At 58.2% G+C, this 57425-nt stretch carries 55 protein-coding genes and 2 pseudogenes; 27 read left to right on the plus strand and 30 right to left on the minus strand.

The features are described from left to right. Positions 1-1037, plus strand: a 1037-nt coding sequence (locus tag ACR0K4_RS20435) for a tetratricopeptide repeat protein (RefSeq protein WP_480855518.1), incomplete at its 5' end; no start/stop codon positions are given. A 117-nt stretch (positions 1038-1154) separates the two neighbouring features. Here ACR0K4_RS20435 and ACR0K4_RS20440 read toward each other — a convergent pair. Together ACR0K4_RS20440 and ACR0K4_RS20445 are read right to left on the minus strand one after the other, a co-directional pair. Further along, the gene (locus ACR0K4_RS20440) at positions 1155-1997 is read right to left on the minus strand and encodes an SDR family NAD(P)-dependent oxidoreductase (RefSeq protein WP_480855519.1); all 843 of its coding nucleotides are present in this window, start codon (positions 1995-1997) and stop codon (positions 1155-1157) included. A 23-nt stretch (positions 1998-2020) separates the two neighbouring features. After that, positions 2021-2833, minus strand: a complete 813-nt coding sequence (locus ACR0K4_RS20445) for an SDR family oxidoreductase (RefSeq protein ID WP_480855520.1) — start codon at positions 2831-2833, stop codon at positions 2021-2023. A 27-nt stretch (positions 2834-2860) separates the two neighbouring features. Between ACR0K4_RS20445 and ACR0K4_RS20450 the strand changes: the two genes are divergently transcribed. Continuing rightward, positions 2861-3883 carry an AraC family transcriptional regulator gene (locus tag ACR0K4_RS20450; protein ID WP_480855582.1) on the plus strand — a complete coding sequence of 341 codons (1023 nt, stop codon included), beginning with the start codon at positions 2861-2863 and terminating at the stop codon, positions 3881-3883. 13 nt (positions 3884-3896) lie between these two features. Here the strand turns inward: ACR0K4_RS20450 and ACR0K4_RS20455 are convergent, their stop codons facing one another. After that, positions 3897-5129, minus strand: a complete 1233-nt coding sequence (locus ACR0K4_RS20455; RefSeq protein WP_480855521.1) for a type II toxin-antitoxin system HipA family toxin — start codon at positions 5127-5129, stop codon at positions 3897-3899. Beyond that, positions 5129-5440 carry a helix-turn-helix domain-containing protein gene (locus ACR0K4_RS20460; protein WP_480855522.1) on the minus strand — a complete coding sequence of 104 codons (312 nt, stop codon included), beginning with the start codon at positions 5438-5440 and terminating at the stop codon, positions 5129-5131. Before ACR0K4_RS20460 ends, ACR0K4_RS20455 begins: the two co-directional genes overlap by 1 nt. A gap of 223 nt (positions 5441-5663) precedes the next feature. On the opposite strand from ACR0K4_RS20460, the pseudogene ACR0K4_RS20465 reads away from it, so the two are divergent. Continuing rightward, a pseudogene (locus ACR0K4_RS20465) lies at positions 5664-6303 on the plus strand (IS6 family transposase); the annotation flags it as partial. Between the two features lie 144 nt (positions 6304-6447). Here the strand turns inward: ACR0K4_RS20465 and ACR0K4_RS20470 are convergent. The 6 genes from ACR0K4_RS20470 to ACR0K4_RS20495 form a co-directional block, all read right to left on the minus strand. Next, on the minus strand, positions 6448-7581 hold the full coding sequence (locus ACR0K4_RS20470) for a substrate-binding domain-containing protein (protein ID WP_480521899.1): 1134 nt from the start codon (positions 7579-7581) through the stop codon (positions 6448-6450). A gap of 34 nt (positions 7582-7615) precedes the next feature. Continuing rightward, positions 7616-8740 carry an ABC transporter permease gene (locus ACR0K4_RS20475; RefSeq protein ID WP_480855523.1) on the minus strand — a complete coding sequence of 375 codons (1125 nt, stop codon included), beginning with the start codon at positions 8738-8740 and terminating at the stop codon, positions 7616-7618. 12 nt (positions 8741-8752) lie between these two features. Continuing rightward, positions 8753-9514, minus strand: coding sequence for an ATP-binding cassette domain-containing protein (locus ACR0K4_RS20480; protein ID WP_480521901.1), 762 nt, complete (start codon positions 9512-9514; stop codon positions 8753-8755). A 75-nt stretch (positions 9515-9589) separates the two neighbouring features. Further along, a complete protein-coding gene (locus ACR0K4_RS20485) occupies positions 9590-10687 on the minus strand; it encodes a substrate-binding domain-containing protein (RefSeq protein WP_480521902.1) in 1098 nt (365 codons plus the stop codon). An 18-nt stretch (positions 10688-10705) separates the two neighbouring features. Next, a complete protein-coding gene (locus ACR0K4_RS20490; protein ID WP_480855525.1) occupies positions 10706-11773 on the minus strand; it encodes an ABC transporter permease in 1068 nt (355 codons plus the stop codon). Further along, positions 11760-13289 carry a sugar ABC transporter ATP-binding protein gene (locus ACR0K4_RS20495; RefSeq protein WP_480855527.1) on the minus strand — a complete coding sequence of 510 codons (1530 nt, stop codon included), beginning with the start codon at positions 13287-13289 and terminating at the stop codon, positions 11760-11762. The genes ACR0K4_RS20490 and ACR0K4_RS20495 overlap by 14 nt, the downstream gene beginning before the upstream one ends. A gap of 119 nt (positions 13290-13408) precedes the next feature. On the opposite strand from ACR0K4_RS20495, the gene ACR0K4_RS20500 reads away from it, so the two are divergent. Continuing rightward, positions 13409-14422 carry a LacI family DNA-binding transcriptional regulator gene (locus ACR0K4_RS20500; protein ID WP_480855528.1) on the plus strand — a complete coding sequence of 338 codons (1014 nt, stop codon included), beginning with the start codon at positions 13409-13411 and terminating at the stop codon, positions 14420-14422. Between the two features lie 96 nt (positions 14423-14518). Here the strand turns inward: ACR0K4_RS20500 and ACR0K4_RS20505 are convergent, their stop codons facing one another. From ACR0K4_RS20505 to ACR0K4_RS20515, 3 genes are read right to left on the minus strand one after another with little or no spacing between them, the layout of a single operon-like run. Further along, positions 14519-15472, minus strand: a complete 954-nt coding sequence (locus ACR0K4_RS20505) for a 2-hydroxyacid dehydrogenase (RefSeq protein WP_480855529.1) — start codon at positions 15470-15472, stop codon at positions 14519-14521. A 6-nt stretch (positions 15473-15478) separates the two neighbouring features. Beyond that, positions 15479-16636, minus strand: a complete 1158-nt coding sequence (locus tag ACR0K4_RS20510) for an NAD(P)/FAD-dependent oxidoreductase (RefSeq protein WP_480521907.1) — start codon at positions 16634-16636, stop codon at positions 15479-15481. Further along, on the minus strand, positions 16633-17664 hold the full coding sequence (locus ACR0K4_RS20515) for a sterol desaturase family protein (RefSeq protein WP_480855531.1): 1032 nt from the start codon (positions 17662-17664) through the stop codon (positions 16633-16635). The genes ACR0K4_RS20510 and ACR0K4_RS20515 overlap by 4 nt, the downstream gene beginning before the upstream one ends. A gap of 177 nt (positions 17665-17841) precedes the next feature. Between ACR0K4_RS20515 and ACR0K4_RS20520 the strand changes: the two genes are divergently transcribed. The 7 genes from ACR0K4_RS20520 to ACR0K4_RS20550 are packed head-to-tail and all read left to right on the plus strand — an operon-like array spanning position 17842 to position 23132. After that, positions 17842-18540, plus strand: coding sequence for a GntR family transcriptional regulator (locus ACR0K4_RS20520; protein WP_480521909.1), 699 nt, complete (start codon positions 17842-17844; stop codon positions 18538-18540). Then, positions 18537-19274, plus strand: a complete 738-nt coding sequence (locus ACR0K4_RS20525) for an SDR family oxidoreductase (RefSeq protein WP_480855532.1) — start codon at positions 18537-18539, stop codon at positions 19272-19274. Before ACR0K4_RS20520 ends, ACR0K4_RS20525 begins: the two co-directional genes overlap by 4 nt. A gap of 4 nt (positions 19275-19278) precedes the next feature. Then, positions 19279-20103, plus strand: a complete 825-nt coding sequence (locus ACR0K4_RS20530; protein ID WP_480855533.1) for a 3-methyl-2-oxobutanoate hydroxymethyltransferase — start codon at positions 19279-19281, stop codon at positions 20101-20103. Positions 20104-20111: 8 nt separating this feature from the next. After that, positions 20112-20423 carry a Rieske 2Fe-2S domain-containing protein gene (locus ACR0K4_RS20535; RefSeq protein WP_480855534.1) on the plus strand — a complete coding sequence of 104 codons (312 nt, stop codon included), beginning with the start codon at positions 20112-20114 and terminating at the stop codon, positions 20421-20423. Positions 20424-20426: 3 nt separating this feature from the next. Then, positions 20427-21185 carry an SDR family oxidoreductase gene (locus ACR0K4_RS20540; RefSeq protein WP_480855535.1) on the plus strand — a complete coding sequence of 253 codons (759 nt, stop codon included), beginning with the start codon at positions 20427-20429 and terminating at the stop codon, positions 21183-21185. Between the two features lie 3 nt (positions 21186-21188). Continuing rightward, positions 21189-22220, plus strand: a complete 1032-nt coding sequence (locus ACR0K4_RS20545; protein WP_480855536.1) for an L-idonate 5-dehydrogenase — start codon at positions 21189-21191, stop codon at positions 22218-22220. Between the two features lie 12 nt (positions 22221-22232). Then, the gene (locus tag ACR0K4_RS20550) at positions 22233-23132 is read left to right on the plus strand and encodes an SMP-30/gluconolactonase/LRE family protein (RefSeq protein ID WP_480855538.1); all 900 of its coding nucleotides are present in this window, start codon (positions 22233-22235) and stop codon (positions 23130-23132) included. On the opposite strand, the gene ACR0K4_RS20555 is transcribed toward ACR0K4_RS20550, so the two are convergent. From ACR0K4_RS20555 to ACR0K4_RS20575, 5 genes are all read right to left on the minus strand, one after another. After that, a complete protein-coding gene (locus ACR0K4_RS20555) occupies positions 23129-23377 on the minus strand; it encodes a substrate-binding domain-containing protein (protein WP_480855539.1) in 249 nt (82 codons plus the stop codon). The genes ACR0K4_RS20550 and ACR0K4_RS20555 overlap by 4 nt on opposite strands. 341 nt (positions 23378-23718) lie before the next feature. Further along, positions 23719-24189: a hypothetical protein gene (locus tag ACR0K4_RS20560; RefSeq protein ID WP_480521917.1), complete on the minus strand. Its 471-nt coding sequence runs from the start codon at positions 24187-24189 to the stop codon at positions 23719-23721. Positions 24190-24291: 102 nt separating this feature from the next. Then, positions 24292-25269: a hypothetical protein gene (locus ACR0K4_RS20565; protein ID WP_480855540.1), complete on the minus strand. Its 978-nt coding sequence runs from the start codon at positions 25267-25269 to the stop codon at positions 24292-24294. 27 nt (positions 25270-25296) lie between these two features. Then, the gene (locus tag ACR0K4_RS20570; RefSeq protein ID WP_480855541.1) at positions 25297-25740 is read right to left on the minus strand and encodes a thermonuclease family protein; all 444 of its coding nucleotides are present in this window, start codon (positions 25738-25740) and stop codon (positions 25297-25299) included. A gap of 562 nt (positions 25741-26302) precedes the next feature. Continuing rightward, positions 26303-26614 (minus strand): hypothetical protein, encoded by a 312-nt coding sequence (locus ACR0K4_RS20575; RefSeq protein WP_480855543.1) that lies wholly within the window; start codon positions 26612-26614, stop codon positions 26303-26305. Positions 26615-27081: 467 nt separating this feature from the next. Between ACR0K4_RS20575 and ACR0K4_RS20580 the strand changes: the two genes are divergently transcribed. The 9 genes and pseudogenes from ACR0K4_RS20580 to ACR0K4_RS20620 form a co-directional block, all read left to right on the plus strand. Beyond that, positions 27082-27978, plus strand: a complete 897-nt coding sequence (locus tag ACR0K4_RS20580; protein WP_480855544.1) for a LysR family transcriptional regulator — start codon at positions 27082-27084, stop codon at positions 27976-27978. A 75-nt stretch (positions 27979-28053) separates the two neighbouring features. Next, positions 28054-28869 (plus strand): putative hydro-lyase, encoded by an 816-nt coding sequence (locus ACR0K4_RS20585; protein WP_480855545.1) that lies wholly within the window; start codon positions 28054-28056, stop codon positions 28867-28869. Between the two features lie 31 nt (positions 28870-28900). Then, complete coding sequence (locus tag ACR0K4_RS20590; protein ID WP_480855546.1) at positions 28901-29935, plus strand: TRAP transporter substrate-binding protein; 1035 nt, start codon at positions 28901-28903, stop codon at positions 29933-29935. Positions 29936-30051: 116 nt separating this feature from the next. Continuing rightward, a complete protein-coding gene (locus ACR0K4_RS20595) occupies positions 30052-30600 on the plus strand; it encodes a TRAP transporter small permease subunit (protein WP_480855547.1) in 549 nt (182 codons plus the stop codon). Beyond that, on the plus strand, positions 30597-31883 hold the full coding sequence (locus tag ACR0K4_RS20600) for a TRAP transporter large permease (RefSeq protein WP_480855549.1): 1287 nt from the start codon (positions 30597-30599) through the stop codon (positions 31881-31883). Before ACR0K4_RS20595 ends, ACR0K4_RS20600 begins: the two co-directional genes overlap by 4 nt. A gap of 6 nt (positions 31884-31889) precedes the next feature. Beyond that, the gene (locus ACR0K4_RS20605) at positions 31890-32543 is read left to right on the plus strand and encodes a DUF2848 domain-containing protein (RefSeq protein WP_480855550.1); all 654 of its coding nucleotides are present in this window, start codon (positions 31890-31892) and stop codon (positions 32541-32543) included. A 13-nt stretch (positions 32544-32556) separates the two neighbouring features. Continuing rightward, the gene (locus tag ACR0K4_RS20610; protein ID WP_480855551.1) at positions 32557-33300 is read left to right on the plus strand and encodes a 5-oxoprolinase subunit B family protein; all 744 of its coding nucleotides are present in this window, start codon (positions 32557-32559) and stop codon (positions 33298-33300) included. Then, on the plus strand, positions 33297-34313 hold the full coding sequence (locus ACR0K4_RS20615) for a 5-oxoprolinase subunit C family protein (protein WP_480855552.1): 1017 nt from the start codon (positions 33297-33299) through the stop codon (positions 34311-34313). The genes ACR0K4_RS20610 and ACR0K4_RS20615 overlap by 4 nt, the downstream gene beginning before the upstream one ends. Positions 34314-34350: 37 nt before the next feature. After that, positions 34351-34560: pseudogene (locus ACR0K4_RS20620) on the plus strand (hypothetical protein); the annotation flags it as partial. On the opposite strand, the gene ACR0K4_RS20625 reads toward ACR0K4_RS20620, so the two are convergent. Further along, entirely contained in the window at positions 34533-35162 is a 630-nt protein-coding gene (locus ACR0K4_RS20625) for a LuxR C-terminal-related transcriptional regulator (protein WP_480855553.1), read from the minus strand. The pseudogene ACR0K4_RS20620 and the gene ACR0K4_RS20625 sit on opposite strands and share 28 nt — an antisense overlap. A 214-nt stretch (positions 35163-35376) precedes the next feature. Here ACR0K4_RS20625 and ACR0K4_RS20630 point away from each other — a divergent pair, with 214 nt between their 5' ends. Genes ACR0K4_RS20630 through ACR0K4_RS20650 form a run of 5 tightly spaced genes read left to right on the plus strand, consistent with a single transcriptional unit; the run spans position 35377 to position 40696 of the window. Beyond that, a complete protein-coding gene (locus ACR0K4_RS20630; RefSeq protein ID WP_480855555.1) occupies positions 35377-36618 on the plus strand; it encodes a pyridoxal-phosphate-dependent aminotransferase family protein in 1242 nt (413 codons plus the stop codon). Positions 36619-36634: 16 nt separating this feature from the next. Then, positions 36635-37831, plus strand: a complete 1197-nt coding sequence (locus ACR0K4_RS20635; protein WP_480855556.1) for a malate--CoA ligase subunit beta — start codon at positions 36635-36637, stop codon at positions 37829-37831. After that, on the plus strand, positions 37831-38721 hold the full coding sequence (sucD, locus tag ACR0K4_RS20640; protein WP_480855557.1) for a succinate--CoA ligase subunit alpha: 891 nt from the start codon (positions 37831-37833) through the stop codon (positions 38719-38721). The genes ACR0K4_RS20635 and sucD overlap by 1 nt, the downstream gene beginning before the upstream one ends. Beyond that, a complete protein-coding gene (locus tag ACR0K4_RS20645; protein ID WP_480521996.1) occupies positions 38721-39692 on the plus strand; it encodes a 2-hydroxyacid dehydrogenase in 972 nt (323 codons plus the stop codon). The genes sucD and ACR0K4_RS20645 overlap by 1 nt, the downstream gene beginning before the upstream one ends. A gap of 26 nt (positions 39693-39718) precedes the next feature. Next, positions 39719-40696: an HpcH/HpaI aldolase/citrate lyase family protein gene (locus ACR0K4_RS20650; protein WP_480521934.1), complete on the plus strand. Its 978-nt coding sequence runs from the start codon at positions 39719-39721 to the stop codon at positions 40694-40696. Between the two features lie 261 nt (positions 40697-40957). Here ACR0K4_RS20650 and ACR0K4_RS20655 read toward each other — a convergent pair whose 3' ends face one another. Genes ACR0K4_RS20655 through ACR0K4_RS20700 form a run of 10 tightly spaced genes read right to left on the minus strand, consistent with a single transcriptional unit; the run spans position 40958 to position 50853 of the window. Beyond that, positions 40958-41788: a 3-oxoadipate:acetyl-CoA acetyltransferase gene (locus tag ACR0K4_RS20655; RefSeq protein WP_480855558.1), complete on the minus strand. Its 831-nt coding sequence runs from the start codon at positions 41786-41788 to the stop codon at positions 40958-40960. Position 41789: 1 nt separating this feature from the next. Next, on the minus strand, positions 41790-42674 hold the full coding sequence (locus ACR0K4_RS20660; protein ID WP_480855560.1) for an intradiol ring-cleavage dioxygenase: 885 nt from the start codon (positions 42672-42674) through the stop codon (positions 41790-41792). A 39-nt stretch (positions 42675-42713) separates the two neighbouring features. Further along, positions 42714-44471, minus strand: a complete 1758-nt coding sequence (locus tag ACR0K4_RS20665; RefSeq protein WP_480855561.1) for an FAD-dependent oxidoreductase — start codon at positions 44469-44471, stop codon at positions 42714-42716. A gap of 28 nt (positions 44472-44499) precedes the next feature. Continuing rightward, positions 44500-45081: a VOC family protein gene (locus ACR0K4_RS20670; RefSeq protein ID WP_480855562.1), complete on the minus strand. Its 582-nt coding sequence runs from the start codon at positions 45079-45081 to the stop codon at positions 44500-44502. A 3-nt stretch (positions 45082-45084) separates the two neighbouring features. Further along, positions 45085-46152, minus strand: a complete 1068-nt coding sequence (locus ACR0K4_RS20675) for a branched-chain amino acid ABC transporter permease (RefSeq protein WP_480855563.1) — start codon at positions 46150-46152, stop codon at positions 45085-45087. Beyond that, the gene (locus ACR0K4_RS20680; protein WP_480855565.1) at positions 46152-47015 is read right to left on the minus strand and encodes a branched-chain amino acid ABC transporter permease; all 864 of its coding nucleotides are present in this window, start codon (positions 47013-47015) and stop codon (positions 46152-46154) included. Before ACR0K4_RS20680 ends, ACR0K4_RS20675 begins: the two co-directional genes overlap by 1 nt. Continuing rightward, positions 47012-47722 carry an ABC transporter ATP-binding protein gene (locus tag ACR0K4_RS20685; RefSeq protein WP_480855566.1) on the minus strand — a complete coding sequence of 237 codons (711 nt, stop codon included), beginning with the start codon at positions 47720-47722 and terminating at the stop codon, positions 47012-47014. The genes ACR0K4_RS20680 and ACR0K4_RS20685 overlap by 4 nt, the downstream gene beginning before the upstream one ends. Beyond that, positions 47722-48441: an ABC transporter ATP-binding protein gene (locus ACR0K4_RS20690; protein WP_480855567.1), complete on the minus strand. Its 720-nt coding sequence runs from the start codon at positions 48439-48441 to the stop codon at positions 47722-47724. Before ACR0K4_RS20690 ends, ACR0K4_RS20685 begins: the two co-directional genes overlap by 1 nt. 50 nt (positions 48442-48491) lie before the next feature. Then, a complete protein-coding gene (locus tag ACR0K4_RS20695) occupies positions 48492-49766 on the minus strand; it encodes an ABC transporter substrate-binding protein (protein WP_480855568.1) in 1275 nt (424 codons plus the stop codon). Between the two features lie 25 nt (positions 49767-49791). Then, positions 49792-50853 carry a maleylacetate reductase gene (locus tag ACR0K4_RS20700; protein ID WP_480855569.1) on the minus strand — a complete coding sequence of 354 codons (1062 nt, stop codon included), beginning with the start codon at positions 50851-50853 and terminating at the stop codon, positions 49792-49794. A 103-nt stretch (positions 50854-50956) separates the two neighbouring features. Here ACR0K4_RS20700 and ACR0K4_RS20705 point away from each other — a divergent pair, with 103 nt between their 5' ends. Next, on the plus strand, positions 50957-51883 hold the full coding sequence (locus ACR0K4_RS20705) for a LysR family transcriptional regulator (RefSeq protein WP_480855570.1): 927 nt from the start codon (positions 50957-50959) through the stop codon (positions 51881-51883). A 378-nt stretch (positions 51884-52261) separates the two neighbouring features. Here ACR0K4_RS20705 and ACR0K4_RS20710 read toward each other — a convergent pair whose 3' ends face one another. Further along, positions 52262-53848, minus strand: a complete 1587-nt coding sequence (locus ACR0K4_RS20710) for a GMC family oxidoreductase (RefSeq protein ID WP_480855571.1) — start codon at positions 53846-53848, stop codon at positions 52262-52264. 598 nt (positions 53849-54446) lie between these two features. Between ACR0K4_RS20710 and ACR0K4_RS20715 the strand changes: the two genes are divergently transcribed. After that, on the plus strand, positions 54447-57101 hold the full coding sequence (locus ACR0K4_RS20715; protein WP_480855572.1) for an AMP-binding protein: 2655 nt from the start codon (positions 54447-54449) through the stop codon (positions 57099-57101). Positions 57102-57425 lie beyond the last annotated feature (324 nt).

The raw sequence follows: 57425 nt of genomic DNA on the forward strand, positions 1-57425 counted from the left end.
GGTTCGCGGGGCCTGAAACCGATCTGACCGACATGGGGTCGCAACTGGCCGCGCAGTTCGTCGCGTCAGGCACCGTGGAGTGGCAGGGCACCCGGCTTGCCATCTATACCGAACTGTCGGATGCACGCTCAGGTCAAGTGATCTGGAGCGACCGTGTCCCCGGAGCCATTGCGGATGTGTACGATATGCGCGCCCGTATTGCGCGTGACCTTGCCATGGCACTGGAACTGCGCCTGCCGGTGCACGAGGCTGACCGTCTGACGCACATCCCTTCGGAAAACCTTAATGCGTGGGGGCATTACCACCTCGGGATACGGCATATGTACCGGTATAACCGCACTGACAACGAGATTGCGGCCAGTCACTTTCGCACTGCCATCGCACAGGATCCAGGCTTTGCCCGCGCCCATTGCGGGCTGTCCTATACCGAATTCCAGAACGCGTTTCAGCATTTCGCGACAGATACAGGCCTGCACGCCAGATTGGCGTTGGGACATGCCGAAGATGCCCTGCAACTGGACCCGTTGGACCCGTTTTGCAACCTGATCTACGGGCGCGCAAAATGGTTGCTGGGAGACGCCGAGCAAGGGTTGGTCTGGGTGGACCGCTCCATTGATCTGAACCCCAACTATGCGTTCGGCTACTACAACAACGCCACGCTGAACACCGTGCTGTGCAACGGTCAAACTGCGGACCAAAACGTGGAAACGGCGCTAAGGCTAAGCCCCTTGGACCCGCATCTGCAATCCATGTACGGCACGCGCGCGTTGGCGGCATTTGTCTCGGGCGATCTGGCTGCGGCCAGCGCCTATGCCGAGCACGCCCTGAGCGCGCCCAACCCCCACCTTTATGTCTTCATGATTGGTGCGGTCGTGCACGCAGAAGCCGGGAATGCGGATAAAGCCCAGACCTGCGTCGAGGCCATCCGCGCCAGGAACGTCCCCTTTGGCAAGCCCGAGTTCCTGACCCATTTCAACCTGCGCCAAACCGATCGGTTGCAGGCCCTGACCTCATCGCTTAACAAATTGTCCTTGTAGCGGTGGTGCAAGCGTTCTGTTTTCAAAGTCGATATCATGTGCCGCCTTCACTTGATCATTTAGGAAAATGCGGCCCTACACAGGTCTTGCTGACCCCTCTGGCGATCAAACAGCCCCCTATTCAGGGTTCTCATGCGCAGCAAATTCGTCTGAAAAGTCCGGATGCCAACGCGAAAGAGCTGGGCGATTGTTGATGATATCGCCCAAGGCCCATTCAATGCGTTTGATATCACGCGACTGCGATACGTCATTGTCCGGGCAGAGAATATAGAAATCTCCCGCTGACATACGGCTTACCAGGAAGTCGACGGCCTGTTCGCTGGTCCAGGCAGCAGCGGGCTTCTCCGCCATGAATTTCTGTATCATGCCGGTGTAGGTAAACCCAGGCACGAACAGGTGGGCCGTAATCGGTGCCTCTGCCTGACGCAGGTCATTGGCCAACATCTCGGTCATGACCTTCACCGCCGCTTTGCTTGTGTTGTAGGCCGGGTTTCCCGGTGGGGTCGTGATGCCTTGTTTCGAGCCAGTGTTAATGACAACGGCCGGGTGATCCCTCTGGATCATCCTCGGCAAGAAGGCATGTACGCCATTCATGACGCCAAATAGATTTACCTCGATCAGCTTGCGCCAGTTCCCGGCACTTTCCCAACTGCCGGTCGGCAGGGCAATTCCGGCATTGTTCATCAAAACCGCAATATCGCCCAGTGAAAAGACCTCATCCGCCAGGGTGGTTACGGCTGCGGCGTCGGTCACATCGGTGGGAACCGCACGGACCAGAGCCGAGTGTCCAGCCATGCCGCGCAGCTCCGTTTCGGCTGCCTCCAAGGCTTCCCCCGGAAGATCGATCAGAATGACCCCCAATCCGTCTTGCAGAAATCGAACCGCAGCGGCCTTTCCAACACCGCTGGCCGCCCCTGTCACCACCGCCAAACCGCCTTCTTTGACAACATTTTTGTACATGTGCCATCCCTTCCAATTCTGCTTCAGGACGCCATTTGCTTTTTGAGGCTGCCGATAAAGGTTGCGTCGTCCTGTGCCTTGCGTGCATCAAGCAGCCTCTCTGCATCGGGTCCTGCGCGAAAGCGCAGGCGATCACTGGTCTCGTTTGCAGCGTCCCAAATGACCCCAGCAACAGTTTCCGGGGCAGATGGATCCGAGGCCAGCCTGCCGAACAAACGCCCCATGGCATCGACGGTGGGCGCATAGTCGTTCAGGCCTTCGTCCATAGCGAAATCAAAGGAGCTGCCGCCAAAATTGGTCTTGATCATGCCCGGCTGGACAATCCGAACATGGATGCCAAACGGCTCCAGTTCGTAATGCAGCGCCTCGGACAACCCTTCCACTGCGAACTTGGTGCCATGGTAGAGCGACCCGAGAGGAAATGTGATTTGACCGCCAATGGAAGAGATATTGATAATTGTGCCGGAACGGTTCTGCCGCATATGAGGCAGAACGGCCTTGGTCACCTCCAGAAGCCCGATCACATTGGTTTCGAACTGGCGCCGGATCCGATCCATCGAGAATGCCTCAAGCGCACCATAGGCACCGTAGCCCGCATTGTTGAGCAGAACATCAATCTGGCCGAAACGGTCGATCCCTTCAGCTACGGCGGTCGAGATCGAGCCGGGATCGGTCACATCCAGCCGGGCCAGATGCACGTTCTCAGAAGTAACGAGATCCGTTTCGGCTGCGGGATTGCGCATCGTGGCAATGACATTCCAGCCGTTTGTCTGAAAATGCCGCGCGGTCGCGGCCCCGATGCCCGAAGAAGCCCCGGTGATTAGGATGGTCTTCATATCCATTTTCCTCCAGTTCATGCTTTGATGATAGCTTTAACTTTCGCTGTTTTCATCGCGTTAAGTCCTGATTACTTGCACGATCCTCCAGAAATCGGACTATTCGATAAATTCTTGAGGAATATCGTGCTAAGGCTTGGCACGGCGAAGGAGGCACCTATGACGCAAGCGGGATTGTTGGGTTATGTACAGGCTGTTCTTGAACGGGAAGGGGTTGCGCACGGAGGGGTTTCACACGAGCAAACCGGGACGCATCTGCTGATCCACCCCTCAACCACCCGCTTGGATTCGAGCGTGTATCGCCCTTTGTTCTGCGCCGTTCTACAGGGGGCGAAAGAGGTCGGGACAAGCACCAAGAGCGTGACTGTCCGGGCCGGACAATCGCTGATCGTTAGCCACGCCCTGCCGGTTGTGTCGCGGATTACTGAGGCAACGACGGAACAACCTTACGTAGCACTTGTTTTTCCTCTGGATATGGATGTGCTGCGCAGCCTGGCCCCTTCGGTGCCGATTTCCGCCACCGCTCGGGCGCCTGACCCATTTTCAATATGCCTTGCAGAGACAGATACCGACATGGAGAACGCCATCACTCGCTATTTTCGCCAGTGCGAGACGGACGAGATGCGGCATCTTCTGGCCCCGATCACATCGCGCGAAATTCATGCCCGCCTGCTTTTAGGGCGTCATGGCGGCGTGCTCCAGAAGCTTTTGTGGAATGACACCACCGCCAGCCGGATTTTTGCTGCGACGCGCGAAATTCGATCCGATCTCGCCAAGCCACTTATAGTCGGAGATCTTGCCGGGCGCATCGGTATGAGCAGTTCGGCTTTCTTCGAACAGTTCAAAGCCGTCACCGGAACCTCGCCCCTGCAATATCAAAAGGATCTGCGACTGTTGCAGGCACGGGATACGCTTCGAACGACCCGTTCCAAAGTATCCGATATCGCCTTCGGGGTCGGATACGAAAGCCCCGGACAATTCTCCAGGGAATACACTCGTAAATTCGGACGACCTCCCCGGCAGGATCGTGTTTTCGACGCTGCCAGCTAAGAAACCGGATCGATCAGTTCACGTCAACCAGCGCCAGTCTCTCGGCGATTTCCCGGCTTCGTACTGCCGGAACACCACCGGCATCTGCGTAGGCCAGCCACTGATGGGTGACATTGCGAACTCGTTCAATGATTTCCGTGATGCGGCGCGGCTTCAGACCCGCCCCCTGCCCTACTGCGATCAGGTCTTGATGCGTTGGGTTTCGCCCATTGCCATTGACGCTGAGATGATGTTCGCCGCCGGGGCCATCCGAAAAGCTCAGATCATACGCCGGAGACAAACGCCAAGTGCCATGCTGGTCCATCAGAAAGGCATGGTTCTTGATATGGTCGTCTCGGTTGTGGCTCAGAACATTGAACACCATCCGCCGGAACATCTCTTCCACGTCTCCTTGGTGATTTGTCATAAAATACGTCAATTTCAGAAGGGTTTCATAATCAACAGCCGGAGCAGTGAAATCCGCATTCAGGATGCCCGCGACTGTGTGCATGTGCAGCCGCCGACCGCTGGGCCTGTCAAATCGAAGGGTGGCGAACAGATCATCCCCCTCACCGGTCGTCAGAACCTGCGTGTCGGACATATTGATCCCGGCTGCACGCGCCATTTCGGCATAGGCCTGTTCCTCGCGCGCGGCGCTGACCGGGTCTGACGAGGACCGGAATTTAATCAGGTAGTGACTGAACCCCTCCTCCACCGCACTGCGATAGTCCCGCAACATCCCGGTGTCAGAGTTCATCAGTGCTACGAACTTCGGTCGTGCCCCCGCCGAGCCGCCACTGCCTGCCCGCAAGCGGCGCAGGTCTTCGACAGCCATATCCTCTTCGATGTGCTGGACCGTTTTGGCGAACCAATCCAAATCAATAGTGTCCCGTTTCGTCAATTCTTCTTCGGGATGATAGCTCAGCGCCCCCATACCGTGCTGGCCCACGATGGCCAACCGGTCGACCGGTGTCAGGTCATGAACCGCCCTGCCCTGTCGCGCCAGTTCGCGATCAATCAGCAGATGACCCCAACCATCGGGCAATGAGTCCCCCAACAGACCCGGCAAGCCGTCAAATGGCGTGTGTTCCCCGAAATGCAGCCCCTGCCAGGACCGGATCGAATAAGGCGATATCGGCAGCGGGCGTGCAACGAACTCGCTCGCCCATTCTATGGCCGCACGACGTTGGTCTTTGACCCAAGCGACCTGTCCGACCTGACGCCGATGATCTCCAAAGTCCAGTTCAATGTTCAGACGATCCACCATCACTTGTGCCTTTTTCCAGCACGCTTTCGGTCAACCCCAACCGATTTCAACTGATCCAGAGACGCGGCCGTAGGCTGAGGGAACAGATAGCGAAACGCATCCAGCGCACCCAACGCCCCTGCGATCGCTAGAAGCGAAGCCAGCGAGATCTCACCGCTTTGTTCAAATCGCTTGAGCGTCGATAGCGGCACACCCGATTTTTCGGCCAGGGCCTTCTGTGTCATGTTATGAGCCAGACGCAACCTGCGGGCAGCAGAGCGAATCTCATCCTGTGCCGCGCCCGGAGTCTGTGACTCAAAATTAAAGACCAATATAGTGTCCTTTACTCAACTTTTTAATTCGTTAAGGTCAATATATAAATCTTTATTGCCAATGCAAAGCAATCAATTCACCTCGCCCACCCCAGGCTCCAGAGGATTCTGTCGCAAACTTTTTCCCACCTGTCAGGCTGAGTGTCGTTTTGGTAGCGCATGCTCTAAATGACAGGAACAGACCGTTACAATCTCATTTTAGGGTGCACATTTTCCGAAAAACGTGATCTTACACGCTGTTTTCTTCTATCTCCGATGCGGAGTGCCATATCGGGATCTGCAAGAAATCATCGCAGAATGTAGTGTTGAACTGGATCACGCGACCCTGAACCGCTGGGTGAGCCGATACGTCGGTCTTGCAGCTGATGCTTCACGGTGCAAAAAGCGCCCTGCCGACCGTTCGTGGCGCATGGATAAGACCTATGTGAAAGTGAAGGGCGAGTGGGTTTATCTTTGTCGCGCCATGGGCAAACACGGCAAGACCCCGGACTTCATGCTTTCCAAACGCCGGAATAAAGCTGCGGCGACGAAATTCTTCGCTCGTGCGCTTAAGGTGATCGGTTTGCCGCGAAAGATTGCCATCGACAAACGCGGAGCCAACACTGCCGACATCAAAGCCATAAACAAAAAGGATGACAGGCTTTGGTTGTCCGGCACCGATTGAGATGGTCAGACGGACATACCTTTACAACATCATCGATCAAGGCCATCGATTCATCAAACGTCGCATCAGGCTCATGCTGGGTTTCAAGTCTTTCGATTCAGCTGCATCTGCCCTGGCAGACATAGAATTGGTCAACATGATCCGCAAAGGCCAATTCACGCCCGAACTCTCTGCATTTCGGCAGTTTCCTCAACTGGCAGAGTCATCAACCCGACTGCGCCATCTCCTCAGCCTTCAAAGGAATTTGCCACGAAACCCAACAATCACTGACTGACGGATCATGCGAAACGAAGACGGCACCTGCCTGTGCAGGTGCCGTCGATCTTTCATTTACGCTGGTAATTTACCGCTCAAGCTTGCCGACGCCCGAGAAGCGGAAGGCTTCTTGTTCAAGGGCGTCGATCTCGTCGATGGACATCTCGTCATGTGCCACGGTGATGCGGCCCAGGAACACCAGCGGCAGTTCGTCCTGACGACCTTCCAGATGGTACTTGATCGCCTCGGCAGTGGCCGCGCCCACATCGTCGCCCATGCGCATCGGGGTCGCATCCAGCTCACCCCGGCGAATGGCTTCCAACTCAAGACCTGTGCCGCCCCAGCCGGTCGAGAAGATCTCTTTCTCTTTGCCGACCGCCAGCTGCGCCTCGACCGACCCCATGGACATGGCGGTGTTGGCGTTGTGGATCACGGTGGCCTCAGGGTAGGCCTGCAGGATCAGCTGCGTGCCTTCGAACCCGCCTTCGCGCTGGTATTCGCCGTAATGTTCATAGACGACATCCCAGTTGCCTTTCTCGGCCACACAATCCTTGAAATCGCCTGAACGCTGGTTATCGGTGATGCCTGGAATGCCACGGTTCATCGCATAGACAACGTCATTGCCCAGTCGTTCCACCATGTAGTCGCAGATCTTGATCGCACCATAAGCGGACGAGAAATCCAGCCACATATCCGGCTGGTTCTCAAGATACTGCAATGGCGTGTGGAACGCCCAGACAAAGGTGGTCAGATCGGGATTGGCCGACAGTTTGTCGATATTGTCGGCTTGCGTGGCCAGTTCCGAGGGTCCGAAGATCACGAAGTCATAGATATCGGCATCCTGATCCACCTGCTGCGCATAGGTCGATTGCAGCGAATGTTCGATCTGACGAGAAGCAAATTCGCGCGTCTCGTAGTTGATACCCAATTCATCCAGACGCTTGGTCGTTGCCAGATAGGAACGCGCCCAGAAGTCCGAGACATCAGCCGATGGGTAGATAAAGGCGATCTGAATCGGATTTTCCTGTGTGCCCTTGAACGCGACCGCCTCGGCCCCTGTCACATCCTGCAGGGCTTCCAGTTTGCCCGGCTCATTCACCTGTTCAATCAGCCAGAAATCCCGCTCTCCGTCATCGGGCAGCGCCTTGAGCGGCAACTCCTGCGCCATGGCTGCGGATGCGACAAGGCTGGTCGCAAGAACCGTTGTATTGAGTAGTTTCATATTATCCTCCCTAGGTTTGATTACTTTTTCGGTGTTAGCCGCTTGGGTTCGGATCCCCTCCGAACAACATGCCCAGCACGACGACGATCACGAATGCGGCGACCAGTACCGCGATCAGCTTGACGATGCGGCGGTTCTCGGCGCTGGCGAACAGCGCGCCGATGCTGCCGCTGCCATCGCGGTCCTTTTTACCGATCCAGGTATAGACGGCGACGGACAGGATGATGACCACGCCCGAGGCGACCGATTGCCAGAAGAATTCAATCCGCAACGTCACCAGCGCGTTCACCATCATCGACAGCAACAGCACGCCCGCAAAAGACCCGATGATCGACGCTCGCCCACCGAACAGCGAGGTGCCGCCGACGACCACGGCTGCGATAACATGCAGGTTGAAGTAAGGCGCTGATGTCGCCTGTACCGCGTTCAGTTTGCCAGTCAGCATCAGCCCAGCCAGCCCCGCCATCGCGCCCATCAGCACATAGGCGTAGATGCGATAGCGGTCGACCGCGATCCCCGTCATCTCCGAGGCTTCGGGGTTTGAGCCGATGGCGATCGTGTAGCGCCCGAAATAGGTGTCGCGCAGGACGAAATAGCCGATCACCAGCGTCAATATTCCGATGACAACCGGCGTGGGCAGGATGACAAACATCTGGCCGCGCCCGATTTCGGTGATCAGCTCGGGGAATCGGGCCAGCACCAGCCCTTTGGCCAGCACCAGCGCGAAGCCGCGGTAGACAAGGTCCATGGCCAGCGTACCGATCAGGTCGGGCACCCGGAACACGGTAATCACCAGTCCGTTGACCAGACCCAGAAGCGCGCCCAGCGTGATGCAGACAAGCACCCCGGCCCAGGGCGCGAGCCCCCATTGTTTGACCATAAAAGCCATGCAGATCGCCGACAAGGCCGCGACCGAGCCGATAGACAGGTCAATCCCGCGTTGCGTGATGACGAAGGTCATCGCCATTGCCATCGGCATATACAGCGCGGCATCCAGCAGAATCTGGTTCAGGTTCGACAGACGGAAATACCGGGCCGGTTCCACCGCAGCCATGAACAGCCCGATCAACAGGATCATGGCCAGCGGACCCAGAACGCCCATATAGGCATCCAGTCTTGCTGTCAGGGATTGAGGACGAGTGGCAGTTGTGTCGTTCATGTCTCTCTCCCCTCAGGCAGCTGTCTTGGTGCCGACAATCATGCCCAGCACATCTTCGTTGGTGACCTCGGCGGTTTTGACGACACCAACGCATTCGCCCCGCCGCTGCACATGGATGCGGTCGGATATTTCGAACACGTCATCCAGCGAGTGCGAAATCACGATCACCGCCAGCCCCTGATCGCGCAGCGTCTTGATCAGCTTCAGGGTTCGCGCGGTTTCCTGCGGTCCAAGGGCGGCGGTGGGTTCATCCATGACCAGCACGCGCAGATCGTCATGCCGGACCGCGCGCGCAATTGCGACCGCCTGACGCTGGCCACCCGACAGGCTGTCGGTTTCCACTTCCATCGAGCCCAGGTTGACCCCCAGACGGTCCTGCAGAACGCGGCGCGCCTCGTCCCGCATACGCCGGTTGTCGAGGATTTCTATGCCCAGTACCTTGCGCGTCAGCTCCGAGCCCAGAAACAGGTTTTGCGCGGGCGTCAGGTGATCGGCCAGTGCAAGATTCTGATAAACCGCATCAATGCCATTTGCGATGGCGTCGGAATGGTTGGTCATGGCGAAGGGCTGACCATCCAGCAGGATCTGACCTTCCGTCGGCTGGTACACGCCGGTCAGAACCTTGATCAGCGTCGATTTACCGGCCCCGTTATCGCCGACAATGGCCAGAACCTCTCCGGGGTAAGCGTCGAGATCGACGCCCTCCAAAGCGTGGACGCCGCCAAAACGTTTCGAGATTCCGCGCATGGAAACTATGGGTGACTTGTCCGTCATGAAGGTGCCCTTTTTCGTGTTGGTTGTCTCCGGCGCACCTGCGGCGCGCCGGACGATAAGGCGGTTCGGGGAGACTTAACCGCCTACACCCCAGATTTTCTTGTAGGCATCGCGATAGCCGTTATCGGGATCGAAGGTGTTGTTGGGTCCGCCATCGAATTCGATGTTGTCCGGCGTCACCACATGCAGCGGTGAGTTGAAGCCTGACCAGTCTTCGCCCGCAAAGGCGCGGTTCAACTCGTCGATCATCTGCCAGCCCTGCAGGTTCAGCGGCTCGGCCACGGTGACGGCCTGATACTCCTGCGTGCGGACGCGCTGATAGGCGGCCTGACTGCCATCACCCGCGGCCACGGCAATCGGCCCGCCATCCCCGGGAATGCCCGCAGCAGCCAGCGAGGGGCCCATGAAGTCGAAATACAGGTCATTGATGGCCAGACTATGAGTCCATTTGGCCCCATGGCGCTGCAACAGCGAGGTGGTCAGCTGCGGCATCCGGGTCGAGGTTTCGGCAATCGGCGTATCGACATATTCCAGCACCGTGCCGCCCAGCTTTTCGATGGCTTCCTTCATCCAGTCGGCCTTGTCGATGGCGATCTGATAGGTCGAATCCGTGAAGATCACGACGGCAGGCTGTTCATCCGCATCGACAAAGGCCCAATAGGCCGCCGCCAGCGATACATCGCGCGCATTGGTCGTGATGTTGGCAAAGATACCCACATCCGGCGCAGGGCCATTGTCGGACGTGGCGTGCCACGAGACCATCGGTATCCCCGCCTCTTGCGCGGCAGCAATCCCCACCTGCTGCTCCGTCGGATTGAACCCGTTGATGATGATGCCGTTGGGGTTCAGCGCCAGCGCCTGACTGAACGCGCCAGTGCGGCCCGAAACGGTGCCGCCGCCCTCGATCACGCGCAGGTCCCAGCCGATGGCCTCGGCGGCCTCTTGCGCGCCTTCAGCCGCGCCCAGAACACCCCCGTTTGTGAGGTCCGAAGCCAGCATGACAACCAGCTTGTCCGGCTGCGCTGCCGGACCCGTGGTCGGGCCGGTCCAGCTGTCCTGTCGTGATGCGAATTGAGCGATGAAATCCTTCGCTTCGTCCACCGATTGCGCCCCTGCGCCTCCGGTCAGTGCCAATGCCGCGACGGCGCTGGCCAGCAGAGTTCTTCTGAACATATTATATCCTCCCGTTTATCAAGTTTCCGATGATTTCTCCGCAGGCCCCTCCTCGGCCCCGGCGGCCCCGAAATGCGTTGCGGCCCGACGGCGCTGTGCCAGACCCGCGATGCCGATCGCGACCAGCAAGGTCACACCGTTGAACATCGGCTCAACCCAGAACGACCCGCCAAATTGCTGGATCCCCGAGATACCGACGGCAAGTATGATGACACCGATGATCGTGCCCCATACGTTCACCCGCCCGGGTTTGATCGTGGTCGATCCAAGAAAGGCCCCGACCAGCGCGGGCAGCAGAAACTCAAGGCCGACACTTGCCTGTCCGATCCTCAGTTTCGACGCCAGAAGCACACCGGCCAGCGCCGACAGGGCCCCCGACGCAATGAAGGCCAGCATGGTATAGCGCGCAACCGGGATACCATTCAGCGTCGCCGCCTTAGGGTTTGCGCCGATGGCGTACATGTAGCGCCCCAGCGGCAGGTATTCGAGCAGCAGCCACAGCAGAACAGCCAGCGCCAGCACGTAATAGGCGGTGATGGGCAGGCCAAACACAAAGGTGGTGCTGAGCTTGTAGAAACCCGGGTCCAACTGCGCTACGACCTGCCGCCCGCCCGTATGCCACAGGGCCAGTGCATAGATGATGGTGCCGGTTCCAAGCGTGGCAATGAAACTGTCGATCTTGGCCACTTCGACCAGCAATCCGTTCAGGAACCCCACAAAGGCCCCTGCGATCAGGATCAGAACGCAGGCCAGCGGCCATGGTACACCGGCGATCTGCAGGCTGATGACCAGAATATGCCACAACACGATGCCATATCCGACGGTCAGGTCGATCTTGCCCGTCACCATAGGGATCATTGCCGCCAGCGACAGGATCGCGATAATCGCCTTGTCCGCCAGGATCGACCGCAAGTTCAGCATGGTCGGGAAAGTGTCTGGTAGCAGGATGCTGAACAACAGGATCAGGGCGATGGTCAACACCACAAGGCCATAGACCGGCACCAGACGCCCGAGGCGCGCGGCCATCGACAGGTTCTGCATTTCGGCCTTCGTCGGCTCCAGCGCGTTGGATTCAATGGACTGCATGCGGTGTTTCCATTTGGGACGTTACATTACCTGCCGAGGCAGACTGAATCAGTTGTTCGGTGTTCAGGCGATGGTCAGACAATTCGTCGACAATCGTGCCCTGACTGAAAATCAGAGCGCGGGTACAGATCGCGGCAACCTCTTCGAAATCGGTGGACACCACGATAACCCCCACACCTTCGCGCACGGCGCGTTGGATCAGGGCATAGATTTCGGCCTTGGCGCCCACATCGACGCCCGCCGTGGGATCTTCGCAGATCAACAGCTTGCGATCTGTCGCCAGCCAGCGCCCGACAACAACCTTTTGCTGATTGCCACCCGACAGCGCCTCGACATTCAGGCCCGGATCATTGGGTGACAGCCCAAGGGCCGAGCCGATCTCGGCGGCCTTTCCGGCCTCGGTCCGGGCCGACTGGACGTTCCAGAATCCGCGCTGGAATGCGGCGGGGTTGAGAAAGGTGTTCTCGCGGATCGTCAGCGTACCGGCCACCGATTCCTCGGTCCGGTCGCGGGCGACAAGCCCGATCCCGGATTCCATTGCGGCTTTTGGTGATGACAGATCAGGACGGTCGCCATTGATCTCGATGTCGCCCTGATAGGGTTCCGACCCGAACATCGCACGCGCGATGGCCTCATGCCCCGCGCCGCGCAGGCCCACAAGCCCGAGAATTTCACCCTGATCCAGATGGAAGCTGACCGGCCCCACCCCTTCGCAGGCCAGATCGCGCACCTCAGCCACACGCGCACCCGGCACCACGTCGGCCTTCTGGACCGCGCGGGTTTTGCGACCGACAATCATATGCACCAACTCTTCGGGCGTGGTGTGGCCGGTATCGCGCATTCCAACCATCTCTCCATCGCGCAGCACCGCGACGCGATCCGAGATCGCAAACACTTCGTCCAGACGGTGCGAGACATAGATCATCCCCACACCCCGGTCTTTCAGCGGGCGGATCGCATCGAACAGCCCCTCGACCTCATCCGCCGGAAGCGAGGCGGTGGGTTCGTCCAGAACTAGAAAATCGCATTCCACTGCCAAAGCGCGCGCAATCGCGATCAGCGACTTTTCCGTGCGCGACAGGCTGGATACGCGCGTTGTCGGATCGAAATCGCACCCCACCTTGTCCAGCGCCTGACGGGCGAACTTTTCAACACCCCGCCAGCTTACAAAACCAGCCTTGCGGGCAAATCCAAGGGACAGGGCCATGTTCTCGGCCACGGTCATCCATTCGATCAAACCTAGGTCCTGGTGAATGAAGGCCACGTTCTGACGCTGACCGAAACTGCCCGGTGAATGGCGATAGGGTTGGCCGTCAATGCGCACCTCGCCGCTGTCAGCGGTATGAATGCCGCCCAACACCTTGATCAGTGTCGATTTACCGGCCCCGTTTTCGCCCAACAGCGCGACAATTTCGCCGCGCGCCACCCGAAGTGACACGTCCTTCAACGCATAGTTTCCACCGAAGTGCTTGGCAATACGGTCAAAAACCAGCCCGTTTAAAACGGCCTTCGACACTCAAGTTCCTCCCTGAAGCGTACCGACATTTTTGTTGAGTTACCGGTATCTCTCCCTTACGCTGCGTTCAGATCAGCGATGAGTCAACAAAAAAGTTACGGGTAACTCTCGGAGCAAGAATGAGCCCAAGAAAACGAACAAGAATAAAACTGGCCGAGGTTGCCGAGGCCGCAGGCGTGTCGAAAATGACCGCCTCGCGGGTGCTGAACAATGGCAAGGGGTTTTCCGAGGACACCCGGGATCGCGTCATGGCCGAGGTCCGGCGGCTGGGTTATGTCCATGACCGGATGGCGGTGGCCTTCTCGTCCGAAAGCACCTCAACCTTCGTCGGTGTGTCCATTCCCGATCTGGGAAACGAGGTCTTTGCGCAGGTTCTGGAAGGGATCGAGCGGCGGTTGAACGCCTCGGGATATCAGGCGGTTCTGTGTGTGTCGCAATACGATATGGAATCAGTCGAAAGCTGGATCGAAACGGTTCTGGAATGGCGCCCGGCGGGGTTGATCGTCACGGGTCGCAATCATTCTGAACGCACCCGAAAACTGCTGCGCGGGGCGGGTGTTCCGGTGGTCGAACTGTGGGACCTCAACACCTCACCCGTCGATCTGAGCGTGGGACTGAACCACTATGACAGCGGCTATGCAATGGGGCGGTATATGGTCGAACGCGGCCACCGCAGGATGGGCTATATCGGCACTCATCATGACGCCGCCCATTCCGCCGAGAGCCGATTTACAGGGTGGAAATCGGCTGTATTGGATGGCGACGGCTCAATCGCCGACAGCTATGTTCTGAAAGATACGCCCGGATTTTATGCCGGGTATTATGCGACGGAGCAGATGCTGAGCCGCACACCTGATCTGGATGCCATTTACTACCAGAATGACAACATGGCCGCCGGGGGGCTGATGTTTGCCCAATCCCGTGGCCTCAGCGTGCCGGACGATATCGGAATTGCAGGTTGGGGAGACCTGCCCATCGCCTCAATCCTGCCGCAGCGGCTGACGACGATGCATGTGGCGCATCTGAAACTGGGTCAGCAAGCCGCCGATTCCATTCTGGCCGCAATCAACAACCGACCGGTCAAGGATGTCACACCGGTCAGTTTCCGCTTCGTTCCGGGCAGCACGATCTAAAGCGTTTTGCGTTTCCTCTGAGGCAAAGTTATCGAAATGCGCGTTCGACCGCAGGGAGAGGCAGCGTATTTCGATTCAAATCAAACGCAATACGATCTAGGCGCACTCGGGCACGGGTGTCACCAGCGGACGACCGTCAAAGTACGCCGCAAGATTTTCGCGTTGCAGGGCCCCCATCGCGGTACGTGTCTCAATCGTGCCGGAGGATTGGTGCGGTTGCAGCAACACGTTGTCCATTTGCAGGAATCGTGGATCGATATTGGGTTCGTTCAGGAATACATCCAGCGCAGCTCCGGCGATCTGGCCGTTCTCCAGCGCTTCGAGCAGTGCGCCCTCGTCAACGGTCGTCCCGCGTGAGATGTTCACCAGCAGCCCCATTTGCCCCAGTGCCGCAAGGGCGTCAGCCCCCACAAGACCCGCCGTTTCCGGGCCGCCGGACACGCAGACGAATAACACATCGACCTGCGCGGCCATGGTTGGGATGTCGTCGAAATAGGTCCAACCCGGCGTGTCCTTTTCGGTCCGCGCAAAATAGCTGATGTCGATATTGAAGGGCACCAGCCGTTCAGCCAGCGCACGACCGATGCGGCCCAGCCCGACGATCCCCGCCCGTTTGCCCGACACTTTGCGCTGCAGCCGGTATTCGCCGTGCTGCGCCCACTCGCCGGATCGTATCCAAGCCTGCGCACCCGGAATGCCGCGCGACCACGCGATCATCATGCCAATGCCCAGATCGGCAACATCCTCGGTCAGGACATCCGGAGTGTTGGACACCAGAATGCCGCGTTTCACCGCGTGGGCTACGTCGATTGTGTCGTAGCCAACACCCAGATTGGCAATCATCCCCAGATTGGGAAACCGGTCCATGACCTCACCGCTCAGGAACGAGTGGCCGCGAAAGGCGATGGCGCGGATCGCGGTCAGCGCCTCGGCTGGCAGATGGTCTGGCGTGCCGCCTTCCTCCATCAGCCAGACAGTAAAGGCTTCGTCCATCGGGACCTGATCGTAGTCAGCATAAGACCCTACAACGAGGATATCTGGCTTGGTCATTTTTTCCTATCCCTTAAGCAGGCTTTTGAGTGAAATGGCAGGATCGGCAAGGGCCGCGCTGTCCACCAAACGCGCGCTTTCTATCAGCTTCATCGCAAGACGCATATCTTTTGCAATCTTGACGCCTTTCGCGATGCCTACGGCAAACGCCAGTTTGCAGTCTGACAGGCCGAAGGAAATATGGTGGTCAGGCCCATACGCGCGGTCGATGATCTGGTGATCCGCGCTTTGCAGTCCAGCGCTTTGCAGCACATAGTCATACTGATCCGACCAGACCCAGGGCGTCAATTCACAGGATCGCAGGTCATCGGGGCAGGCCATGTTATGACCTGCGATTTCGCCTTGCTGGCCAGCGGCAGTCCAGGCCTCCAGCCGGGTTGGCTGGTCTCCCGTGACCGGCGCCGCACAGCAATCGCCGGCGGCGAAGATATTTGGGTGCGAGGTGTGCAAATGGCGGTCCACCAATACCCCGTTCTCAACCGATAGCCCGGCCTGCTCGGCCAATTCGACCATCGGGGTCGAGCCGATACCGGCAATGACAAGATCGGCCTGCGCCAGTTCCTCGGGCGTTGTTCTATGGTTCAGACTGAACACGACGCCTTCCGCGACGTGGCGGTCTTGCACAATAGCGGCGACCGCCGGAGTCGCGCCACGTGCCAGAATACGGTCTGCCTGCTCGACCACACGCACAGCAACACCCATTGCACGCAGGCTGGATGCCAGTTCCAAGCCGATGAATCCTGCCCCGATGATGATGGCGGTTTCGGCACCCGTCGCCCTTTCGCGGATCGCATCCTCATCGGCTTTGGTACGCAGGGTCATGGCATCCGGAAAGGCGCGCGCCGCTGCGCCGGTGGCCAACAGCAGTTTGTCAAACCCAAGGGATGCGCCGCCGGACAGCGTCAGAATCCGGGCGTCGGGATCAATCGCCGTGACCAAATCATGCCGGAACGTCACCCCCGCCGCATCGACATGTTCAGCGGGTACAATAGGGCGCGCTTCCACCCCATCCTCTCGCCACTTTGAAAAGGGGGGGCGTTCATGCGGTGGCCAGACCGCATCCCGGTCGATCAGCGTTATCGGACCCTCGAACTCCGACTTGCGGGCCGAGGTCGCCGCGCGCAGACCCGCATGGCCTGCGCCGACGATTACGATACCGCTCATGCCTGGGTACTGCGCATGGCTTTAGTACGCTCGGTATGCAGTTTGCGGAAATGTTCATCGGCCTCGGGCGTGCCGTCGTGCAGGCTGCCGAACCACTTGTCGAGGGGCACGTTGCTCTCTCCGAAATTCACATTGTGATAGCGATGATGCAGATAGTGCATATAGCGGTCATTGCGCAGCGCCAGCTCATCGCCAAACACGATTTCATCAAATCCCGAATGGCTGACGGCGGGGCCAAGCGCGGTCTGGAACCCGTTGAACATCATATGCAGCGGATGGCTGGGCACGATCACGTGGATCAGCATACACGAGAAATAGACCAGATGTTCAACCGGGTGCATTGCCATCCCGGACCATGGGCCGACATTTACGTTCTTGTGATGAAGGTAATGCACCCAGTCATACAGCGGTTTCCAGTGGATCAGGCGGTGAATCCAGTAGAAGTGAAAGTTGCGCCAGAACGGAATCGCCATCATCAGCAGGCAGAACAGGATCGGATGCTCCGCCGGGTCAAGATAGGGCATCCAGCCATTTGCATAGCCCCACCACAGGAAACACTCATATCCCGTCCAGATCAGCGTGCCGACCTGCGCCCAGAAGATGTTATCCCAAACCTGATCGCCGAACAGGAAAGTGGGGTTGTTCTTGGCCTGCATATTGGCGTTGTACTTCTTGAGCCGCCCCTGCATCTTATAACCGCAGAACCACAGGTGGAATATCCCGGTCCAGACCCAGATCAGGACCAGATTGCGCAGAAGGATCTCGGCCATCCAACCAAGTTGGAACGTTTCCATGCGCGTCAACTCGGGCGTGAACCAGACATAGCTGACCCCGATCAGCACCATATAGATGGCAAACCACGGCAGGAAGAATCCCGGGAAACCCGTCAGCCATTTGAATATTTTCGGGAAGTTCAGCGGATCGTCAAAAAGTGGCTCAAGATAGATCGGGCGGCCCGACCACCACTCACCGCGGCGGTTTCGCTCCTGGCCATGTTCGTCAATCGTGATCTTGGGTTTCTTCGCCATGACATGCCCTTTCCTTGGCCGAATCCGTGCCAAAGTGCGTTTCCGACCACTTAATCGGATAGACAGGCTCCACCGTTCCGTCAACAAAAGTTTCGAAACTTTTTAGTTTTGACGAAATTGCGAGCGTCTACCAAAATTTCCTTGACCTGCCGCCGACCTGTCCTTACGCCTGTTGGAATGGATGCCTCCTCTGCCCCGAAACCGCCGCCAGATATCTACGACAGCCTGCGCGACGGGCTGATCTGGGGGCGCTGGAAATCCGGCGAACGGCTTAAACCCCAACACCTGAAGGTCGAGTTCGGCTGCACCACCGCCGCCCTGCGCGAGGCATTGTTGCGGCTGGCCGGAGAGGGCTTTGTTGAAAACGAAAAGAACCACGGGTTTCGCGCCGTACAACACTCGGAAGAGACATTCCGGCAAGCGGCGCATCTGCGACAGTTGCTGGAAGGCGAGGCGGCCGCACTGGCTCTGAAACAGGGTGATTTTGAATGGGAGATGGCATTGAACGCCGCCCATCACAACCTTGACTATATCGAAGCGCGTATGGAGCAGGCCGAAGATATCACACCTTTTCTCAGGCGCTGGTCACGGCAGGACTGGTTGTTTCACAGCACGTTGCTGGGGGCATGCGATTCGGACCTGCTGATGCGAACCTACAAATCCGTCTATGACACGTTCCGGATGTACGCAGTGTCCCAGATTGACGGGTTTGGATTCTCGCCGGTGACGCGGGCCGAGCATCGGGCGATTTATGACGCTGCTATTGCCCGCGACCTGCCCGCCTGTCTGGACGCCATACGCGGCCATCTTGCGCTGTATGAAGACAATAACCGCCTGCCCGCGCGGCTGGCACCCAAGGGAGGAAACGAAACATGAGCAAGATTGCTTTGGTGACAGGCGGCGGCTCGGGCATTGGTCGGGCCTGCGCGGTGAAACTGGCCCAGAACGGGTACACGGTTGCGGTCACCGGACGACGGCAGGAGCCCCTGGACGAGACCGTTGCCGCCATGGGTGGGGGTCAGGCCATCGCCTGCGATGTGACGGACCCAGCGCAGGTCGATGCCCTGTATGATGCGATCAAACAGACGCATGGGCGGCTGGATGTGCTGTTCAACAATGCGGGCAACAACGTGCCCGCAGCACCAATCGGGGATATCCCGCCCGAGGATTTCATGACCGTGATGAACGTGAACCTTTACGGTGCGTTTCTGTGCGCGCGCGGCGCGTTCAACGTGATGCGGGATCAGGACCCTCAAGGTGGTCGGATCATCAACAACGGCTCGATCTCGGCGGCGGTGCCGCGCCCGGGCTCGGTGCCCTATACCAGTTCCAAACACGCGATCACGGGCATGACCCGGTCGATCTCGCTGGACGGGCGTCCGTTCAACATCGCCTGCGGCCAGATCGACATTGGCAATACGGCGTCCGAGATGACCTCGAAGATGTCCGGCGGTGTGCCGCAGGCGGACGGGTCGCTAAAGCCCGAACCGGTGATGAGCGTCGAGAACGTGGCCCTGTCGGTGCTGCACATGGCCAACCTGCCGCTTGAGGCGAATGTCCAGTTCATGACCGTCATGGCCACCGCCATGCCCTTTATCGGGCGGGGTTAGGCGCGTGAAATCCATCTACACTTTTGCTGCCCAGCCCGCACAGCGCAGGGTGACGATCCCCTGCATGCGTCAGGCCAAGGCCGAGGGGCGCAAGCTGACTCAGGTCACGGCCAACACCCCGGACGATTTACGCGCCGCCGAAGAGGCGGGTATCGACATGATCGTGTCGGATGCGGCCAGTATGGTGCATGTTCGCGCCCATAACAAAACCAGCTTCTGCACAGCCGCGATCAAACTGACCGAGGTCAAGACCACTGATGACATCCTGAGCGCCGCACTGGATGCGCTGCATCTGGGGGCCGATGCGGTGATCACCCCGCGCAGCTTTGACGTGGTCGAGACGCTCAGCAAAGAAGGCATCCCGGTCATGGGCCATCTGGGTCTTGTGCCGCGCAAATCGGTTGCGACGGGCGGCATGCGGGCGATGGGCAAGACCGCAGACGAAGCGCTGGAGCTTCTGCGCGATTTCAAGCGGCTTGAAAACGCCGGGGCCTTTGCCGTCGAATCCGAGGTGATCTGCGGCGAGACCATGACCGAGATTGCCCGCCGCACTGCACTGATCTGCGTCTCGCTTGGGTCGGGCGGCGGAGGGGATGTGAATTTCCTGTTCCAGAACGACCTGACCGGCGAAACCGAGAACCCGCCGCGTCATGTGCAGGCCTTTGGCGATCTGGCCCGTCTGCACCGTGAACTATACGCCGCCCGCGTCGCCGCCGTCAGCGCCTTTCGCGATGCGGCCACCAATGGCAGCTTTCCGCCGGACAACATCACGCCGCATATGGCACCGGGTGAATACGAAAAGCTGATGACCGAAATTGACAGAATCTGAGGACTGATATGGCCGAGAAAATCCGCGTCTGTTCAACAGGCGACATCGAAGAAGAAGATGTCATGCGTTTTGACCATGGCGACAAAAGCCTGATCATCATCCACGGCCCGGACGGGAACTTCTACGCGGCCGACGGTTATTGCACCCACGAAAAGCAACACCTGTCCGACGGGTTGGTGGACGAGTTCGACATCGAATGCCCGCTGCATTTCGGGGCCTTCGATTACCGCACAGGCGATCCCACCGTGCCTCCGGTCTGTGTGGCGCTGAAAACCTATCCTGTCGCTGTTGAAGGCGACGATGTTTATGTCGAGATCTGAGCCATGACCTTATTTGACCTGACCGGAAAAACTGCCCTTGTCACCGGATCCTCGCAAGGGATCGGATTTGCGCTGGCGCGGGGATTGGCCGAGGCCGGAGCCTCAGTTGTTCTCAATGGCCGCGACACGACCAAACTGGATGCCGCCGTGGCCAAGCTGTCCGGCGAAGGCCACAGCGTCACGGCGCTGCCCTTCGACGCCACCGATCATGCTGCGGTTATGGCTGCGGTGGACGGGTACGAAGCCTCGGGCCAGATCGACATTCTGGTCAACAATGCCGGGATGCAGTTCCGGACTGAGCTGGAAAACTACCCGGCCGAGATGTTCGGCAAGCTGCTGGAAACCAATATCACGACGGTGTTCAACGTAGGGCAGGCCTGTGCGCGGCATATGATCGGGCGCGGCGCGGGCAAGATCATCAACATCGCCAGCGTGCAGACCGCGCTGGCCCGCCCCGGCATCGCGCCTTACACCGCGACCAAAGGCGCGGTGGGCAATCTGACCAAGGGCATGGCCACCGACTGGGCCAAGCACGGGCTTCAATGCAACGCCATCGCGCCGGGCTATTTCGACACGCCACTGAACGAAGCGCTGGTCAATGACCCCGAGTTTTCGGCCTGGCTGGAAAAACGCACCCCGGCAGGCCGCTGGGGCAAGGTCGAGGAACTGGTGGGCGCTTGCGTGTTCCTGTCCTCTCCGGCATCCAGCTTTGTCAACGGGCATACGCTGTTCGTGGACGGCGGCATCACGGCGAGCCTGTAAGCCATGCGAGCGATTGTCATTCACGCCCCCCGCGAACTGCGCATCGAAACCCGCGAAGTGCCAGAGCCCGGACCCGGTCAGGTCCGCGTGAAGATGGCCGCTGGCGGCATCTGCGGGTCGGATCTTCATTACTATAACCATGGTGGCTTTGGCACGGTGCGCCTGCGCGAGCCCATGATCCTGGGCCATGAGGTGTCAGGCCATATTGACGCCCTCGGCGACGGTGTTGACGGGCTGGCTGTGGGCGATCTGGTGGCGGTGTCCCCGTCCCGCCCATGTGGTGCGTGCCAATATTGCGCCGAAGGCCTGCGCAACCATTGCGAAAACATGCGCTTCTATGGTTCGGCCATGCCCTTCCCGCATATTCAGGGTGCCTTTCGCGAGGTTCTGGTGGCCGATGCCAGCCAATGCGTGCGCGCAACAGGCTTGACCGCGGGCGAGGCCGCAATGGCCGAGCCATTGTCGGTCGTGCTGCACGGCACCCGGCGCGCGGGCGAAATCCTCGGCAAGCGGGTCCTGATCACCGGCAGCGGCCCCATCGGCACTCTGGCGGTGCTGGCCGCGCGGGCGGCAGGGGCGACCGAGATTGTCGTGACCGATCTTGAGGACAACGCGCTTGGCTTTGCCTCCCGGGTGGGCGCGGACCGCGTGATCAACGTGACCCGGGATACCGACGCGCTGAACGCTTATCAGGCGGGCAAAGGCACGTTCGACATTCTCTATGAATGTTCGGGCAGCCCGCAGGCGCTGGCCGCTGGCATCGCGGCGCTGCGGCCGCGCGGGATCGTTCTGCAACTGGGACTGGGCGGAGACATGACAATCCCGATGCAGATGCTGACCGCCAAGGAACTGGACCTGCGCGGGTCGTTCCGCTTTCACGAGGAATTTGCCACCGCCATTGCCCTGATGCAAAACGGCAGCCTGGATGTGAAACCACTGATTTCGCACACGGTCCCTCTCGATCAGGCACAGGCAGGTTTTGACCTGGCGGGGGATCGGACGCAGGCTATGAAAGCGCAAATCACATTTGGATAGGAAACCCGAGTAATGTCCTTTTTTGAAGCCCACGACCCGGTATTTGAGACCTATGTTCTGGGCAACGCGCCGGTCAAACAGCTTGCCACCGGGTTTGACTGGGTCGAGGGGCCGGTCTGGTTCGGCGATGCGGGCTGTTTGCTGTTCTCGGACATTCCGAACAATCGCATCCTGCGCTGGACACCGGGCAGTGGCATCACCACCTATCGGCAGCCGTCAAACTATGCCAATGGGCATACCCGCGACGGGCAAGGCCGGTTGGTATCCTGCGAACACGGCACACGGCGGGTAACACGGACCGAGCTTGACGGCTCGGTCACGGTGATCGCCGACAGTTTTGAGGGGAAAAGGCTGAACTCACCCAACGATGTTGTCGTCCACTCGGACGGCTCGATCTGGTTCAGCGATCCGCATTACGGGATCATGACCAACTACGAGGGGTTTGCGTCCGAGCAGGAATTGCCCTGCAATGTCTACCGCGTCGATCCGGCTACGCGTGAGATCGCAGCCATGGTCACCGATATGGACTGCCCGAACGGTCTGGCCTTCGGCCCGAACGAAGACACGCTATACGTGGCCGACACCGGCAAGATGTTCGATGCCGACGCGCAGCGCTGTATCCGGCGCTATGATATGTCGGACGGCGCGCCCACGAACGGGGCACATTTCTTCACTGTGGACGCTGGCGCGGCAGATGGGTTCCGATTGGATTCAGACGGAAACGTCTGGAGTTCGGCTGGTGACGGGGTGCATTGTATCTCGCCCGACGGCAGGTTGCTGGGCAAGATTCTGATCCCTGAAACCGTGTCCAACATCTGTTTCGGAGGCCGCGCCAAGCATCAGATGTTCATCACCGCCTCGACCAGCCTTTATGCCATCACCCTGAACAGGTCCGGCGTGCAAATGCCTTAAGTGGTCGTTCCCACGACCAGCTTGTCGGGCACCAGACCAACAGGGTTTTGCAGCGCCTCCCGATCCACAATCAGCTTCACGGCACAGCGTCCGATTTCACGTCGATCCACATCCTGCGTGGTCAGGCTTGTCCTGACCGCGTGATCCCGCGAGGTTCCGTTGAACCCGGCAACGGCCACATCCTCGGGAATCCGAGACTGGACCAGAATAGCAAGTTCAAAAGCCCCAAGCTTGAGAATTGGCAAACAGCTGTCAATGACGTGCTCTATGGGTTTGGCTCTTCAATTCGATTTCGGATGGTAACACGGGGACTTCCGAACAAAACCATGAGGTATGCCCGTCGCTTCATCGCGGCACGCATCCGGCCAATATCGGAGTACGGGGCATTTGCTTCAGCGGCGCCGACGATCGATGGCATAAAGGGCACCCGCAGGGTCAAAGCATTGTCCCGAAAGCCGACGATTGTCGTCCTCAATGGCACAAAGGTGAGCCAACTGCCCAAATACTGCTCTGGCTCAGAGGTCGGTTGTGGGGCCGATCCGCCTTTTGGAACAGCTTTGAGCGGTTCGGATCCATTGCTCCTGCGTCAAGGCACGAAGGGACGTGAGATAAAACCGGCAAATTCCTGACGCGCTTCGCTACGTGGAATGTTATGGGTCACGGACAGACCCAAGACGCTGCATTCCACTGTATCGACCCAGCTTTCGTTGATGTTGTTCCAGAGCTCGAACAACTGAATTGCCATATCATCATTTGGATTGCTGAGGTTCCATTCTGTCGATTCTCCTGCCGTCGTGCTACCTGACACGGTCGCCGCGGTTCCGTTGCCCTCGCCGGTGACTGAGACACTGCCTGTCGCTGAGGCTGAGGTTGTCCATTTCCGGCTGCCTCCGGCAGGTATGACGGGTCCCGGGACTTCGAATGTTTCGGTCTCGGATTCGACGTTCGAACGACCCTGAAATGTACAGGGCCAAGGTGTCGGAATGTCACCCAGACATACGCAGAAGGCATGCGGGCTGGAGCGACGCACGAGCGATGGCACTGACCCTAATTGCATACATGCGCCACAGGGCGGTCCAAGTGGTCCAAAGGTCCACTGGTAGACCGTGACTGATGAGTTGTTTGGGGGAGGTGGCGGGGGCATGGCGGGTCTCCAGGATCAGATTTGCAGGGGCTCGCCCTGCATCAGGGTAACGCGAGCTTCAAGGCTGGTAAGGCCGGTGTCGACAAGCGCGCCGCCTGACCAGAGCAGAAGTGCGCCGGGGTTGGTTTCGTCGGGCAGGTCGTCTTGCGACACCGTGGTGATTTCGATCCGCCACGTAAGTTTGAACCGTTTCCGCAAGAATACCGTAAGAACGCCGTCGCTGTCGTGGATCCCCGAAAATTCCAACAGCGTGCCATCGGCCAGATCAGCAAGATCGACGTGCGGGCGGCTGGCGGGTACAGCCATCGCGACGGGGCCGTCGATCGCCTCATCATGCGTGATACCATCCGGTGCATCGCGGTCGAGTACCAGCATCAATGACCGTGCTTGCGCCGTCAGCGCCATCGGCAGGTAGGCGGCACGATCATCGGCAAAAGCGAGGATCGCGCTTTGTCCAGCCGCGACCATTTCAATCAGGGCATAGCCGTGTTCATTGGTATGATAGGTCCAGGCGACTGCTGTACCGCTCGCGGGCGGGTCGATGACGAAAACCTCGGCATCGGCGACGGGAAGTAAGTCCGGGTCAACAACACGCACCAGAATTGTGCCTTTCTGATAGCGCTGCGCTGCACCCAGTTGAGCTTGCAGCAAGTCTTGCAACACAATCGGATGCCCTGCTCCGTCAAGCGTGGACATGAGGTCTTCGCTGTCTGACAGCATCAGTGTGCCATAATCGTGTCCCCGTTCGGCAAGTTCCAGCGCTTGTGCAATGCTCAACCCGTCCAACCGCAAAAGCCGCGCTTGCGGGATGAATTCTGCCATCAGGTTTTCGATCGTGAGCCCGCTCAGATCGGCCAGGCTTTGCGCAAGGACGATATCGGGATGGCCCAAGAGCTGCTCCGTGTGGTGAATGCCAACGCCAGCGAGTTCTTCGGCCATTACAGGGCCGATACCGTTAAGCGCTTGGGTGTCATGCCACGTCGTGTCGGCCATTATGTCCTCCTGTCATGGCTGAGTTGGTTAATTGATTGCGTCCCCCAATCCGCTTTCGATCAGAAGCGTAGTAAGCGATGTCCAAGCAGTACCGGAAACGGTTTCGACGCCTTTGACGGGGTCTGCACCGGGCTCGGATGGAACAAGCACAGTGCCGACAAAGCGGTCGAACGATCGCGCCCCCTTGCTTGTCCGCAAAAGGATTCTACGCCCCAATGCCCGATCACGCGTCAGCGCGAAAGCTGCTACAGCCCGTTCATGGGTGGCTCCACTGGTGCCCCGCAATTCCGGCGTATCTACGCCTTTGAGGCGAATTGGAACATAGCTGTAGGTGAGAAAACCCAAATCAACGACGACATCAATCGTGTCTCCATCCACGACATGTTCACACACACATCGAAAATAGTTCGCCTTCGACGCCTCGGCGAAAGAAACGGGGAAATCTTCAAACTGAAATGGCTCGCGGCTCATGTTCTGGCCCGTCCACAGTATGGATCAAAATAATGTCCGATTATGCACTTCTCGGCCGAGTCGAAGCAATGAAGTTCTGTTTAAGCGGGTTGTTCGGCAGAAAATAGCCGTCAAAAACGAGGCGTTGTTCAGGGCTATCCTGAATATTGTTTCTTGGGGTCAGTCGCTCTGACGGCTTAATTTGGCGGGTCATCTGCGGTGTTCGGCTTTGAAACCAAACGATTTATTGAACAAGAACAATCTCAACACCAGTTCGCAGACAATTTTTGCACAGCGCGCGTAAAAGTGCTTGTTTATGAGTTGTTTTATGGTCGTCAGCGCCGGCGGAAGTCTGATCCGGGCACGTCCCACTCACTAAGAATTTCTCCATGACTTGAGATTTGCCGACATGCCTCGAAGGACCGCAGTGCGGCTTGAAATTGAACTTGTTTTTGTGACCAGGGGTTGGGTCACAGGGCGTTCGAGTTAGGACGTTTACGACCGGCTCTATCGTGGCATCTATCTGCTGCACGGGCAGGCCAATTTCTTCCTCTGCAGGAATGTAGCTCCTAGATCGATAAAATCAGAGATAATTCAGCCTTTTGGTGATCCAGAACAGAATTTCCGCCAACACTGAAATTGCCCCTGCTTCCTCGGCGAAAACCAAACCAGTACCCGACGCGCCCAATTTGGTCATCTTTGCACTTTGGTCGTCCGGAATATCTGCAACCATGATATAGTCCGTCGCCCCGGCCAGTTCGCGCAGCGACGGAAGACCCGTTCTGGCATCCAACGCTCCTTCGCTGGTGGCAGACGGAATACCCGAGATCGTCGCTTCAATCTCCGACCCCGGCATACGTCGCAAGGCAACCCGAATAGCGCCGCCAATGGACATGTTCTGCAAGCTGCTCTTTCGTTGCAACGGCCCCCTGAGGCTGGAACTCGGTCGATGCTCCGCGTTTGGCAAGGCGGACAATGTCATCGTGTCGCGTCACCCCAATCGTTTCATCTAAAGTCTCACTTGGTCAAAGCTGGACTGCGAGACTTTCGTTTGAGCGGTGGTGAGACTTGCGAGTTTCTAAGTGGCGCAAATGATCCTCAACTCAAAAAATTGCCGGGCAGTCTGACTGTTTCCGACAAGATCGCCCAAGATGTTTAACCTGCCAAAACCACGCACAACCTGACCCTCGGACGAATTTCGCAGGAAGCTCGGGGGTTAAGTTTGGTTTGTTATCTGACTTAAATCTTGCCACGCCGGGTCAAAACAGGAATTACTGATTTGCCGGTGATAGGTCCGGTTATTTTCACGAAGAAAACCGTGTTGTGCCTTCCAAGGCGGGATAATCGAGCAGCAAGTCAGCAATGACCAGGATCAACCTAGAGCAGTTGAAAACGTTTCTGACCGTCGTCAGGCACGGCGGCGTTCGAAAGGCGGCGGCGGCGCTCAACATCACTCAACCTGCGGCCACTACCAGGATCAAGAATCTGGAAGACTCGCTGGGGTGCCACCTGTTCGAGCGCGAAGCGGGTGGTATGCGTTTGACCAAGCGCGGTGAGCTTTTGTTGGTGCATGCCGAGAAGTTTGAACACCTGACCGAACTTGTCGAACGCGACGTGATCGATCCTGCCGGTGTCGAGGGGCGATTGCGGCTTGGCGTTTCCGAGACCATTGCCCAATGTTGGCTGCCGGATCTCGTGTCACGGTTGCACAGTTGTTACCCCCGGCTTGAGATTGAGTTCAACGTCGATATCTCGGCGCATCTGCGCGAAGGTCTTTTGAGCCGGGACATTGATCTTGCGATCCTTTTGGGGCCGATTTCCGAACACAAGGTCAACAATATCGAACTGCCAGGGTTTGATCTGGCCTGGTATGCCTCTGCATCGCGTGGCGACCTGCCGGACGTGAACGATCTGAACCGGCCGGTTTTGACCTATGCCCGCAACACCCGACCCTATCGCGAGTTGAAAGAAATGCTGTTTGGCCGCGTCGGGCCGGATGTCTCGCTGTTCCCATCCACTTCGTTATCAGCCTGTTTCCGCCTCGTTGAGGCCGATCTGGGCGTCGCCGTCTTGCCGCGCGCGCTGGGGGCGGAACATGTTGCAGCTGGACGGATTGTCGAATTCGACCCGGGATGGGTGCCCTCGCCATTACAGTTTACCGCCTCGTATCTGGGAGAGCCCAAAAGCCACATGATAGAAACCGCAGCGAAGATGGCGCTGGAGGTGGCGAACAGATACCACGGCGATAAAATTTATTGATCGCATGTGACAAAAAATATCAATTTGATTTTATAATTCGAAATTGTGACGCTCCGGGCAACTCAGGAGGTACCTGTGACCGGGTCTTACGAATTGCTCAAATCGCGCCCGCTGATCGATCAACGCACGGCGATACGAGCCGGGGATTACCGCGCGCATACTGCCGGGCTTGGGCAAGGCTATCTGCAAGCGAACCTCGCCATCATGCCCGAAGCCTATGCGCTGGATTTCATGCGTTATTGTCAGCGCAATCCCAAACCATGTCCTTTGACCGGAGTGTCCGATACAGGTAACCCGATGATGTTCACGATGGGCCGGGATATCGACATCCGCACGGATGTTCCGGCCTACAATATCTATTGCGATGGCAAGCTGGCAAACTCGGCCCATGATATCCGTGACATATGGCGCGACGATCTTGTGGCCTTTGCGCTTGGCTGTTCCTTCACCTTCGAACATGCGTTGATACGGGCCGGGATTTCGGTCTGGCATATCGCAAACAACACCACTGTGCCCATGTTTCGGTCCGATATCGATACAGTGCCCGCAGGGCCGTTTTCCGGCAAGATGGTGGTGTCGATGCGGGCAATTCCGGAAGACCGGATCGATGAGATCATCAGGATTTCCCGACGCTTCCCGCTGGCCCATGGAGCCCCGATCCATTGGGGCGATCCGGCCGGGATCGGCATCGAAGACGTCTCAAGACCCGAATGGGGTGACCCGGCCCCGGTCGCACCCGGCCAGATCCCGGTGTTCTGGGCCTGCGGCGTGACCCCGCAGGTCGCGATCGAAGCGGCGCGCCTGCCGCTTTGTATCACGCACAAACCCGGGCACATGCTGATCTCGGATGTAGCCGAGGACGCGGAAAACCCGGTTCTGACTTTCGACTGACACAACCAAAATGTTCAACAAGGAGACCCAGATGAAACGAATTTCAGCATTCCTTGCCGTCACCACAGCGCTGGCCGCGCCGGCACTGGCCGAAGACCTTTCGGTGGTCGGCAGCTGGTCCGGCCTGCCGTTGCACAAGGAATATGAGGCGCCGTTCTGGAGCGAGACGCTGCCGGCGGCTTCAGGCGGTGACATTACCGTCAACCTGACCACGCATAACCAGATGAACCTTGGGGTGGGCGATGTATTCCGCCTGCTGGGTGATGGTGTCTATGACGTGGCGATGACCGTGGCAGACTATGCCGTGGCCGACGCGCCAGAGCTTGAGGGGCTGGACGTGCCGCTTCTTGCCCTGAACGCTGACGATGCACGCGCCATGGTCGATGCCGCCCGCCCGATGGTGGCGGACATCTATCAGGATCGCTTCAACAGCCATGTTCTGGCCATCGCGCCCTATCCGCCGCAGGTGGTCTTCTGCAATGCCGAGGTCTCGGGGTTGGATGATCTGCAAGGCCTCAAGGTGCGTGCCTCGGGGCGAATGACGGCCAAGTTCCTTGAAGCCTTGGGCGCCGAAGGTGTGAATGTCAGCTTCTCCGAAGTGCCCGGTGCGTTGCAGAAAGGTGTTGTGGATTGCGCGGTGACTGGTGCGGGCTCCGGCTATTCCGCAGGCTGGTGGGAAGTGTCCACCCACCTGATGCCGATCCCTCTTGGTGGTTGGGACAGTGTTGTGACCGCCATGAACCTGGACAAATGGAACAGCCTTGATGCCGACACGCAGGCGTTGATCACCGAACAGGTCGCGGCTGAATTCGAAGACCCGGCATGGGCCAGTGCGCAGGACGCGTTGGTGAACGATATCGCATGTCTCACCGGCAATGGCGATTGCCCTGCGGGCGAGGCGCGCGGCATGACGCTCGTTGAGGTCTCAGATGCAGATTTCTCCAAGGCGCGTGACGTGCTGGTGGGCGAGGTGTTGCCTGACTGGGCTGAACGCGCGGGTGGCGACTGGGCAGATCGCTGGAACGCCAGTGTCGGTTCCACCGTTGGTGTGACCATCACGAACTAAGTGTATTGGGTGGGTGCGCATGCGCCCATCCAGCCTTTGGGTTTTCAACGTCTGGATCTGAGCATCGATGATCCAGCCCGTTATTTGTGAGCCAACAGACAGGTCAGAGGCCCCGCATGGAGCATACGGTTCTTGATAATCTGCGTCGCGTGAACAGGTGGGTTGCCATTCTGACAGGGATCGTTCTGCTGGGATGTGCGTGTGTCGTTTTGATGGATATCGTGCTGCGTCAGATCGGATCCTCTTTGGGCGGAACAGATGAGATATCCGGCTATGTCATGGCCATCGCCACTTCGTGGGGCATGGCATTCACGCTTTTGGAGCTGGGGCATGTGCGGATCGATTTTCTGCGCGCTCGCACCGGGCCGCGAACCCGGGCCCTGTTCGACCTTTTTGCGATGACCGTTATGGCGGGAACGGTCACTCTGATCGCTGTCAAATGCTGGCCGGTTCTTGCCCGCTCACTGGCGAATTCCTCGCGGGCAAACACGCCGCTGGAAACACCGCTGGCCTTGGTGCAGGCCCCTTGGTTTGCCGGTTGGGTCTGGTTCGCGATCATGTCGTGGCTGACTTTGTTAGCCGCTTTGATCATGGTCGCGAAAGGCCGCTTTGAGCAGTCCGAGGCCGCAATCGGCTGCTTCGGTGAAGAGGAGGCCGTGAAGTGATCACCTATATCTCGATCGGGCTTCTGGGGCTGTTGTCGCTGTCTATTCCGGTCGGCATCGTGCTGTTCCTGCTTGGTTTCGGCGTCGATGCCTTTTTCAGCCCGTTTCCGTTGATCCGGGGATTGGGAAATCAGGTCTGGTCGACATCGAATAACGCAACCCTGATTGCCATTCCTTTCTTTGTCCTTCTGGGCGAAATTCTCGTGCGTTCCGGCATTGCCATGCGGACCTATGCCGCGCTCGATCGGTGGGTCAGTTGGCTGCCGGGTGGTCTGGTCCATGCCAATGTCGCCACGGCCACGATGTTTTCGGCCACATCGGGGTCTTCGGTGGCCACTGCCGCCACGGTCGCGACGGTCGCAATGCCGCAGGCCGAGAAGCTGGGCTATGATCCCAAGCTGTTCTCGGGCGCCATCGCGGCAGGTGGCACATTGGGCATCATGATCCCGCCTTCGATCAATTTGATCGTCTATGGTTTTCTGACCCAGACCTCTATTCCGCGCCTGTTTCTGGCGGGGCTGGTGCCCGGCCTGGCACTGGCTTTGGGCTTTATGGCCATCACAATGCTGATTTGCATGATCCGCCCGGGCTTGGGCGGCACCCGGCGCGTGTTTCCCTTTGCCGAAATGCTACGCGCGCTGCTGCAGTTGATCCCCATCGTCCTGCTGTTCACGATCATCATCGGAACGATCTACAAGGGCTGGGCCACCCCGACCGAAGCCGCTGCTGTCGGCGTCGCCGGGGCGGTGGTGATTGCGGGGTTTTTCGGCGGGATCAGTCTGAAAATGTTCACCGAGAGTATTTTGGGTACGGTCAAGATCACCTCGATGATCATGCTGGTCGTGATCGCGGCCTCTTTCCTGAACTTCACACTGGCCTCCGCAGGATTGGGGCGTGAGTTGGAAGCCTTCCTGGGCGGTCTGGGTCTGTCGCCTATGGGCACGATCCTTGTCGTAGTGCTGATCTATATCGTGCTGGGGTTCTTTATCGAGACATTGTCGCTGATGGTGGTCACTATCCCCATCATCGTGCCGCTGGTGGTGGCGCAGGGCTATGATCCGATCTGGTTTGGCATACTGATGATCGTCCTGATTGAAATGGCCCTGATCACGCCGCCTGTGGGCCTCAACCTCTATGTCGTTCAGGGTGCGCGCAAGTCGGGCAAAATGAGCGAGGTGATGCTGGGCAGCATCCCCTATGTGGTCGCGATGCTGATTATGGCGGGTCTGTTGATCGCCTTTCCTGGCATCGCACTTTATCTTCCGTCAGTTCTGGGTGGGTGAGACATCATGCAGTTTTTCGTAGGTAAGACGGCGATCGCGGGCCAGATCGATCACCTGATTGTTGCCGGTTGGACCGGGCGGGACGTTGCTGCGGTTCAGCATCACATTGATGAACTGGCGGCCATCGGTGTTGCCCCGCCCAGTCAGGTACCGCTGTTCTATCGGGTTTCGACTGCGTTGCTGACCCAATCGCCATACATCGACGTTCTGGGAACGGCCACGTCGGGAGAGGTCGAGCCGTTGCTCATCCGGCAGGACGGTACGCTTTATCTGGGGCTAGGCTCGGATCACACGGACCGAGAACTTGAGGCCGTATCTGTCGCAGCCTCCAAACAAGCCTGTGCAAAACCGGTCTGCCGGGACCTGTGGCGGTACGACGAAGTGGAACCCCATCTCGACCAGTTGATCCTTCAATGCGAGGTCGAGGAAGGTGGTAAATGGGTGCTGTATCAGCATGGTCCACTGGCCGCGATCCGACCCTTGCAGGATCTGATGGAGGGGGCCGGGCTGTCCGACGGTCAGGCGATGTTTTGCGGCACACTCGGGGCGATCGGTGGGGTACGCCCCGCCACCTCCTATCGCATGAGCCTTACCGACCCGGTCAGGGCGCGCGCGCTGGAGTTCGAGTACCGCGTCCGATCCCTTCCCGTCATCGCCTGAGGATGTGAATGGAATGCCCGGAGATGTGTCTTCGAAGTGGCCCCGGATTCGGACTGCGGGGTATGACGGGTTCGTCGTCAGCTTTGCCGACAGTTTAAGCGAACCGGCCAACCGGGCAGCGCTTGCGTTTCGGTTTGCCATCGAAAAGGCCGGTTGGTCGGGCGTCGAAGAAAGCTCGACCTCGCTGGTGTCCGCCTATCTCAGGTTCGACCCGCTGGAATGCGATCACAGCGCGATGCGCGCGGCGTTGGACAGGTTGCTGGCCGAACAAGACTGGTATGCTGCGGCGCTCCCAACGGGGCGTAGGTTGTGGCGCGTGCCGACGGCTTATGGCGGCGATCTGGCGCCACAACTGGCTGAAGCCGCCCAAGCGGCAGGCCTCAGCGAGGCAGAGGCGATTGCGTCCATTTCAACAACCCGCGTCCGGGCGCAGACCATCGGGTTTGCTCCGGGTATGCCGTATTTGGGTGAATTGGCCCCCGAATGGAACATCCCACGACAAACCGAATTGACGGCGCAAGTGCCCGCCGGGGGGCTGTGCGTGGCAATCCGCCAACTGGTCTTGTTTCCGGTGGCGACCCCCACCGGGTGGCGTCATATCGGCCAAACCGCGTTGCGCCTGTTTCGACCGGACGCCGATGAACCATTTCTGTTTCGACCCGGAGACGAAGTTCTGTTTGAACCGACGAGTCCAGAGACTTTGGAGGCCTTGAGACACGACGAGAATGGTGGCGCAGTCTACGAGGTCATCCGATGACGCGCGCCCTGACCGTCCACCGTATCGGCCCCGGTGCGACTGTGCAGGATCTTGGCAGACCCGGTTATCTGGCCTTTGGTTTGTCGCGTGGCGGTGCTGCGGACCGGTTGGCCTTGGCGGAAGGCGCCGCTCTGCTTGGGCAGACGCCGGATCAAGCCGCACTGGAAATGGTCGGAATGGGGGGAGAGTTCGAGGCAAGCGACGACGTGCGCATTGCGCTGACCGGCGCCCCGATGGCGGCTAATATAGAAGGCGCGCGCATCGCCTGGAATGCAAGTCATCTGTTGCCCAAGGGTGCACGGTTGCAGATCGCTTCGGCGCAAACCGGGACATACGGGTATTTGCATCTAGGCGGGGGAATTTCGGGGCTTCGGCAGTTAGGTTCATGCAGTGCCCATCTTGCAGGCGGCCTCGGGGGTCATGTGGAAGCGGGCGCTTGCCTTGCGGTCGGTATGGACAAGAAAACAGAGACCGGTCTGAAACTGCCCATTGAAGACCGGTTTGGCGGCGGGTCCATCCGGATTGTCGCCAGCCTTCAAACAGAGCTATTTCCCTCTGACGCGCTGGCCCGTTTTGCCGAGACACGCTTTCAACGCGATGCGCGCGGCAACCGGATGGGCGTGCGCCTGATCCCGGATAGTGCGGGTTTCCAAAGCGAGGCTGGCCTGAGTGTTCTGTCCGAGGTGATCGTGCCCGGCGACATACAGATCACCGGCGATGGCACGCCGTTTGTGCTTCTCAGCGAGTGTCAGACGACAGGCGGGTATCCTCGGATCGGATCGGTCCTTCCCGCCGACCTGCCGCGCGTGGCACAGGCACGCCCGGGCGAATGCCTTCGGTTCTCCTTCGTGTCGCTGGAACAGGCCGTCGCTATCCAACGGCGCGCCAGGACGGCTGAAGAAGCCCTGCGGACACAGCTGACATCACTGGTCCGCGATCCTGCCATGGTCGCCGATTTACTGTCCTACCAGCTCATCAGCGGCGTGACTGCGGGTCATGACTTGGATGACTGAACTTCATGGCACTAACAGTCGATAGGGTGAGAGTTTTGCAAAGTGGCACATGTGCGACGAATTTGCCTTGCTTGACGTTGTGACCCCGACCAACGTCGCCTGCGGTGTTTTTACAGGTAACCAAGACAGAGGATTAACGCTCTTGAGCCTGCAGTGGCAACCTTCCCTGATGTCGGAGCGGCTGAGAAGGCCCGCCATGGCCTCCTTAGGTCCTCAAACCTATCCGTTCTCGGCCTTGGACGCGTAAAAGAATGCAATCGCCTGCGCGCGGTTTCTGACTGATAGCTTTTCGTAGATGTTCGAAAGATGGAACTTCACCGTGTTGGTCGAGATATTTAACTCTTTCGACAATTCCAGGTTCGACATGCCCGTGGCGAGCGACTCGAGGATTGCAAGCTCTTTGCGCGACAGAGTTTGCAGCGGATTCTGCTGCATTTTGCGCACGTCGATGAAAGGGAAGACCATTTTGCCTTTCGCGACCTCCACACAGGTTTCCAGCAAGCCTTCGACCTCGCCCGAGCGTGGCGCGAACCCTGCCGCCCCAGCCTGCATGGCTTGTCGCGGAACATCTCCGGCCTCATCCCCATAGACCACAAAGCGTGGTGCGTTGGCCTGTTCTCGCAAGACCTCGATCAATTTGGCTGCGCCCAAGGCGGGCAATTCCCATGATACAATTCCGACCTGAACCGGCACCCGCATGACCGTGCCCAAAAACCCCTCGGCAGTAGACGATGTCGCCACCAAAGAGAATCGCGGGTCGCGTTCGAAAATCTCGGACATGGCAGACAGCACCAGCGGGTTGTTGTTGGCCAGCATGACATCGATAGGGCGCTGAGATATGTCGGACATTGTTTTCCTGTCTGATTTTGCTCAAACCTACCCGTTCGGGCGGGTTCTTTGTTGGTATACTTTCATATTTTTACCCATTCTGGTAGGAACTCACCCGCCAAACTAGATATGCCAAAGCTGTAGTAAGTTACGTTGCGCCCGGACGCAAGTTTCGGTTTTCCTCACGTCAACGCGATCGACGGGATTGGACATCCCCGACTCACAGGAGGAACACATGACGTTTCAGATCTACCCCACGCTCGACATCCCCGAGACGCTGGCAGCTGGCCCGGGGCCGGGCAACACCGACGCCCGCGTGTTGAAAGCCTTCGCCAGCGCCGGTGTCGCCGACCACATGCATGGCGATGTTCTGCGCGGCATGATCGAATGCAAGCATATGCTGCGGCAGGTCTGGGGCACGGACAACACCTATACCTTTGCCGTGGCCGGAACGGGATGGAGCGGGCTGGACACCATGTTCTCGGCCGTCATGCCCGGTGACAAGGTTGTGGCCTTCACCAACGGCACCTTCTCGGGCATCGACGCACTGACGTTGCGGATCAAGGCGGCAACGCCAGAAGAGCATGCTGCCAACCCACTGGACCCACAAGCCGCCAGCGTGACCGTGATCGAAGTCCCTCATGGCCAGCCGGTTACTGGTGAGATGGTTGATGAGGTTTTGGCGCGGCACAAACCCAAATGGGCCTTCATGGCGCATTGGGAAACCGGTTCGGGCCGGGTGAACGATATTCAGGGTTTTTCGGATGCTTGCGAACGCCACGGAGCGATGGGTCTGATCGACGCTGTGTCGTCGCTGGGTGTCGCGGACTTCCGCATTGAAGACTATCCGGGTGTCGCCGGTTGGGCCTCGTGCCCGCAGAAAGGCCTGTGCTGCCTGCCGCTGACCTACGCCCCGGTCAGCTTCACCGACGCTTACATCGACGCGCTGAAAACCTCGGGCGCCTATACCTATGTCCACAACCCGATCTTCGAGGCTCGCCACTGGGGTGTCGTTGACGGCCAGGACGTGGAAAAAGGCACCTATCACCGCACCCATTCGGGATATGCCGTCGCCGCTTTCCATGAATCGCTGCGCCTGACCCTGCAGGAAGGGTTGGCCAAGCGCGCGCATTCCTACCGCACGCACGAGGCTGTTCTGCGCGATGCCGTCACCGCCATGGGCTGCGAGGTCACCTCGGACATGCCCAGCCTTGTGGTGCTGAACCTGCCCGCAGAACTGGCAGGCCGCGAGATGGAGTTGGTGCAGAACTGCCGCGCCCGAGGCTTTGGCATCTGGCCGACGCTCAGCGCGCCGGTTCAGGTCCGCATCGGCATTCTGAACCAGTTGAACCACCAGTCGATCAGCCGCATCGTCCGGCTGTTCGCCGAGGCGATCCATGAGATGGGCGGCTCGGTCGATTTTGAAGCCATCGAAGCGCTGCTGGAAAGCCGCTACGGCACATCTATCGCTGCATAAACGGGAGGGAATGCAGATGGATATCCATGAATATCAGGCCAAAGAGCTTCTGTCGAAGTTCGGGGTCGAAGTGCCCGCAGGTGCTTTGGCGTACAGCCCCGAACAGGCAGCCTATCGCGCCCGGGAAATGGGTGGCGACAAATGGATTGTGAAGGCGCAGGTCCACGCAGGTGGTCGCGGCAAGGCTGGTGGCGTGAAACTGTGCCATTCGGAAAGCGAGATCAGCGCGGCCTGCGACGAGATGTTCGGGCGCAAACTGGTGACGCATCAGACCGGGCCTGAGGGCAAGGGCATCTATCGCGTCTATGTGGAAGCTGCCGTGCCGATTGATCGTGAGATCTATCTGGGTTTTGTGCTGGACCGCTCCAGCCAGCGGGTCATGATCGTGGCTTCGTCGGAAGGCGGGATGGAGATCGAGGATATCTCGGCCGAGCGTCCTGACAGCATCGTGCGATCCATTGTTGAACCAGCGGTGGGTCTGCAGGAATTCCAGGCCCGTGAAATTGCCTTTGATCTTGGGTTGGAACCGCGCCTGATCCAGCACATGGTGCGCACCCTGCAGGGCTGCTATGCGGCGTTCAGCGAGTTGGACGCGACCATGGTCGAGATCAACCCGCTGGTCATCACTGGTGACGACCGGGTGCTGGCGCTGGACGCTAAGATGAGCTTTGATGACAATGCTCTGTTCCGCCATCCGCAAATCGCCGAATTGCGCGACAAGAGCCAGGAAGACCCGCGCGAAAGCCGCGCGGCAGATCGCGGCCTGTCTTATGTCGGTCTGGACGGAAATATCGGCTGCATCGTGAACGGGGCCGGTCTGGCGATGGCCACGATGGACACGATCAAGCTGGCCGGGGGCGAGCCTGCGAACTTCCTGGATATCGGCGGCGGGGCCTCGCCCGAGCGGGTGGCCAAGGCGTTTCGTCTGGTGCTGTCAGATGACAATGTTCAGGCCGTGCTGGTCAATATTTTTGCAGGGATCAACCGCTGTGACTGGGTGGCCGAGGGCGTTGTGCAGGCGCTGCGCGAGTTGGAGATTGACCTGCCGGTCATCGTGCGTCTGGCAGGCACCAATGTCGAGGAAGGTCAGAAAATTCTGGCCAAATCGGGTCTGCCGATCATCCGCGCCACAACTCTGATGGAAGCCGCCGAACGCGCCGTCGGCGCATGGCGCAACGATCTGTCCCAAAACACCAAGATGAGGGCCGTGTAATGAGCATTCTTCTGGACCGCGACACCCGCGTTATCGTTCAGGGCATCACCGGACGCATGGCGCGCCTGCACATCAAGGACATGGTGCAGTACGGTACCAATGTCGTCGGCGGCGTCGTCCCCGGCAAAGGCGGCGAAACCGTCGAAGGCGTTCCGGTTTTCGATACCGTCAAACAGGCCGTCGAGGCCACCGGCGCCGACGCCAGCCTTGTCTTCGTGCCGCCCCCGTTTGCAGCGGATTCGATCATGGAGGCCGCAGACGCGGGCATCCGCTATTGCGTCTGCATCACCGACGGCATTCCCGCGCAGGACATGATCCGCGTAAAACGCTACATGTACCGCTATCCCAAGGACAAACGCATGGTCCTGACCGGCCCGAACTGTGCCGGAACCATCAGCCCCGGCAAGGCGCTGCTGGGGATCATGCCCGGCCATATCTACCTGCCGGGCAATGTGGGCATCATCGGGCGCTCGGGCACGTTGGGCTATGAGGCCGCGGCGCAACTGAAAGAACGTGGTATCGGTGTATCGACCAGCGTCGGCATCGGTGGCGACCCAATCAACGGTTCGTCCTTCCGCGATATCCTTGAGCGGTTCGAACAGGACGAAGACACCGAGGTCATCGCCATGATCGGCGAGATCGGCGGCCCTCAGGAAGCCGAGGCAGCCGAATACATCCGTGACCACATCACCAAGCCCGTTGTGGCCTATGTCGCGGGTCTGACCGCGCCCAAGGGCCGGACCATGGGCCATGCGGGTGCGATCATCTCGGCCTTTGGTGAAAGCGCCAGCGAGAAGGTGGAAATCCTGTCGGCAGCGGGTGTGACCGTGGCCGAAAACCCTGCAGTGATCGGCGAAACTATCGCCCGTGTCATGGGAAAGGCTGCGTGATGGTCAAACCTTCGGTCCTTGTCACCCGTCGCTGGCCTGCCGCCGTCGAGGCGCAACTGGCCGAGAACTATAACACTGTACTGAACACCGGGGACAAGCCATTGTCTCCGGCTGAACTCCGCGACGCGTTGAAGACATACGACGCGGTTCTGCCCACCGTCACCGACACGCTCAGTGCCGAGGCGCTGGACGTACCCGCCGCGCAGACCAGAATTCTGGCCAATTACGGTGTCGGCTACAGCCATATCTGTGAACCAGCGGCGCGTGATCTGGGCATGACCGTCACCAATACGCCGGATGTTTTGTCCGAATGCACCGCCGATCTGGCCATGACGCTGTTGCTGATGGCCGCCCGTCGCGCGGGCGAAGGGGAACGCGAGCTGCGTGCAGGTGGCTGGACCGGCTGGCGTCCGACCCATCTGGTGGGCACCAAGGTCAGCGGCAAGACGCTGGGCATCATCGGCTTTGGCCGCATCGGTCAGGAAATGGCCCGCCGCGCTCATCACGGATTCGGCATGAAGATCCTCGTGCAGAACCGCAGCGCCGTGTCGCCCAATGTGCTGAAACAGTTCAACGCCACGCAGGTCGAGACGGTGGACGCTTTGCTGCCGCAGTGCGATTTCGTCTCGCTGCATTGCCCCGGCGGGGCCGCGAACCGGCATCTGATCAATGGGCGCAGGCTGGACCTGATGAAACCCGACGCCTTCCTGATCAACACCGCGCGCGGTGAGGTGGTGGACGAGCGCGCTTTGGTGCAGTCGCTTATGTTTGACACGATCGGCGGTGCCGCGCTGGACGTGTTTGACGGCGAGCCGCGCATCAACCCGGACCTGCTGCAATGCGACAATCTGGTGATGCTGCCGCATCTGGGCAGCGCCACAAAGGAATCGCGCGAGGCCATGGGCTTTCGCGTGCTGGATAATCTGGGCGACTTTTTCGCAGGCCGCCCACCCCGTGACCGCGTGATTTGACGCACCTTCTTCAAAGGACCAAACTCATGAGCTTTTATGCCATCGAACAAGCCCCCGCGCGCCTGAACCGCAGCGAACTCGCCGTGCCGGGCAGCCAACCAGGCATGTTCGAAAAAGCCGCCAAATCGGATGTCGACGTGATCTTCCTTGATCTCGAAGATGCGGTCGCTCCGGATGAAAAAGAACAGGCCCGCAAGAACATCATTCAGGCCCTAAACGATATCGACTGGGGCACCAAGACCATGTCGGTGCGGATCAACGGACTGGATACACACTACATGTATCGCGATGTGGTGGATGTGGTCGAACAAGCCGGTGAGCGGCTAGACCTTATCATGATCCCCAAGGTCGGCACCGCTGCGGATGTCTATACCGTCGACATGATGGTCACCCAAATCGAAGACGCGATGGGCCACAAGAAACGCATCGGGTTCGAACACATCATCGAAACCGCCCTGGGCATGCAGAATGTCAGCGAAATCGCAGCCGCCTCGAAACGCAACGAGAGCCTGCATTTCGGCGTGGCGGACTATGCCGCCTCCACCCGCGCGCGGACCACGATCATCGGTGGTGTGAACCCCGACTATTCGGTTTTGACCGACCCCGATGGCGACGCGGCCCGCGCAACCCATTGGGGGGACATGTGGCACTATGCGCTGGCCCGTATGGTGGTCGCCGCGCGTGCCAATGGCTTGCGCCCGATTGACGGCCCGTTCGGTGATTTCCAGGACCCCGAGGGCTATAAGGCCGCCGCCAAGCGGGCTGCCGTTCTGGGTTGCGAGGGCAAATGGGCAATCCACCCCAGTCAAATCGCGCTGGCGAACGACGTTATGTCGCCCAGTGACGCCGAAGTCACCAAGGCGCAGCGTATCCTCGTTGCGATGGCCGAGGCTGAAACCGCAGGCAAAGGCGCGGTCTCGCTGGATGGGCGTCTGATTGATTATGCCTCGATCCGGCAGGCCGAAGTGATGGTTGAAAAGGCGCGTCAGATCGCTGCGGCGTGATCGACCGAATGCTGCGCGACAGAGCTAAGACAGTCTTTGAAAACGCAGTGGTTTCAGCAATTTCTATGGATCGCGCTATCAAAAAGCGCGGTCCCTTGACGTGCCAGCTGTCGAGAAATCAGGACGAAAAGATCTGACCGATTGAGCCAAGAACAGGCAGTAATCAAACCCTCTCCAACAAGCTTTTTTGGCAGCGCAGAAACTTCTTCCCGAAGCGCAGAAAACCGGCTCCGGCCATGTCTTTCTGACAAGATCCAGAGTTTAGATTGGCGCCAACCCAAGTATTTCTCGCGCTTGAGCTGGGGTGGCGACCGGGCGGTTAAATTGGGTGCAAATTTCTACAGTGCGTTTCACCAGAGCCGCATTTGATGGAGCTAGTGTTTTACCGTCCAAACGAACGTTATCCTCCAAACCTGTCCGGGCGTGGCCTCCGGAGGAAATTGCCCAATCATTCAGGACAATTTGGTTCGCTCCAATCCCAGCGGCACACCAAGGTGCCTCCGGGAACAGCCGGTTAACTGTTTTGACATAAAAGTCAAAGACTTCGCGATCGGCCGGCATCGCGTTTTTCACCCCCATAACGAATTGGACATAGGGCGTTTCTTTAATTTGCCCTTTCTGATGCATTTCTGCGGCCTTCAGGATGTGACTCAAATCAAAGGCTTCTATCTCTGGCTTGACGCCGTAGTTGTTCATCTCGTCGGCCAGCCAGTCGACCAGATAGGGTGGGTTTTCATAAACGCGTGTCGGAAAGTTGTTCGACCCCACGGATAAAGAGGCCATATCCGGCCGCAGCGGCAACATGCCTCCGCGCGTCTTGCCTGCCCCTGAACGCCCGCCTGTCGAAAACTGGATGATCATACCGGGGCAGTGTTTCTCAAGCCCCTCTTTCAACCTTGCGAACTTTTCCGGGTCGCTTGACGGTGTCTCGTCATCATTTCGAACATGGGCATGGCAAATCGATGCCCCTGCCTCAAAAGCTGCCTGTGTGCTTTCGACTTGTTCTTCAACTGTTATGGGGACAGCCGGGTTATTGGCCTTTGTTGGCAAGGAGCCGGTTATTGCAACGCAAATGATGCAGGGGTCGGCCATTTCAGGCCTCTTTCGGTGCGAGGACAAAGTCGAATTCGACATCCCAATACGGACCTTCAAAGCCAACTTCCGCAGATCGCGCCGGATCATCGACCTGGTTGAATTCGGCGATCAGGCTTTCTTTGACGCCAAATACCGCATCCGAGTTGATATATTGGTCATCGGGATCGAAGATATGCGTGGTCAGGTCGTCGTAGCCGTCTTTTGAAACGATATAGTGTAAGTGTGCTGGTCTGTACGGGTGTCGACCAAGACGCTTCAACAGATCGCCCACCGGCCCATCATCCGGGATCGGATAGTTCTTTGGCCGCACCGCACGGAACCAATAGGCTCCATCAGCACCGGTCGTGAAGACGCCGCGCAGGTTGAAATCAGGCTGAATGCCTTTCTGCTGTACGTCGTAAAACCCGTCATCATTGGCTTGCCAGACATCAATCTTGACCCCTTCCAACGGATTGCCTTCCACATCGGCAACACGACCCCGCACCACCATGTCCTCACCCTTTTGGTCGAGGCAAATATTGTGGCCCATCTCGTATTCCGGGGCACCTCCTACGTGGAAAGGGCCCAGCACGGTGTTCTCGGAAGCTCCGGTTGGGCGACGAGAATTCACCGCATCCACCAACATCGACACGCCCAGAACATCGGACAGAAGAATGTATTCCTGTCTCCAGTCATCGCACATATGCCCAACCTTGGTCAGAAACATAATGGCTTCGAACCATTCCTGCTGCGTTGGTTCGATTTCCTTCACAGCTTCATGGAGCTTTCGCGTGATGACCTCCATCACCTGCTTAAGCCGTTCGCTTTCAGCATTTTTGTTCCGTGCGGTGACGACCTCGGAAGAGTTTTCCTCGGTGAAGTATCCCTTCTCATGCGAGTGCATTTTGGCCTCCTGACTTGTATAAGCTTGCTCCAGATTGGCTCATCGCGAAAGTACTGTGGTCAGCGCGCGTCGCAGTTCGGCTTCGGCATCCGCAGCCATATTGGCTGAGCGCCATGCCACGTGTTGATCAGGGCGGACCAACAAACAGCCCGTATCCGAAACCTCCGACGCCCGCGCCCAATCCCCGGTGTGGTCGACATAGGTCTGGCGCGGGCCGATGACGTGACAGCGAATGGGCATTCCCAGTTCCCGAGACACAGCCTCGGCTGCGGTTACCCAAGCCTCGCCTCCGATTCCCGTAAGCAGTGTGAATTCTCCGCGACCGCACAAGTCCAGCGTCGAATGTTTGTTGCCCGTATTGTGATCGAAAACCCAGACATGTGGAATTCGAGCACCCGGCCACGTGGTCGGCTGGTAATGAAGTTCCGCGTCCTGATCGAAACCGGGGTTGGGCTGGTCGTCCGTTTCAATCGCGCAGGAGTCGTAGCGTTGGTTCATTTCAACGCCATGCGCATCGAACTCATATTTCTTGAAGGCAATGGCCTCGCGAATGGCCTGTCTTTGTGCCGCAGCTTCCGGTGTTGAGCCTGTGCGAGCCTCAAGGTTGCTTTGCATGACCTGCGGGTCAACGCCTTCAGCCATTCCCAGCGATTCAAAGATCGGTCCGAACTCGCCAATCGACTGGTTCGCGCGCGTGACGATCTGTTTTGCGACAGGCGCGCGTTCCTCGCTGTAGCTGTCCAGCAAGCTCTCACCCGCATGACCTTTCAGGACAGCTGCCAGTTTCCAGGCGAGGTTAAAGCTGTCTTGTATCGAAGTATTTGACCCCAGCCCGTTCGACGGCGGATGGCGATGCGCGGCGTCGCCCATGATGAACACGCGATCCTTTTGCATATGGGTCGCGTACATATTGTTGACGGTCCAGGTGTTGGCGCTGATCAGTTCGATCTCAAGCTCGGGGTCGCCAACAAGCTGGCGCGCAACCTGTGTGGCCATGGCCGCGTCAACTTCGGGCGCAGGTTGGTTGATGTCATAGCCCCAAACGATGAGCCATTCGTTCCACGGGCGGACCATGCGGACCAGACCCATGCCGATGCCACCCACATTCGCACCGGGCTGCATCACCCAATAAAGGACCGATGGCCGATGCGCGACGTATTTACTGAGGTCCGCACGGAACAGGATATTCATGGACCCGCCGACACCCATCTGACCTTCGAACGGCAGACCGACATGTTCGGCGACCAGAGAATTACCCCCGTCCGCGCCGACCAGGTATTTCGATCGGATCGTGATTTCTTCGCCCGACAAACGATCCAAACAGGTCGTTGTCACACCATCTGCGTCTTGCTCATGTCGCAAGTATTCGGTGCTCATCCGCGCTTGAGTCCCACGGCGACAGGCCGTGCCGAACAGGATCGGCTCCATGAAAGTCTGAGGCAAATCGTTCATCATGGTCGGGCTGGACAGCAGGTGTTCGGCCTTGGAAAGCGGATGATTGCCCCAGCTTTTCATCCGTCCGATTTCCTCACCGGCGAGGCTTTCGCAGAACACGTTTTCACCCATCAAATCCTGATGCGCGGCATGCATATAGGCCTCGGCTTCGACCTCGTGACCAAGGTCGCGCAACACCTCCATGGTCCGTTGATTGGTGATATGCGCGCGCGGTGTATTGGCCAGCCAGCGATAGCGGTTGATGACCATGTTTTCGACGCCATAGCTCGACAGCAAAGCCGCCGTTGCAGACCCCGCCGGTCCGGTCCCGATGATCAGGACATCCGTTGTGATGGTGGCCATAAACTCTCTCCCTTGTTCTTTGAATTTCTCAGGACCGTGGGTCCCAGAGGCGCCCGTCATATTCGGTCTCATAGGCTTTGCCGTCCGGGTAGCTGACCAGTTCCAACTGCATGCCCCAGGGGGCGAGGAAATAGACCCATGTTTCACCGGCGCTTGGGCCGTCGGTCATGGTGGTCGGGTTGCCGAGGACCTGAATACCCTTGTCCTGCAAATAGCTGACGGCACCTTCCATATCGGTGGTGTAAAACGCGATGTGATGCCCGCCGATATCCGAGTTGCGCGGCAGTTTCGTATCCTGATCGGGTGCGGTGTATTCGAAGATCTCGAAATTGGCGCCATTGCCGCAGCGCACCAGCCGCATTGTCGGGATCTCGGCCTTGGCGTCCACATTCAGATGGTCTGCCATCCATGTGCTGTCACCGCCCGAGAACGGCCCCAACGGGTAGAACACATTGCAGCCGATCACGTCCTGAAAGAAGGTGACAGCCTCATCAACGCTCGGGACTGTAAACCCCACATGGTCTGTGCCCGTCATTCCCGGCAGGGAACTGCCAGCAAATGCACCAGTTCCAAGTGCTGCGACCGCGACCGTCAATGCGAGTGTTTTCATGGATCAATCCTCCTTGTTCAACTGCGCGCCAATCACCAGACGACGGCGCACGGGGAATATTTGAAGCCCGGTTTTCTCAGAGATCAGCCCCCAGATGCCGCGCGGTGCGAAGAGCATGACGGCGATGCCGATCAGCCCGAGCACCATGAGATACCAGGAGCCGTAATCGGCCAGCAGGCTTTGCAGGATGAAGAAGATCAACACGCCCAGGATCGGACCTTCGATGGTGCCGATGCCTCCGATCACGACGATGAAGATCACGTAAGCCGTCCAGTCGGTGACCGAGAACGCGGCATCAGGCGAAATCCGCAGTTTCTGAACGTAGATCAGCGCACCTGTCAGCCCGGTTCCTGCGGCTGAGACAAGATAGACCAGCCATTTCATCCGCACCGCATCGACACCGACGGATTTCGCGGCTTCAACGTTGTCTCGGACAGCAGCCAGTGCCAGCCCACGTTTTGTTCTGAGCAGCCAGTAGATACCAGCGATTGTTGCGATCACCAGCGCCAAGGCCAGCCAGTACGTCAGGATATCCCGTGCGGCCGCACCGCGAACGTCAAACGTCGTCTGAATCCATTCGGTCGCCCACATCTCGCGCGTAGCCGTGCGCGGCAGAGAGGTTCCGGTGCCACCGCCGAGCACTTTCCATTGCGCCACCAGCAGGCGCATGACCTCGGCGATGACCCATGTGCCGATGGCGAAATAAGCCCCTTGCAGGCGGAAGGCGAAGAAGGCCGTGGGGATGGCGACAATCATGGCTGCAACGCCGCCCAGCAGGACCGCCGGAACCGGGTCCATACCCCAAAGGATGACACCGCCGAACATGGCGTAGGCGCCCATGCCAACGAACGCTTGCTGGCCGACGGACACAAGACCACCATACCCCGCCAGCAAGTTCCAGAACTGCGCCAGTACAAGCATGGTGAAGATGAAGAACAGGTCCTGGATCAACCCTCGGCTGGCAAATGTCGGCAGCAGGATGAACAGGATGATCAGGGCGATGCAGACGGCTCCGGCGCTGTAGGACGCGCGGGTCTGTGTCTGGACGCGGTACATTGAGGTATCGGCCATCAGTCCACCGCCCTTGGAAACAGGCCTCTGGGTTTGATCAGAAGCACGAAAAGAAACGCCAGGTGACCAGCCAGGATTTGCCATTCGGGGTTGATTGCGGCCCCGACAGTCTGAGCGACGCCGATAATGATGCCTCCGACCAACGTGCCCCACAGGCTTCCGAGGCCACCAATGATCACTGCCTCAAAAGCGTAGATCAGGCGCGCAGGACCAATATTTGGGTCAAAGTTGGCCCGCATTCCCAGATAAAGCGCCGCCAAGGTAACGACCAGCATTGCGATGGCTGTCGCAGTGGCGAAGATACGTTCTGGCCGGATACCCATCAGACCCGCTGTCACCGCATCGTCCGAGGTCGCGCGGAACGCCCGCCCCAGTTCCGTGCGATAGAAAAGCTGGTTCAGACCGATGATGACAAGGATTGCCGAGGCAAAGGTCAGCAGCGGCAGAACGCCGAGGTTCAGCGCGCCCATTTGAACGGAAGCCGTTGCTATTTCGCCCGCAGGCAAACGTTGGCTATCTGCTGAGAACCCTTCGAGCAGAGCATTCTGCAAGACGACCGACAGACCGAATGTCGCAAGCAAAGGCGGTAGGATATCAGGCCCCAGAACGCGGTTCAGCACGTGCTTCTGCAAGGCCCAACCCAGGCCAAACATGATCGGTGCGGCAATGGTCGCTGCCAGGAACGGAGAAAGCCCAAGCAGTGAGACCAGCAGAAGGATCAGATACGCGGCAAAGACGATCAGATCGCCATGGGCCAGATTGACCAAGCGCATGATCCCGAACACAAGGCTCAGACCTGCCGCGAACAGCGCATAGAGCCCGCCCAGCAGCACGCCCTGAATGATGGTGTCGATCCAGATCATGCCGCGGCCGCTCCGAAATAGGCGTCGTGTATGGCCTCGCGGCTGAGCGAGTCTGCGGTGCCTTCCAGCGTGACGCGGCCTTCCATCATGCAGTAGACGCGATCGGCGACCTTCATGGCCTGGCCAATATCCTGTTCCACCACGATCAGGCTGGCTCCGGCCTCCTGAATGCGAGGGACTGCGTCGTAGATGTCCTTTATGACCACAGGTGCGAGACCAAGGCTGATCTCATCGCACAACAGAACGCGCGGATTGCTCATCAGGGCGCGGCCAATGGCCACCATCTGCTGTTGCCCGCCAGAAAGGGCTGTGCCCGGGTGGCTCCGGCGCTCTTTCAGGATCGGGAACAGGTCGTAGATTGTTTGCAAAGACCAAGGGCCGGGTGCCTTTCGGCCATAGGTGCCGATCAGCAAGTTTTCCTCGACGCTTAGGGAAGGAAACAGCCGACGCCCTTCAGGCACCATTGCCACCCCGCGCGCCATGATCTCATCTGCGGGCAGATCGCCGATGGGTTGCCCGTCAAAGCGCACCTGATCAGACCCGTTGGTCAGAACACCGGAGATCGAGCGCATGAGGGTCGATTTCCCGGCCCCGTTTGCACCGATGATGGCAACGGTTTCACCTTCGTCCAGGTTGATGTCCACACCGAACAGGGCTTGGAAATCTCCATAATGGGCGGTCAGCGCGTGGGTTTCCAGCAGGCTCATCAGACTTCGATCCCCAGATAGATTTCTTTGACTTCCCGGCTGTTCATGATCTCGTCCGGGTCACCCAGACCGATGACCTTGCCGAAATCCAGAACCAGCAGCCGTTCAACGACCGAAGTGAGCGCATGCAGGACGTGTTCGATCCAGATGATCGTCACGCCACTGCTGTGTAGCCCCTTGATCGTGTTGATCAGGGCGGTGCATTCCGCGTCAGTCAGGCCTCCGGCGATTTCATCAAGCAACAGCAGCTTAGGGTTCGTCGCCATTGCGCGGGCCAACTCCAGCCGCTTACGTTGCAGCAAACGCAAGCCGCTGGCCGGGTCATTCGCCACGTCCAGCAATTCCGTTTGCTCCAGAATTTGGGCACAAGCCTGTTCGACCTCCTGTTCAGATTTGCTCTGACCGTGCGTCGCCGCCACCAGCAGGTTTTCGAACACCGTCAGGTGATCAAATGGCTGCGGGATCTGGAACGAACGACCTATGCCCGACAGGCATCGCTGCATGGGTGGCACGCGCGTCACGTCAGCCCCGTCGAAATGGATTGATCCAGTATCAGAGGTCAGGTTGCCGGTAATCAGATTGAACAAAGTCGACTTTCCAGCCCCATTCGGACCAATAATCCCAAGGGCTTGCCCCTGTTCGACGTCAAAGCTGACATCGTCCGTAACGGTCAGGGCTCCGAAGCTTTTGGAGACGTTTTTGAGCGAAAGAATGGTCATACCGGTGTTCCTGCCCCGGACTTGGGTCCGGGGCTCTGGTTTCATTGCGATCAGGAGATTTCTTCCATCACGCCCGCTGTGGGAATCTCGGGCGCAGAAGAGTTGTCGACGATCACAAGGTCATAGCTTCCATTGTCGAGCAGCCGCCATTGCCCACCGACCAAAGGCGTTTTTGCCACGTTCTGTGCCGCAAAGGGCGGCAGGCCCGCCCCATCAAAGGCGATCCGGCCGACAATTGAATCCAGTTGAGTGGCCGCAATTGCTTCGGCGACTGCATCCCCGTCACCCGCGTCATCCACACGTCCCATGACGTTGGCAGCCATTTCAAACAGCGCATGCACAAAGCCGATGGGTTGGGTCCACTGGCGACTTGTGGCGGCCATGTACCCTTGCGCCATTTCAGCCGAGCTTGCGCCAGTCAGCGACGATGAGAAGGGATGCGTCGGCGACCACCAAACTTCGGAGCTCAGGTTGTTTCCGGCATTGCCCAAGGCTTCGACTGCTTGCGGGAACAGGATGGCTTTGCCAATACTTGCGGCTTTCGGGGTAAAGCCTTGCTGCTTGGCCTGACTCCAGAACGTCGTGAAATCAGGCGGGATCGGAACGCCGGTGACGATTTCAACATTCGCCTGCCGGAACGCATTGATCTGGGCCGAGAAATCATCGGTCAGGTTCTGGTACCGACCGGGGTCGGTCAGGGAATACCCCAACTCGGACAGAACCGGAGGGAAGCCGACATTGGGATCACCCCAGGCGTTGCCGTCGCCGTCATTCGGGAACAAAGCGCCGACCTGTTTGTTGGTCTCCAGCTGGTTCCACATCGCGGTGAAGACCGAGATCACATCCTCTAGCCCCCAGAAGAAGTGGAAGGCGTAATAGAACGGCTCCCACGATCCGGGATCACCGGGATTGCCCTGCTGGCCGATGAACCACGGCTGCCACGGGGCAACGGTCGAGATGCAGGGCAGTTCTTCGGCCTCGCAGGTGGCCGCAACCGGGTTGGTTGTTTCGGGGGTCGAGGCGACCAGCATCAGGTCGATCTCATCATCCACGATCAACTCGCCCGCGACGTCTGCTGCCCTGTTCGGGTTGGACTGGCTGTCCTTGACGATAACTTCGAAATTCGCACCCGCCTCGGATGCGGCGAAGTTGTCCAGAATATACGTGTCTGCTTCGGAAAACGCGGCCAGCGGACCGGATTGCGGGCTGACATAGCCCAGCTTGATCTTCGCTCCCTGTGCGATAGCGGGTGCGGCGAGCGCGCCGGCGGCCAGCCCGAGGCCGGTTGCGGCGCTGGATTGCAGCAATTTGCGACGTGTGATCATGTGTCCCTCCCTTGACACGGTGAACTCAAACGCTTGGGGCGGTGCCCGCCCAAGCGTTTTGCAGAAGCGCCCGCAGCCCGTCAGCCGTGACGGGACGCGGATTCCAATACGGGTTCTTGAGTGCGATTTTGGTGGCGCGATCCAGATCGGCCTCGGCAAGCCCAAGGTCTTTCAAAGCCATCGGTGCGCCCATTTTCTTAGCAAAATCCCAAAGCGCCTGCCCCGGTTCGGTGCCTCCCAGAGCCTCCGAGACAGGGGTTAGAAGGTCTGGCTCACCCTCTGCGTTATAGGCGATTGCGTGAGGCAGAACGATCGCATGGGTTTCCGCGTGCGGCAGGTTGAAGGACCCACCCAGCGTGTGGCACAGCTTGTGATGCAGCGCCATTCCAACCAGGCCAAGCACTGTGCCACAGGCCCATGCGCCACGCTGCGTTTCTTCTCGGGCCTTCAGGTCGTTGAGGTTTTCGACAACGGTTGGAAGACCCTCTGCAAACGCCCTCAGGCCGTCGACCGCCAATTCTGTGGTCTGCGCTGTTCGGTCTTTGGCATACAAGGCCTCGGCGGCATGAGCCATTGCGTTCAAAGCGCTGGTCACAGTCATCGCGGGCGGTAATGAGGCGACAAGTTCGGGATCGTACAGAACGACCCGCGGCAGAACCTTCGGGTCCACAAGTGTGGTCTTGATACCACCTTCGGTCTGACCCAGGATCGGAGTAGCCTCACTGCCTGCATAAGTGGTCGGAATGGCGATCTGTGGTAGCCCCGTGCGCAGTGCTATCGCTTTTCCCAACCCAATGGTCGAGCCACCTCCGATGGAAACGATGCTATCGGCTTGAACGGACTGCGCATGTTCGACAGCTTCGTCGGTCACGTCGACCGGGGTGTGCATTGTTGCGCGGGTAAAGACACCCGCCGCCCGATCACCGATCGTGGTTGCCAGTTCCATCGCCATGTCCGCTTGTTGCGGCGTCGAAAGTACCAGCGTCTTGTCAGACCCAAGCTCGGCCAGCTCAGTGCAAATTGCATTGCGTACCCCCTGCCCAAACTGGACTTTCTGTCCGTTGATGCTGGTTATGTTGGGGGCCATGGGACGGGTTCCTGTCCTGCGTGAAATTGCGGGTTGTTGCAACGCTAGCAGGCCAAGAATGCACGCTTGATCGAATTCTCTACGCTCAATATAACTTCGGGTTATGAAGCTGGATCCAAGACACCTGGAAATTCTCGCCGCTATTGTCGAAGCGGGCGGTTTGACAGAGGGCGCTGTTTTACTTGGAAAATCCCAACCGAGCGTGTCCAGAAGCGTGTCTTTACTGGAGGAACGGGTGGGAGAACCGCTCTTCCTGCCGACGCGCAGACCGCTGCAACCAACCGAGTTAGGGCTTGCACTGGCGCAGGAAGGTCGTCGCATTTTGGATGCAGGTCGTCTTGCCAGCCGTCTGGTAGAAGAACACCGTCAGGGTTTGGCGGGCGCGGTCCGTGTCGCCGGAACTCCGATCTTTATGGACGGTGTGATCTCAAGTGTGATTGCAGAGTTTCAGGCCGATCATCCCAATATCAGGATTGATCAGTCTTACGGATATCCAGCCGAACTTTTGTCCCAGCTTTCTGGTGAAACTCTGGATGTGGCAATCCTGCCAATTCGTCCGGCAGACGTGGCTGACGAATTCGAGTTTCGTCAGATTCTACCGGGCCGCAATGTCATCGCCTGCCGTGCTGGCCACCCCTTGGCGCGCAAAAAAGAAGTCAAGCTGGACGACATCACCGAATATTCCTGGATAGCACCACCAGCGAACAGCCCGCTGTTTCGGGACTTGAGGAACACATTGGACGGCATTGGAGTTCGCGATCTCAAAATCAGCTTCACCGGGGGATCACTGAGCGCGGTCGCCAATGTTCTGACAGGCTCGGACTCGCTTACTGTGCTGCCGTTTTCTGTCGTGTTCATGATGCAGCGCCAGAATACCCTGACCTCACTTCCAATTAAGATCGGTGACCCTGATAGACACTTGGGTTGCCTTACACTTCGCGATCGCGTCATGTCGGCTTCTTCGAACCGGTTTCTCAGGTTTGTCGAACGTAAATTCCAGATGCTGGATCGATTAATTTGTAAGGCCTGAGTGTTTTCAGAACGTTGGTATTTTCGGACGAGGCGAAGCCGGCCGTTTAATACCAGACACATTCGAACCAGTCTTGGTCACACTCCTACCATCACACATTCTGTCGGTCATCACCGACCTTAACAGCACCATTTTACGAAAGCTCCGAGAGCATGGCGTTGCGGGGGATAAATGCGCCAACGAACGACAAGACGCGAGGTTTCTACAGTCAGTGACAAATTTCGCAACGCACTCTTTTTTGGCCTCAATTCTGCCGAATGGCCGGTAGACGCAACGATCCCTCGTTGTTTGATAGCTCCGGCAGATGAACATGCGGATCACTCCACACTGCATAATCTCCGGCAGTTCGGGTATGGGTCCAAAACTGCTTAACTATCCTCAGAACGAATGATCTTCGCGGATCATGTCGCTGGCCTTTTCGCCGATCATGATCGCCGCAGCATTGGTGTTGGATGATACAACCGTCGGCATGATCGAGTTGTCGACCACGCGCAGACGTTCGATCCCATTGAACCGCAAGCGAGGGTCGACAACGGCACCCTCATCCGCACCCATTCGGCAGGTTCCCGCGCAATGGTGCGAGGTTTTGGAATGTTCGCAGATGTGGTTGAAGTATTCCTCATCCGTCTTGACGTCTGGCCCCGGCAAACGGATGGCTTTGACGTACGAGGCCAACGCGCTTTGCGAGAGGATCTCTTGTGTCAGTTTCAACCCCCGGATCGACATCTCTCGGTCTTGTGGATCTTGCAGATAATTGGGATCCAGGAGCGGCGCTTTGCCCGGGTCAGCGCTTTTTAGACGTACGGTGCCGCGGGACCGTGGCCGCAAGTAGCAAGAGTTAAGAGTGACGCCGCCGTTGGGCATTGCCTCAACCCCTTTCTCGATGCCTGTGCCCAGCCCCAGATGAAACTGGATATCTGGCGAGCGCGCGTCGGGGTCTGCGTACCAGAAGCCACCGGTTTCAAACAGGCTGGATGCCACCGGGCCTGTGCGTGTCAGCAGGTATTGAAGACCTGCAATCAAGCTCAAATGTGGCTTGGTGTACCGGTCATAGGTATGTGGGCCAGTCACTTCGGCGATACAATAGAGGTCCAGATGATCCTGAAGGTTCTCCCCCACGTTGGGCTGATCGCAAACCACGTCGATCCCCAACCCGCGCAGATGATCCGCCGGACCGATCCCTGACAGTTGCAGCAGACGCGGTGTACCAATGGCACCGCTGGAAAGGATCACCTCTTTGTCCGCGTGCAGGGTTGTTCCGTCCATCAACAGCACGCCTCTGGCAACCCCATTTTCCACCACAATCCGGGCGACCTGCGTCCCCAACCTGCGGGTCAGGTTTCCGCGCCCCCGGATCGGCGCAAGATAGGCCATCGCCGCCGAGGACCGGCGCGCATGTTTCTGATTCAGTTGATAGAAGCAGACGCCATCTTGCTTTTCGCCGTTGATATCCTCATTCCTGGGAATACCCAGCTGCCCGGCGGCCTCGAAATACGCCTCGCAAATCGGCAGTGGAGCCGAGGGCTGCGAGACGCCAAGTGGCCCGTCTTGCCCGTGGTATTTGTTGTTGTAGGTGTCGTTGTCCTCGGCCCTGCGGAAAAAAGGCAGGACATCGTCATAAGACCAACCCTCGCACCCCATCTGACGCCATTCGTCATAGTCCTGTGCGTTGCCGCGTGTGTAGATCTGTGCGTTGATGGCCGATCCGCCGCCAATGACCTTAGCCTGCGTATAGTTGAACACCCGGTTCTGCATATGTCTTTGCGGGACCGTTTCCCAACCCCAGGACCCGATCCCCTTGGTCATCTTCGCAAAACCTGCGGGCAAATGATAAAACGGATGCTGGTCGCTGCCGCCCGCCTCCAGCAACAGAACGCGCACATCCGGGTTTTCTGACAACCGCGCGGCCAGCGCACAGCCGGCCGATCCACCGCCAACGATGATAAAGTCATATGCAGCTGTCATCGCAATTCACCCCTTCAATCGGTGGATGGACAGGCCTCCAATCGGTATGACGGTCCCATTGGTAAACATCTTCAGATCCTAGACAAGAGGGACCAAAGCCGCGGCAATACCGTCCGACATATGATCGCCGGGCGGGACTTGCCCTCCTTCGCGGTGCACGTGATTTTGATGCCTGCAGCCATGTCAACAGAGGTGATCCGGGGCCGCAGGTTCAACACCCCTACTCCTTCCTCCCCCAGATGGTGGCCACGACACAACTTTGTCCAAGTTCAATTAGCTGTATGTTTTGTTGTGAGCCAGAAGCCGTTTCCACGTTGCGACGAACTGGTCTTCTCTCAAGAAGCGAGACTCCGTGCAGCTATCCGCGTGGACGATTGCGCTCAGTATCAAATCCAAAGTCTTGATACGCACAGCAGAAACTAAAAAACCGCAGCACTCAGAGCAAAACATCCAAATTGCCACACTTTCTGCACATAGCTGTGACATCTCATTGAACCCAACACAAACGCTCAGATACGAAGTTGTAGCATAGCAAAGCACAAACCGCTTGTATGTGATGTGGTTCAAATTTCTTACGTGATTACAAGGCTCTAATTTAATGAACGAAGATTGGCACGAGCTGTTCTTTTGGGAAACCCTTGAGACGTTCGGAGACAAAATCGCCCTGATTCACTGTTCCGGTTCGATGACCTATCTCGATTTGGCAGAACAGGCCGACAAATGGGCGGTCGATGCGAAAAAAGTTTGTGGAACAGAACACCCGATCGTTTCGCTGGAAGCATCAAACCACCCTATGGCCGTCGTCGCCTATCTTGGCGCTTTGCGGCAAAACTGGCCAATCATACTGACAGAGCCCAATCGCCCATCGGCGCGGGACAGCATACAGCGCGCATTCGAGCCAAACCTGACGGTTTCTCACCGCGACGGCAAACTCAATACGCAAGTTGGTTCGAGCCTGCAGGCCGAGATGTCGCCCGAGCTTCGGATTCTGTTGTCGACATCGGGAACAACCGGCTCGGCCAAACTGGTTCGCCTTTCAGACCGGAATATCGCTTCGAATACCTGGTCCATTGTCACGTATTTGTCGCTGACCGATGAGGATGTTGCGATAACCTCTTTGCCCTGGTTTTACTCATACGGCATGTCGGTGCTGAACACACAACTGGCTGCGGGCGGGACGTGCATACTGACCGACCATCCAACGACAGCGGATGAGTTCTGGAATTTGGCACGGCGCTTTGACGTCTCTGTTCTGCCTCTGGTGCCGCTGCAGATTGAACTGTTGGAAAAGTCAGGTTTCAGCAACACAAAACTGCCCAGCTTGCGCCTGATCTTACAAGCCGGGGGTAAGCTGCCGCAGGACCTCGCGCGTTCCTTCAGATCGTTATCGGTTCGTGAGGGCTGGGGCTTTATCCCGATGTACGGGCAGACCGAGGCATCGCCTCGAATATCGTATGTCCCACTCGGAGCGGCCCCAGATGAAATCGACACGATCGGTCAGGCCATCCCCGGCGGTGAGCTTACGATCGTAGCCGAAGACCAAAGCGTGATTTCCGCGACCAATACAGCCGGCGAACTGGTTTATCGGGGCCCGAACGTCATGATGGGCTATGCGACCAGTCGAAGAGACCTTGGACACGGGCATGAATTGTCCGAACTGAGAACCGGCGATATCGCCGAAAGGACCAAGGACGGCTTTTTCAGAATCGTTGGCCGCAAGTCCAGATTCATCAAGCCCAACGGGCTGCGCATCAACCTTGATGATGTCGAGGCGTATCTCAGATCGGATCAGATTGCTGCGTATTGCAGTGGAACAGACGATTTGCTGGCGGTCTTTGTGATTGGATCCCAATCGGAGCCCTCGCTTGAGGTTCGCCTGAGGGACAGGTTCAAGCTTGGAACCAATCAGGTCAAGATTGAGTATCTGGACCAGGCGCCGACATTGCCATCCGGCAAGATCGATTACCGTGCACTTCGGACACAGGCCGAAAAAATTGAGGCTTCTTCCGATACGAGCACTGACGATTTCCTGTCGGTCTTGAAACATGCCTTGCGGGTCGAATACATCGACCTGTCGAAATCCTTCAGCGATTACGGCGGTGACAGCCTTTCCTATCTCGAGGTTGAGCTGTTTCTGAGCAGTAAGGGACACGATGTTCCGGAAGGGTGGGAAAGAAGACCGCTTGCAGACCTGGTTGCACTCGAAAGCAATGAGACCCCCAAGGACATTCAGCCCTCGCGCGCGGTGCCGATGGAAATGGTGTTCAGGGTCGCAGCCATTTGTGTGATATTGGCCAATCATTCGACCCAGTTTTATCTGGGCGGTGGCGCCTATTTTCTGCTTGTCCTCAGCGGCTATTCCATCGCCAGATTCCAGAGCGAGTCTTTGTTCAAGGGCGACGTTTTGCGCGTCGCCTTGCGATCCATGGGTAAGGTGCTTCTTTGGTATTACCTGATCCTGATACTTGTGCACTTCGCCTTGACACCAGTAAAGGCTGACTGGTGGTTGTTGTTCGGGAATTACGATGAAACCAGAAACAACGGCACAAAAATTCATTTCTACTGGTACATTTCCGCTTTGGTGCAAGTTGTGGCCCTTGCCTGCCTGCCCTTCCTGATCCCAAAGGTGCGCAGGTGGGTTGCGGGCTCTCCACTTGCAGCCGGGGCGGTTATTCTGATTTGCGCCTCTCTTGCGTTTGAATATGCAGGGGTAATGGAAATTGAAGCAGCGCACAGGTTGCGGCACACGGTCGGAGCCTTCCAACTTGCTGCACTGGGGTGGTGTTTGTTCTACGCCCAGACAAAAGACAGCAAAATTGTCTTGTCCTTTGTTGTCGTGGCTCTTTTGGCCACACATTGGCGCGATGCCGCGCCACTGGCTCTTATGTTCATTTCGATTGGGTCGATCGGAATTCTCTTTGGGTTCAAAGTTTATCTGAAACCGGCCCTGGCGACCGGAGTGGCCTACTTGGCCAGCTTGACGCTGTTTATTTACCTGTTTCATCCGTTTGTTCTGGCCGTTGTCCAACGTTTCGGCCAAGGGGCATCGGATGAACGCTGGTCAAACATGTCAATGTTCGCAGCGACTTTGATCGGATCAGTTTGCATTGCAGCTTTGGCGCAATTGGTTACCCGAAAGCTGGAGCCGATCTTCTCTCCTGTGTGGACAGCCATTTTGGCAAGAAGTTTTTCCTCAGGAAAATGGGCAGGCAAAGATGTGCGAGCCAACAGGTTTGGCACATCTTCTCGCTAGACCCAGCGTGAGTTGAATTGGTGCTATTTGAAAGATGCGTCGCATACATTGGATTTGGATCTACACGCACGTCGTATGATGCTTGTAGCGTTCAAACATGTTCCAGTTTGGTCTTTCAAAAAGGGCGTATCTTCCCCAAGAACGTGAGTTTTGACGAAGAGTTCCTTTATCAAGACTACACTGTGTCCGTTACGGTCGACTACGCCACAATGTATAGGTTAAGTGCAAAATATTTGTCCGTGGCCGCAGTACGGGCACACGCCCAAAAGCGTTTTACCCAATTGGACATACGCTGACCTCACCAACACAATTGGCGAACAATTT

The organism is Ruegeria sp. K11 (assembly GCF_056531905.1).

Coding starts and splice junctions, on each gene's coding strand:
- ACR0K4_RS20440 (WP_480855519.1), bottom strand. CDS start 1,997: ATGTACAAAAATGTTGTCAAAGAAGGCGGTTTGGCGGTGGTGACAGGG.
- ACR0K4_RS20445 (WP_480855520.1), bottom strand. CDS start 2,833: ATGAAGACCATCCTAATCACCGGGGCTTCTTCGGGCATCGGGGCCGCG.
- ACR0K4_RS20450 (WP_480855582.1), top strand. CDS start 2,861: ATGATAGCTTTAACTTTCGCTGTTTTCATCGCGTTAAGTCCTGATTAC.
- ACR0K4_RS20455 (WP_480855521.1), bottom strand. CDS start 5,129: ATGGTGGATCGTCTGAACATTGAACTGGACTTTGGAGATCATCGGCGT.
- ACR0K4_RS20470 (WP_480521899.1), bottom strand. CDS start 7,581: ATGAAACTACTCAATACAACGGTTCTTGCGACCAGCCTTGTCGCATCC.
- ACR0K4_RS20475 (WP_480855523.1), bottom strand. CDS start 8,740: ATGAACGACACAACTGCCACTCGTCCTCAATCCCTGACAGCAAGACTG.
- ACR0K4_RS20480 (WP_480521901.1), bottom strand. CDS start 9,514: ATGACGGACAAGTCACCCATAGTTTCCATGCGCGGAATCTCGAAACGT.
- ACR0K4_RS20485 (WP_480521902.1), bottom strand. CDS start 10,687: ATGTTCAGAAGAACTCTGCTGGCCAGCGCCGTCGCGGCATTGGCACTG.
- ACR0K4_RS20490 (WP_480855525.1), bottom strand. CDS start 11,773: ATGCAGTCCATTGAATCCAACGCGCTGGAGCCGACGAAGGCCGAAATG.
- ACR0K4_RS20500 (WP_480855528.1), top strand. CDS start 13,409: ATGAGCCCAAGAAAACGAACAAGAATAAAACTGGCCGAGGTTGCCGAG.
- ACR0K4_RS20505 (WP_480855529.1), bottom strand. CDS start 15,472: ATGACCAAGCCAGATATCCTCGTTGTAGGGTCTTATGCTGACTACGAT.
- ACR0K4_RS20510 (WP_480521907.1), bottom strand. CDS start 16,636: ATGAGCGGTATCGTAATCGTCGGCGCAGGCCATGCGGGTCTGCGCGCG.
- ACR0K4_RS20515 (WP_480855531.1), bottom strand. CDS start 17,664: ATGGCGAAGAAACCCAAGATCACGATTGACGAACATGGCCAGGAGCGA.
- ACR0K4_RS20520 (WP_480521909.1), top strand. CDS start 17,842: ATGGATGCCTCCTCTGCCCCGAAACCGCCGCCAGATATCTACGACAGC.
- ACR0K4_RS20525 (WP_480855532.1), top strand. CDS start 18,537: ATGAGCAAGATTGCTTTGGTGACAGGCGGCGGCTCGGGCATTGGTCGG.
- ACR0K4_RS20535 (WP_480855534.1), top strand. CDS start 20,112: ATGGCCGAGAAAATCCGCGTCTGTTCAACAGGCGACATCGAAGAAGAA.
- ACR0K4_RS20540 (WP_480855535.1), top strand. CDS start 20,427: ATGACCTTATTTGACCTGACCGGAAAAACTGCCCTTGTCACCGGATCC.
- ACR0K4_RS20545 (WP_480855536.1), top strand. CDS start 21,189: ATGCGAGCGATTGTCATTCACGCCCCCCGCGAACTGCGCATCGAAACC.
- ACR0K4_RS20550 (WP_480855538.1), top strand. CDS start 22,233: ATGTCCTTTTTTGAAGCCCACGACCCGGTATTTGAGACCTATGTTCTG.
- ACR0K4_RS20560 (WP_480521917.1), bottom strand. CDS start 24,189: ATGCAATTAGGGTCAGTGCCATCGCTCGTGCGTCGCTCCAGCCCGCAT.
- ACR0K4_RS20565 (WP_480855540.1), bottom strand. CDS start 25,269: ATGGCCGACACGACGTGGCATGACACCCAAGCGCTTAACGGTATCGGC.
- ACR0K4_RS20570 (WP_480855541.1), bottom strand. CDS start 25,740: ATGAGCCGCGAGCCATTTCAGTTTGAAGATTTCCCCGTTTCTTTCGCC.
- ACR0K4_RS20575 (WP_480855543.1), bottom strand. CDS start 26,614: ATGTCCATTGGCGGCGCTATTCGGGTTGCCTTGCGACGTATGCCGGGG.
- ACR0K4_RS20580 (WP_480855544.1), top strand. CDS start 27,082: ATGACCAGGATCAACCTAGAGCAGTTGAAAACGTTTCTGACCGTCGTC.
- ACR0K4_RS20590 (WP_480855546.1), top strand. CDS start 28,901: ATGAAACGAATTTCAGCATTCCTTGCCGTCACCACAGCGCTGGCCGCG.
- ACR0K4_RS20595 (WP_480855547.1), top strand. CDS start 30,052: ATGGAGCATACGGTTCTTGATAATCTGCGTCGCGTGAACAGGTGGGTT.
- ACR0K4_RS20605 (WP_480855550.1), top strand. CDS start 31,890: ATGCAGTTTTTCGTAGGTAAGACGGCGATCGCGGGCCAGATCGATCAC.
- ACR0K4_RS20610 (WP_480855551.1), top strand. CDS start 32,557: ATGCCCGGAGATGTGTCTTCGAAGTGGCCCCGGATTCGGACTGCGGGG.
- ACR0K4_RS20615 (WP_480855552.1), top strand. CDS start 33,297: ATGACGCGCGCCCTGACCGTCCACCGTATCGGCCCCGGTGCGACTGTG.
- ACR0K4_RS20625 (WP_480855553.1), bottom strand. CDS start 35,162: ATGTCCGACATATCTCAGCGCCCTATCGATGTCATGCTGGCCAACAAC.
- ACR0K4_RS20630 (WP_480855555.1), top strand. CDS start 35,377: ATGACGTTTCAGATCTACCCCACGCTCGACATCCCCGAGACGCTGGCA.
- ACR0K4_RS20635 (WP_480855556.1), top strand. CDS start 36,635: ATGGATATCCATGAATATCAGGCCAAAGAGCTTCTGTCGAAGTTCGGG.
- sucD (WP_480855557.1), top strand. CDS start 37,831: ATGAGCATTCTTCTGGACCGCGACACCCGCGTTATCGTTCAGGGCATC.
- ACR0K4_RS20645 (WP_480521996.1), top strand. CDS start 38,721: ATGGTCAAACCTTCGGTCCTTGTCACCCGTCGCTGGCCTGCCGCCGTC.
- ACR0K4_RS20650 (WP_480521934.1), top strand. CDS start 39,719: ATGAGCTTTTATGCCATCGAACAAGCCCCCGCGCGCCTGAACCGCAGC.
- ACR0K4_RS20655 (WP_480855558.1), bottom strand. CDS start 41,788: ATGGCCGACCCCTGCATCATTTGCGTTGCAATAACCGGCTCCTTGCCA.
- ACR0K4_RS20660 (WP_480855560.1), bottom strand. CDS start 42,674: ATGCACTCGCATGAGAAGGGATACTTCACCGAGGAAAACTCTTCCGAG.
- ACR0K4_RS20665 (WP_480855561.1), bottom strand. CDS start 44,471: ATGGCCACCATCACAACGGATGTCCTGATCATCGGGACCGGACCGGCG.
- ACR0K4_RS20670 (WP_480855562.1), bottom strand. CDS start 45,081: ATGAAAACACTCGCATTGACGGTCGCGGTCGCAGCACTTGGAACTGGT.
- ACR0K4_RS20675 (WP_480855563.1), bottom strand. CDS start 46,152: ATGGCCGATACCTCAATGTACCGCGTCCAGACACAGACCCGCGCGTCC.
- ACR0K4_RS20680 (WP_480855565.1), bottom strand. CDS start 47,015: ATGATCTGGATCGACACCATCATTCAGGGCGTGCTGCTGGGCGGGCTC.
- ACR0K4_RS20685 (WP_480855566.1), bottom strand. CDS start 47,722: ATGAGCCTGCTGGAAACCCACGCGCTGACCGCCCATTATGGAGATTTC.
- ACR0K4_RS20690 (WP_480855567.1), bottom strand. CDS start 48,441: ATGACCATTCTTTCGCTCAAAAACGTCTCCAAAAGCTTCGGAGCCCTG.
- ACR0K4_RS20695 (WP_480855568.1), bottom strand. CDS start 49,766: ATGATCACACGTCGCAAATTGCTGCAATCCAGCGCCGCAACCGGCCTC.
- ACR0K4_RS20700 (WP_480855569.1), bottom strand. CDS start 50,853: ATGGCCCCCAACATAACCAGCATCAACGGACAGAAAGTCCAGTTTGGG.
- ACR0K4_RS20705 (WP_480855570.1), top strand. CDS start 50,957: ATGAAGCTGGATCCAAGACACCTGGAAATTCTCGCCGCTATTGTCGAA.
- ACR0K4_RS20710 (WP_480855571.1), bottom strand. CDS start 53,848: ATGACAGCTGCATATGACTTTATCATCGTTGGCGGTGGATCGGCCGGC.
- ACR0K4_RS20715 (WP_480855572.1), top strand. CDS start 54,447: ATGAACGAAGATTGGCACGAGCTGTTCTTTTGGGAAACCCTTGAGACG.